The sequence below is a fragment of the Streptomyces spinoverrucosus genome (assembly GCF_006539505.1).
GTDB classification, from domain to species: domain Bacteria; phylum Actinomycetota; class Actinomycetes; order Streptomycetales; family Streptomycetaceae; genus Streptomyces; species Streptomyces spinoverrucosus.
On record NZ_BJND01000072.1, the window covers coordinates 1 to 45,758 of the forward strand.

The 45,758-nt window shown below is 70.1% G+C and carries 43 protein-coding genes and 3 pseudogenes; 21 read left to right on the plus strand and 25 right to left on the minus strand.

The annotated features are described in order from the left end of the window. Positions 1-77: 77 nt before the first annotated feature. The gene (locus SSP24_RS35365) at positions 78-1,709 is read left to right on the plus strand and encodes a phospho-sugar mutase (RefSeq protein WP_141314138.1); all 1,632 of its coding nucleotides are present in this window, start codon (positions 78-80) and stop codon (positions 1,707-1,709) included. Between the two features lie 176 nt (positions 1,710-1,885). Beyond that, positions 1,886-3,043 (plus strand): putative hexosyltransferase, encoded by a 1,158-nt coding sequence (locus SSP24_RS35370; RefSeq protein WP_141314140.1) that lies wholly within the window; start codon positions 1,886-1,888, stop codon positions 3,041-3,043. 214 nt (positions 3,044-3,257) lie between these two features. Here the strand turns inward: SSP24_RS35370 and SSP24_RS35375 are convergent, their stop codons facing one another. The 7 genes from SSP24_RS35375 to pstS all read right to left on the minus strand — a co-directional run bounded on the left by SSP24_RS35375 (position 3,258) and on the right by pstS (position 13,220). Then, positions 3,258-4,049 (minus strand): sortase family protein, encoded by a 792-nt coding sequence (locus tag SSP24_RS35375; RefSeq protein WP_141314142.1) that lies wholly within the window; start codon positions 4,047-4,049, stop codon positions 3,258-3,260. Continuing rightward, positions 4,046-4,906 (minus strand): phosphate ABC transporter ATP-binding protein PstB, encoded by an 861-nt coding sequence (pstB, locus tag SSP24_RS35380; RefSeq protein WP_141314144.1) that lies wholly within the window; start codon positions 4,904-4,906, stop codon positions 4,046-4,048. The genes SSP24_RS35375 and pstB overlap by 4 nt, the downstream gene beginning before the upstream one ends. Before the next feature lie 35 nt (positions 4,907-4,941). Continuing rightward, on the minus strand, positions 4,942-5,901 hold the full coding sequence (locus tag SSP24_RS35385) for a sortase (protein ID WP_176605072.1): 960 nt from the start codon (positions 5,899-5,901) through the stop codon (positions 4,942-4,944). Between the two features lie 90 nt (positions 5,902-5,991). Continuing rightward, the gene (locus tag SSP24_RS35390; protein ID WP_141314148.1) at positions 5,992-7,698 is read right to left on the minus strand and encodes an Ig-like domain repeat protein; all 1,707 of its coding nucleotides are present in this window, start codon (positions 7,696-7,698) and stop codon (positions 5,992-5,994) included. A gap of 99 nt (positions 7,699-7,797) precedes the next feature. Then, entirely contained in the window at positions 7,798-8,712 is a 915-nt protein-coding gene (locus SSP24_RS35395) for a substrate-binding domain-containing protein (protein ID WP_141314150.1), read from the minus strand. A gap of 255 nt (positions 8,713-8,967) precedes the next feature. After that, positions 8,968-11,469 (minus strand): hypothetical protein, encoded by a 2,502-nt coding sequence (locus SSP24_RS43460; protein WP_176605073.1) that lies wholly within the window; start codon positions 11,467-11,469, stop codon positions 8,968-8,970. Further along, positions 11,469-13,220, minus strand: coding sequence for a phosphate ABC transporter substrate-binding protein PstS (gene pstS / locus SSP24_RS35405; protein ID WP_141314152.1), 1,752 nt, complete (start codon positions 13,218-13,220; stop codon positions 11,469-11,471). Before pstS ends, SSP24_RS43460 begins: the two co-directional genes overlap by 1 nt. A 162-nt stretch (positions 13,221-13,382) precedes the next feature. Between pstS and SSP24_RS35410 the strand changes: the two genes are divergently transcribed. Beyond that, complete coding sequence (locus tag SSP24_RS35410) at positions 13,383-15,002, plus strand: hypothetical protein (protein WP_229865993.1); 1,620 nt, start codon at positions 13,383-13,385, stop codon at positions 15,000-15,002. Between the two features lie 50 nt (positions 15,003-15,052). Here SSP24_RS35410 and pstA read toward each other — a convergent pair whose 3' ends face one another. From pstA to SSP24_RS35430, 5 genes and pseudogenes are all read right to left on the minus strand, one after another. Continuing rightward, positions 15,053-16,375, minus strand: a complete 1,323-nt coding sequence (gene pstA, locus SSP24_RS35415; RefSeq protein WP_141314154.1) for a phosphate ABC transporter permease PstA — start codon at positions 16,373-16,375, stop codon at positions 15,053-15,055. A gap of 91 nt (positions 16,376-16,466) precedes the next feature. Next, positions 16,467-17,528 (minus strand): phosphate ABC transporter permease subunit PstC, encoded by a 1,062-nt coding sequence (gene pstC / locus SSP24_RS35420; protein WP_229865985.1) that lies wholly within the window; start codon positions 17,526-17,528, stop codon positions 16,467-16,469. Positions 17,529-17,627: 99 nt separating this feature from the next. Further along, the gene (locus SSP24_RS35425; protein WP_141314156.1) at positions 17,628-18,020 is read right to left on the minus strand and encodes a hypothetical protein; all 393 of its coding nucleotides are present in this window, start codon (positions 18,018-18,020) and stop codon (positions 17,628-17,630) included. Between the two features lie 755 nt (positions 18,021-18,775). Then, on the minus strand, positions 18,776-19,432 hold the full coding sequence (locus SSP24_RS43175) for a hypothetical protein (protein WP_167529797.1): 657 nt from the start codon (positions 19,430-19,432) through the stop codon (positions 18,776-18,778). 177 nt (positions 19,433-19,609) lie between these two features. Continuing rightward, positions 19,610-19,747, minus strand: a pseudogene (locus SSP24_RS35430) (transposase); the annotation flags it as partial. A gap of 268 nt (positions 19,748-20,015) precedes the next feature. On the opposite strand from SSP24_RS35430, the gene SSP24_RS35435 reads away from it, so the two are divergent. Continuing rightward, entirely contained in the window at positions 20,016-20,501 is a 486-nt protein-coding gene (locus tag SSP24_RS35435; protein ID WP_141314215.1) for a GNAT family N-acetyltransferase, read from the plus strand. A 54-nt stretch (positions 20,502-20,555) separates the two neighbouring features. Here the strand turns inward: SSP24_RS35435 and SSP24_RS43420 are convergent. Then, positions 20,556-21,243: pseudogene (locus tag SSP24_RS43420) on the minus strand (helix-turn-helix domain-containing protein); the annotation flags it as partial. Between the two features lie 40 nt (positions 21,244-21,283). Between SSP24_RS43420 and cutA the strand changes: the two are divergent. After that, positions 21,284-21,609: pseudogene (gene cutA, locus SSP24_RS35445) on the plus strand (divalent-cation tolerance protein CutA). 176 nt (positions 21,610-21,785) lie between these two features. Here the strand turns inward: cutA and SSP24_RS35450 are convergent. Beyond that, positions 21,786-22,334, minus strand: coding sequence for a flavoprotein (locus SSP24_RS35450; RefSeq protein WP_141314158.1), 549 nt, complete (start codon positions 22,332-22,334; stop codon positions 21,786-21,788). A gap of 89 nt (positions 22,335-22,423) precedes the next feature. On the opposite strand from SSP24_RS35450, the gene SSP24_RS35455 reads away from it, so the two are divergent. From SSP24_RS35455 to SSP24_RS43425, 3 genes are all read left to right on the plus strand, one after another. Next, complete coding sequence (locus SSP24_RS35455; protein ID WP_141314160.1) at positions 22,424-23,608, plus strand: helix-turn-helix domain-containing protein; 1,185 nt, start codon at positions 22,424-22,426, stop codon at positions 23,606-23,608. 477 nt (positions 23,609-24,085) lie between these two features. Then, positions 24,086-24,310 carry a hypothetical protein gene (locus tag SSP24_RS35460; RefSeq protein ID WP_141314161.1) on the plus strand — a complete coding sequence of 75 codons (225 nt, stop codon included), beginning with the start codon at positions 24,086-24,088 and terminating at the stop codon, positions 24,308-24,310. After that, entirely contained in the window at positions 24,307-24,867 is a 561-nt protein-coding gene (locus SSP24_RS43425) for a DUF6415 family natural product biosynthesis protein (RefSeq protein ID WP_174864779.1), read from the plus strand. Before SSP24_RS35460 ends, SSP24_RS43425 begins: the two co-directional genes overlap by 4 nt. Here SSP24_RS43425 and SSP24_RS35470 read toward each other — a convergent pair. The 5 genes from SSP24_RS35470 to deoC all read right to left on the minus strand — a co-directional run bounded on the left by SSP24_RS35470 (position 24,842) and on the right by deoC (position 28,737). Continuing rightward, on the minus strand, positions 24,842-25,093 hold the full coding sequence (locus tag SSP24_RS35470) for a type II toxin-antitoxin system RelE family toxin (RefSeq protein WP_141314163.1): 252 nt from the start codon (positions 25,091-25,093) through the stop codon (positions 24,842-24,844). The genes SSP24_RS43425 and SSP24_RS35470 overlap by 26 nt on opposite strands. Next, the gene (locus SSP24_RS35475; protein WP_141314165.1) at positions 25,094-25,342 is read right to left on the minus strand and encodes a type II toxin-antitoxin system Phd/YefM family antitoxin; all 249 of its coding nucleotides are present in this window, start codon (positions 25,340-25,342) and stop codon (positions 25,094-25,096) included. It abuts the gene before it with no gap. A 110-nt stretch (positions 25,343-25,452) separates the two neighbouring features. Next, complete coding sequence (locus tag SSP24_RS35480) at positions 25,453-26,352, minus strand: aldehyde dehydrogenase family protein (RefSeq protein ID WP_141314167.1); 900 nt, start codon at positions 26,350-26,352, stop codon at positions 25,453-25,455. Then, on the minus strand, positions 26,345-27,781 hold the full coding sequence (locus tag SSP24_RS35485) for an aldehyde dehydrogenase family protein (RefSeq protein WP_141314169.1): 1,437 nt from the start codon (positions 27,779-27,781) through the stop codon (positions 26,345-26,347). The genes SSP24_RS35480 and SSP24_RS35485 overlap by 8 nt, the downstream gene beginning before the upstream one ends. A 5-nt stretch (positions 27,782-27,786) precedes the next feature. After that, a complete protein-coding gene (gene deoC / locus SSP24_RS35490) occupies positions 27,787-28,737 on the minus strand; it encodes a deoxyribose-phosphate aldolase (protein WP_141314171.1) in 951 nt (316 codons plus the stop codon). Positions 28,738-28,885: 148 nt separating this feature from the next. Between deoC and SSP24_RS35495 the strand changes: the two genes are divergently transcribed. From SSP24_RS35495 to SSP24_RS35505, 3 genes are all read left to right on the plus strand, one after another. After that, on the plus strand, positions 28,886-29,560 hold the full coding sequence (locus SSP24_RS35495) for a PH domain-containing protein (protein WP_141314173.1): 675 nt from the start codon (positions 28,886-28,888) through the stop codon (positions 29,558-29,560). A 289-nt stretch (positions 29,561-29,849) separates the two neighbouring features. Continuing rightward, on the plus strand, positions 29,850-31,517 hold the full coding sequence (locus tag SSP24_RS35500) for a hypothetical protein (protein ID WP_141314175.1): 1,668 nt from the start codon (positions 29,850-29,852) through the stop codon (positions 31,515-31,517). Positions 31,518-31,723: 206 nt separating this feature from the next. Next, positions 31,724-32,203, plus strand: coding sequence for a nuclear transport factor 2 family protein (locus tag SSP24_RS35505; RefSeq protein ID WP_141314177.1), 480 nt, complete (start codon positions 31,724-31,726; stop codon positions 32,201-32,203). Here SSP24_RS35505 and SSP24_RS35510 read toward each other — a convergent pair. Further along, entirely contained in the window at positions 32,200-32,796 is a 597-nt protein-coding gene (locus SSP24_RS35510) for a class I SAM-dependent methyltransferase (protein ID WP_141314179.1), read from the minus strand. The two genes, SSP24_RS35505 and SSP24_RS35510, sit on opposite strands and share 4 nt — an antisense overlap. A gap of 116 nt (positions 32,797-32,912) precedes the next feature. Here SSP24_RS35510 and SSP24_RS35515 point away from each other — a divergent pair, with 116 nt between their 5' ends. After that, on the plus strand, positions 32,913-33,410 hold the full coding sequence (locus SSP24_RS35515) for a DUF2975 domain-containing protein (RefSeq protein ID WP_141314181.1): 498 nt from the start codon (positions 32,913-32,915) through the stop codon (positions 33,408-33,410). Then, positions 33,410-33,685, plus strand: coding sequence for a helix-turn-helix domain-containing protein (locus SSP24_RS35520; protein ID WP_141314183.1), 276 nt, complete (start codon positions 33,410-33,412; stop codon positions 33,683-33,685). Before SSP24_RS35515 ends, SSP24_RS35520 begins: the two co-directional genes overlap by 1 nt. 31 nt (positions 33,686-33,716) lie before the next feature. On the opposite strand, the gene SSP24_RS35525 is transcribed toward SSP24_RS35520, so the two are convergent. Next, the gene (locus SSP24_RS35525) at positions 33,717-35,108 is read right to left on the minus strand and encodes an FAD-binding oxidoreductase (RefSeq protein ID WP_218037131.1); all 1,392 of its coding nucleotides are present in this window, start codon (positions 35,106-35,108) and stop codon (positions 33,717-33,719) included. An 88-nt stretch (positions 35,109-35,196) separates the two neighbouring features. On the opposite strand from SSP24_RS35525, the gene SSP24_RS35530 reads away from it, so the two are divergent. After that, positions 35,197-35,895 carry a uridine kinase gene (locus tag SSP24_RS35530; RefSeq protein ID WP_373306782.1) on the plus strand — a complete coding sequence of 233 codons (699 nt, stop codon included), beginning with the start codon at positions 35,197-35,199 and terminating at the stop codon, positions 35,893-35,895. Positions 35,896-36,099: 204 nt separating this feature from the next. Here the strand turns inward: SSP24_RS35530 and SSP24_RS35535 are convergent, their stop codons facing one another. Beyond that, a complete protein-coding gene (locus SSP24_RS35535; RefSeq protein WP_141314189.1) occupies positions 36,100-36,843 on the minus strand; it encodes a SigE family RNA polymerase sigma factor in 744 nt (247 codons plus the stop codon). 241 nt (positions 36,844-37,084) lie between these two features. Between SSP24_RS35535 and afsQ1 the strand changes: the two genes are divergently transcribed. The 5 genes from afsQ1 to SSP24_RS35560 all read left to right on the plus strand — a co-directional run bounded on the left by afsQ1 (position 37,085) and on the right by SSP24_RS35560 (position 40,853). Next, positions 37,085-37,762 (plus strand): two-component system response regulator AfsQ1, encoded by a 678-nt coding sequence (gene afsQ1, locus SSP24_RS35540; protein ID WP_174864780.1) that lies wholly within the window; start codon positions 37,085-37,087, stop codon positions 37,760-37,762. Next, positions 37,759-39,327 carry an ATP-binding protein gene (locus tag SSP24_RS35545; protein WP_141314193.1) on the plus strand — a complete coding sequence of 523 codons (1,569 nt, stop codon included), beginning with the start codon at positions 37,759-37,761 and terminating at the stop codon, positions 39,325-39,327. The genes afsQ1 and SSP24_RS35545 overlap by 4 nt, the downstream gene beginning before the upstream one ends. Then, positions 39,324-39,926, plus strand: coding sequence for a hypothetical protein (locus SSP24_RS35550; protein ID WP_141314195.1), 603 nt, complete (start codon positions 39,324-39,326; stop codon positions 39,924-39,926). The genes SSP24_RS35545 and SSP24_RS35550 overlap by 4 nt, the downstream gene beginning before the upstream one ends. Positions 39,927-40,007: 81 nt before the next feature. Then, positions 40,008-40,589, plus strand: a complete 582-nt coding sequence (locus tag SSP24_RS35555) for a VanZ family protein (RefSeq protein WP_141314197.1) — start codon at positions 40,008-40,010, stop codon at positions 40,587-40,589. 60 nt (positions 40,590-40,649) lie between these two features. Further along, complete coding sequence (locus SSP24_RS35560) at positions 40,650-40,853, plus strand: PspC domain-containing protein (protein ID WP_141314199.1); 204 nt, start codon at positions 40,650-40,652, stop codon at positions 40,851-40,853. Between the two features lie 94 nt (positions 40,854-40,947). Here the strand turns inward: SSP24_RS35560 and SSP24_RS35565 are convergent, their stop codons facing one another. Both SSP24_RS35565 and SSP24_RS35570 read right to left on the minus strand, forming a co-directional pair. Next, complete coding sequence (locus tag SSP24_RS35565; RefSeq protein WP_141314201.1) at positions 40,948-41,241, minus strand: ATP-binding protein; 294 nt, start codon at positions 41,239-41,241, stop codon at positions 40,948-40,950. 128 nt (positions 41,242-41,369) lie between these two features. Next, the gene (locus SSP24_RS35570) at positions 41,370-42,533 is read right to left on the minus strand and encodes an adenosine deaminase (protein WP_141314203.1); all 1,164 of its coding nucleotides are present in this window, start codon (positions 42,531-42,533) and stop codon (positions 41,370-41,372) included. A 113-nt stretch (positions 42,534-42,646) separates the two neighbouring features. Between SSP24_RS35570 and SSP24_RS35575 the strand changes: the two genes are divergently transcribed. Next, complete coding sequence (locus tag SSP24_RS35575; protein ID WP_141314205.1) at positions 42,647-43,405, plus strand: alpha/beta hydrolase; 759 nt, start codon at positions 42,647-42,649, stop codon at positions 43,403-43,405. A gap of 20 nt (positions 43,406-43,425) precedes the next feature. Here the strand turns inward: SSP24_RS35575 and SSP24_RS35580 are convergent, their stop codons facing one another. Next, a complete protein-coding gene (locus tag SSP24_RS35580; protein WP_141314207.1) occupies positions 43,426-44,412 on the minus strand; it encodes a LysR family transcriptional regulator in 987 nt (328 codons plus the stop codon). A 63-nt stretch (positions 44,413-44,475) separates the two neighbouring features. Between SSP24_RS35580 and SSP24_RS35585 the strand changes: the two genes are divergently transcribed. Beyond that, positions 44,476-45,738, plus strand: a complete 1,263-nt coding sequence (locus SSP24_RS35585) for an MFS transporter (protein ID WP_141314209.1) — start codon at positions 44,476-44,478, stop codon at positions 45,736-45,738. Positions 45,739-45,758 lie beyond the last annotated feature (20 nt).

Sequence of the window (45,758 nt, forward strand, 5' to 3'; positions counted from 1 at the left end):
CTACAGCAACCAGGCACCCACCCGCCACAGGCCGCCGCAGGCATGGCGCACCACCCACAACGAGAGGCTGACCGACCGTGCAAGACGACCTCCTCGCACAGGCCCAGGCATGGCTCACCGAGGACCCCGACCCGGAAACCCGCGCCGAACTGGCCCGCCTGATCGACACCAAGGACGTCACCGAACTCACCGCCCGCTTCAGCGGCACCCTCCAGTTCGGCACCGCCGGCCTCCGCGGCGAACTCGGCGCCGGCCCCATGCGCATGAACCGCTCGGTCGTCATCCGCGCCGCCGCCGGCCTCGCCGCGTACCTCAAGAAGCAGGGCCACGAAGACGGCCTCGTCGTCATCGGCTACGACGCCCGCCACAAGTCGGCAGACTTCGCCCGCGACACCGCCTCGGTCATGACCGGCGCCGGCCTCCGCGCAGCGCTCCTCCCCCGCCCCCTCCCCACCCCCGTCCTCGCCTTCGCCATAAGGCACCTCGGCGCGATCGCCGGCGTAGAGGTCACCGCCAGCCACAACCCACCCCGCGACAACGGCTACAAGGTCTACCTCGGCGACGGCTCCCAGATCGTCCCGCCCGCCGACACGGACATCGCCGCCGAAATCGCCGCGATCCCGTCCCTCACCACGGTCTTCCGCCCCACCGAAGGCTGGGAAACCCTCGACGACACCGTCCTGCACGCCTACCTCGCCCGCACGGACGCCGTCCTGTCCCAGGGTTCCCCCCGCACCGCCCGCACCGTCTACACGGCGATGCACGGCGTCGGCAAGGACACCCTCCTCGCCGCCTTCGCCCGCGCGGGCTTCCCGCCCCCCACCCTCGTCACCGAGCAGGCCGACCCCGACCCGGACTTCCCCACCGTCGCCTTCCCCAACCCGGAAGAGCCCGGCGCGATGGACCTGGCCTTCGCCAAGGCCCGCGAGACAAACCCGGACCTGATCATCGCCAACGACCCGGACGCCGACCGCTGCGCGGTAGCGGTGAGGACGGCCGACGACTGGCGCATGCTCCGCGGCGACGAGGTAGGCGCCCTCCTCGCCGCCCACCTGGTCAACCGCGGCGCCCAAGGGACGTTCGCCGAGTCGATCGTCTCCTCCTCGCTCCTGGGCCGCATCGCCGCGAAGGCAGGCCTGGCCCACGAGGAGACCCTCACCGGCTTCAAGTGGATCGCCCGCGTCGACAACCTCCGCTACGGCTACGAGGAGGCCCTCGGCTACTGCGTCGACCCGGACGGCGTACGCGACAAGGACGGCATCACGGCGGCCCTCCTGATCACGGAACTCGCCTCCGAACTGAAGACGGACAACCGCACCCTCCTCGACCTCCTCGACGACCTCGCCGTCGAACACGGCCTGCACGCAACCGACCAGCTCTCGGTCCGCGTCCAGGACCTCTCGGTCATCGCCGACGCCATGCGAAGGCTCCGCGAGCAGCCCCCCACCCACCTCGCGGGCCTGCCGATCACAAACGCCGAGGACCTCACCCGGGGCACGGACAAGCTCCCGCCCACGGACGGCCTGCGCTACACCCTCGAAGGCGCCCGCGTCATCGTCCGCCCCAGCGGCACGGAACCGAAGCTGAAGTGCTACCTGGAAGTGGTGGTCCCGGTGGAAACGCACGCCGACCTCCCGACGGCCCGCACCAAGGCCACGACCCTGCTGACGGCGATCAAGCGGGACCTGTCGGACGCAGCAGGCATCTGACGAACCGGGTGCCCCTCCCCCGGGCGGGGGCACCCATCGCACTCATCCCCCGGCCGGAGGCACCCCATCGGGTGGTTGCCCCGCCGCACACCACACCCGCTCCCCACCACACCCCACCCCCGGGTGAACGGTGGACCGGTACCGCACCACAGCCGAGTACCGGTTGGAGCACCCCCTTGGCCTCGACGCAAACCCCCACGGCCTGCCTCCCGCCCACCCGCACTCCTGTCACCACCACCCTGCGCGCCGCCCTCCACCACGCCACCCCCGCCCTCCTCGCCTACACCGGCGTCCGCACCACCGGCCTCCTCGCCCTCACCCTCTGGTCACACCTCCGAGACCAGAACGTCTGGCAGGCCCTCGCGGCGGAGTGGGACACCGAGTGGTACCTCGGCATCGCGGCCCACGGCTACACCACAGAACTCGGCACCCGGCAGGACGCCAACAACCTCGCGTTCTTCCCCCTCTACCCCCTCCTCCTCAGAGCCCTCACGCCCGCCTCCCCCCTCTCCCCCGCCTCCACCGGCCTGACCCTGGCCATCGCCGCCTCACTCCTCGCCGCCTGGGGCATCTTCGCGATCGGCGACCACCTGCACGGCCGCCGGGTCGGCATCCTGCTCACCACCCTCTGGGCGGCACTGCCGGTGGGCCTCGTCCAGTGGATGGGCTACACGGAGTCCCTGTTCACGGCCTGCGCGGCCTGGTCGCTGTACGCCGTCCTCACCGGCCGCTGGCTCGCCGCCGCCACCCTCGCCGCCCTCGCGGGCCTCACCCGCCCGACCGGCATCGCGGTCGCCGCGGCCGTCACGGTCACCGCCCTGACGTCGTCCCGCCACCCCAGAGCCCTCCTGGCCGCCCTGCTAGCGCCACTCGGCTGGCTCGGGTACGTCGGCTGGGTGGGCCTGCGCCTGGACCGCTGGGACGGCTACTTCGCCGTACAGCGCCTGTGGCGCAACGACTGGGACGGCGGCGTACGGACCGTCGAACAACTACGGCACCTGCTGTTCGAGGACTCGACACCGGAACTGTTCCTGCTCATGGTGACCGGCACACTCCTCGCCTCGGTCGCACTGTTCGCCCTGTCACTCGCCGACCGCCAGCCGCTCCCCCTGCTGGTCTTCACCGGCGTCATGCTGGCCATCGTGCTGGGCAGCGGCGGCGTCTACTTCCCCCGGGCCCGCTTCCTGCTCCCCGCCTTCCCCCTCCTGCTCCCCCTCGCCCTGCACCTGTCCAGGGCCTCCCGCCGACTGCGCACGCTCGCGCTGACCGGGGCGGTGCTCGGATCGGCGTACTGCGGCGCATACATGATCCTTGTATGGCCGAGCGCGCCCTGATTCACCGCGAGTTGGGCTGCCGCATGCCCCCCGGCTGCCTCACCCGGCGCCCCACCGCCCACTATGGAACTGGTGTCCGGCGCCCCACCTGACCCCCAGGGATGCCAGGCACCAGGCGCACCGGTCACCCCCCTGATCGGCGCGTCCGAGGGGCCGGACGCGGGCCTGCACAGTCGCGCGAGGTGCGCGCCAATCCCCCCAGATGATGAGCGCGTCACACCCGCGTGAGGTAACTGAAGCCCGTGTCCGGCCCCACACACGACTGGAGCGTGAGGTCACCCCAGTACAGGCCGGCGGCGGGGGCTCCGCGCCCCGGGGTGATGTAGTTGGCGTACACCTCGTAGGTCCAGGTGCCGCGCACGGTCGTGAGCGTGACGCGGGTGCCGACGGGCAGCTTGGCGAATTGGTCGAAGCCGTTGCAGTAGTCGTGGCCGACGATCACCGCGGTCTGCAGCTCGTAGCCGTCCTCCTTCCCGATCTCCGGCCCGGACCACTGCACCGCGTCCTTGCAGGCATCCACCTCGTCCTGCCCGCCGCGTGCGACGTACGACGCCCAGTTCCCGATCCGGATCACGGCGCGCCCCGGGGACGGCGAGGGCCCGGTCGCGGCCAGCGACTTCGGGCTCGCGGAGGGGGTGCGGGAGAGGTCGGGGCCCTTGGGTCGAGTCGGGGTCCCGGCGGACGTAGGGCGGGGCGCCCAGGTGCCGGGCGTCGTAGCGATGGGACGGGACGGCGGAAACGACGGCGTACGGGAGACGGGCGCGGAGGGGACGGACGGGGCGGGGATGGCGTACGACGAACCGGGCGTCGGCGTCCCCGAGCCCCCGGAGCCGGAGCCGGAACCGCCCTGCGCGTGCGCGACCGGCCCCCGGGGCAGCCCCGTACCGCCACCGGACGCGCCACACCCGGCGGTGAGCAGGACGACGCCCGCGAGGACGGCCGCGGCCGAAACCCCGGCGCGAGCCCGCCCGCGCGCCCCCACGGGCCCCCGAAGCGCCCCCGTCACCCGAACCGCCCGTTCACGTAATCGGACGTGCGCTCGTCCTGCGGCGAGTTGAACATCGCGTCCGTGTCGCCGTGTTCGACGATCACGCCGGGCGTGCCGTGGGAGGCGAGGAAGAAGGCGCAGGTATCGGAGACGCGGGCGGCCTGCTGCATGTTGTGGGTGACGATCACGATGGTCACCTCGGACTTCAGTTCGGCGATGGTCTCCTCGATGCGCCGGGTCGAGGTCGGGTCGAGCGCCGAGCACGGCTCGTCCATCAGCAGCACCCGGGGCCGTACCGCCAGCGAACGGGCGATGCACAGCCGCTGCTGCTGACCGCCGGACAGGGCGCCACCGGGCTGCCGGAGCCGGTCCTTGACCTCCTTCCACAGCCCGGCCTTCGTGAGGCACTCCTCCACCAGGTCGTCCTTGCCGTCGCGGCCGGCCTTGATGGCGTTGAGCTTCAGACCGGCGACGACGTTGTCGTAGATCGACATGGCGGGGAAGGGGTTGGGCTTCTGGAAGACCATCCCGATCTCGCGGCGGGCGTGGGTGATGCGCCGGCCGCAGTCGTAGATGTCGTCCCCGTCGAGCAGCACGCGCCCGGCCAGCGAGGCCGACCCGATCAGCTCGTGCATCCGGTTGAGGATGCGCAGGAAGGTCGACTTGCCGCAGCCGGACGGGCCGATGAGTGCGGTGACCTGGCGGGCAGGCATGGTCAGTGACACCCGGTCGAGGACCTTGTGGTCACCGAACCAGGCGGAGACCGCCTCGGCGCGCAGGGTGGCGGGGCCGCGTCCGGTGACGACTCGCGGCTGGACGATCGTGTCCGTGAGGTCGGCGTCCGCGGTGGCGGTGCCGTTGATGTCGGTGGACATGGTGTGCGGTCAACTCCCGGGCGTGTCGGGTCTGTTCAGAGCAGGTTGGGCAGCAGCGCGGCGATGGCGCCGGAGTCCGCGAGACCGAGGGCGGCCAGCAGCGGTGCGGCGGCGATCCAGGTCTGCCAGCGGCCCCAGAAGCGGTACGCGGCCACCGTGAGCAGCGAGGCGAGCAGCAGAGCCTGGGTCCACAGGAAGACCTCCAGCCAGGCGTTGCCGTCGGTGCCCAGCGCCTGCTCGGAGGGGGCGATCCAGCCGGTGGCGAGATCGCGGGGCGGGTTGGGCTGGACGTCCGTGAGCAGCTTGGCGTCGACGCGCAGCACGCCGTTCGGGGTGTACGGCCCACCGGTCGCGGTGATGAGGGTGAGCCGTCCCTGTCCCTCGGTGGGCGGCGGGGGCAGCTCGTCGCCGGCCCGGCGCAATCCCGTGACCTCGTACACCGACTTGCCCTGGCCCGTCGTGAGTTCCATGCGGACGCCGACGGGCAGGTTGTGCAGGTCGTTGAAGGGGCTGCCGTACGCCCACTGGCGGCCCATGATGACGACGGTGCCGGCCTGGCCGGGTAGCGGGGTGTCCCGGCGGTGGCCGGGGCCGGACATCAGCACCTCGGATGTCGTGCCCTCGGCGACGACCTCCTTGACGTCGAGTGCGGGGATGTTCAGCAGCGCGACGGGCGCGCCCATCTTCAGCAGGTTGCCCTCGTAGTCGCGCTGGCCCACTGGGGCGACCCCGAGGGCGAGTTGGCGGCGCAGTTCGTCGTACGCGGTCTGCTGGTCGCGGGCGTGCTGGAGGTGGCCGACGATCGTGAGGTTCGCGGCGAAACCGAACAGCACGGCCGCCAGAACGCACAGGGCCGCCCCGGCGAGCGCGAGCCCGGGGCGGGCGGGGGGCCGCGGCGCCTGCTTACGGGGCGGCTCTGGCGCGGGCGGCGGTGGTACGGCGGGCGGGGCGGCCTCGGTCGGCGGGTCGGCCGCGGGCGGGGCGAGGGTGGTCACGGGGTGCGCTCCCTGGAAGCGGGACGGTGAGTACGGGGGCGGCGGGGCGGGCCCGGGGCGCGTCGGCGTGCGCCCCGGTCCGCCCGGCCGTCAGTGGTGCTGCGGGGTGTCGCCGCCGAAGCTCAGCAGGCCCTTGCGGCGCATGTGGAGCACGAGGGCCGAACCGGCGCAGAGCAGCGCGAGGGCGGTCAGGCCGATGGCGCCGACCTGGGCGCCGGTGGAGGCCATCGAGCCGGTGCCCGTGCCCGTGCCGCCGGTGTCTCCGCCGGCGACGCCGCCACCCGAGTCCGTACCGCCGTTGTCGGTGCCGCCGTTGTCCGTACCTGCGTCGTCACCGCTGGTCTCGGAGGTGCTCGGGCTGGGGCTCCCGCTCGGCTCCTCACCGGTCGTGAACGCGAAGTCGACGGAGTGCCCGTCCTGCTTGTCCTCGGCGAGCGTCAGGGTGTGGTCGCCGTCCGCGATGTCCTCCGGGACGGTGAACTCGTACGCCTCGACGGTGCCTTCGGCGTTGGCCTTGGCGTCCTCGAAGGTCTCCTCGCTCTCGGCGAGGGTGACCTTGACCGTGGCGTCCTTGGTGTAACCGCGGGCAGTGATCTTCACCGTCTGGCCGGGTTCGAGGTTGGGGTTCGCGTCGAGGGGGGTGCCGTCCTCGTCGGTCACTTCGAGGTCGGCCGGGGTGGTGGGGTCGGGGGAGGGTTCTTCGTCGGTGCTGATGAAGTCGAAGGTCGCTCGGTTGTTGGGCGAGCCGCCCTCATCGAAATAGAGGTCCGTCTCCCCGTTGATCGTGCGGTCGGGGACCGTGAACGCGTAGTCGACGATCGTCCCCTCGGCGTTCGGGGTCGCGTCTGGGAACGTCACCCCGGACGCATTCGATTGGTTCACCTTGACCGTGGACCCCGGCGTGAAGCCCTGGACGGTGATCTTCACCGACTGGCCGATGGACAGAGTCGGCTTGTCCCCGAGGGTGTTGCCCTCGGCGTCCTTGGCCGTGAGGAGGTAGCCGATCCTCGCCGTGACGCTGCCCTGTGCATCGCTGTAGGCGTCGGGGTCGCGGGACTTGAAGACGGCCTGGTACGCGTGGGGGCCTCCGACGGCGGGTGCCTTCACCGTGAGCTCGGCCTTGCCGCCGGTCACATCCGCCGTGCCGAGCGACTCGTCGCCCTTCTTGAACTCCACGGTGCCGGTCGCCACCTCGGGCGTGACGGTGGCGGTGAGCTTGAGGTCCCCGTTGACGGGGACGTCGGTGGCCGCGGTCAGGGTGAGGTTCGTGGTCTGCTGCTGGAGCAGGGTCCAGGTGTCGTCCGTGACCCGGATCTTGGCGAAGAAGCGGGGAGTGGACAGGCCGCTGCGGCACGCCAGGCTGAGCTGGTACGTGCCGTCGAGCGACCCCGTGGGGATGAATTTCCGCAGCGCCTTCTCCAGGCTCTGCGGAGCAGGCGCCGGTTCGAGGTCCACCGTGAACGGAGCCGTGCCGTCCGGGAACGTTCCCTGTCCGATGATCTGCTGGGAAGTGACCGCGTCGGGATTGGCGTTCGGCTTGTACACCCGCAGGTAGGCCGTGTTGGGGATACCCGTGCTGGACGCCGCCGGGCAGCCGGCACTCGACGTGGCCGACGTGGCCACGGGATCGCTCGCGATGGTCCCCGAGGCCGGGGCGAGCGTGAACGGGCCGAGATTCGTGGGGGCGGCGCTGGCTCGACCGGCGAAGGTGAGCACCCCCGCCAGAGCGGCGCACAGGAGCGCGAGGCACGTCAACAGCGTGACAGGTGATCTGAGTTGGGCAAGGCGATGGTTCATGTGGTGGTCCCCCCACGGGGTTTCGGTAGTGGACGGATACGCCGCCGGGCCGGGCACCCGCTGGGTGCCCGGCCGTTGTGCGGGGTTATTGCGTGGTGATCAGTTCTCGCCCTTGAGGGTCGTGCTGCCGCAGTCGGCGACGGTGCCGAAGCCGTAGGCCTCGATCGTGGCCGTGTCCTGGCAGACCTTGGAGTCGGCGCCCACGAAGGTGTCGGCGATGGTGGGCTCGCTCAGCCGCGCGGTCTCGACGACGTTGTAGACGGGACGGCTGTACTGGCCGCCGTCGACCGTGGTCAGGACGGTGTCACCGTGCACGTCCTCGACCAGGCCGCCGGTCTGGCTGACGTACTTCGCCACGGAGTACGGGGCGATGTGAGCGTCGGAGGTGACCGCCCGGCCGTCGTGCTCCTGCATGGTGCCGACGCAGGAGCCCAGGGTCGGGTTGCCGATCTGGCCCAGGAAGTAGCTGCGGGTGCCGGAACCGCTCTGCGGGATCAGCGGGGTCACCGGGTTGCCGTTCACCGAGGTCACGGAGCACTCGTAGATGGCCTTCAGCTGGGCCGTGGTGAAGTCCACGCCCTCCAGCGGGCTGCCGTCGCGGACCGCCATCGTCAGTTTGTCCGACGCGAACGGGATCCACGTCAGGTCCGTGCCGGCCGTCGCGACGCTGCGCGAGGAGCGGGCGAAGTCCAGGCAGTTGGTGTTGGCGTCGATGTCGTTGCTCAGCGCCTCGATGCCGTCCGAGGAGCCGTTCGGACGGTCCATCTCACAGCCGTTCGCACGGGTCTTGATGGGCGACGGGCCGGTCGCGTCGTACGACGCGATCAGCGTGCCGCCGTCGATGGACTCGCCGAGGCCGTTGAGGACGTCCTGGGTCGTGTCGGAGCCGACACCGGCGACGACACGGTAGTCACCCGGAGCCGGGTCCGCCGAGGCGACCGGGGCCATGACGCTGAGGCTCAGAGCGGCGGCACCCACGACGGCACCGGCGAAAGCACGGGACTTGACGTTCACTTCTGTTCTCCTCCGCAGAAACGGATTACGAGCAACGGGACGGTCAAGCAGAATCCGGATTTTCTTTCTCCAGCCGACCCGTCGGCCGACCGGGAAAGACAATTCCAAAGATGCACACCGGCGGCCACCAATTCCAATCACTCATCTGGTTAAGGGAACGTTTCCTAGGTGAATCCAAGGGAATCCGTGAAGCGGTGTGCGGATTCCCCGGGGCCCTATGCGTCGCCCCGGGGAATCCGGCGTTCCGCGGAATGGTCAGCCGCTGCCGGCCGCCCTGCGGGTGGAAAGCCACACCATGGTCGGGCCGGCGAGTCCGGCGACGCCGCCGGCGATGAGCACGCCGAGCAGCACCCAGCGGATCAGCCCGAGCACCTCCGACGGGGTGAGCCCGCCCGACTGGGCCACGTTCTGCTTCGCCGGGTCGGTCTCCTCCGGTGCGGCGGAGGCCGGGGAGGTGTCCGAACCGCCCGACTCACCCGAACCGGCCGCCGGATCCGTACCGCCACCGGTCGTTCCGGCCGTGCCGCCGCCGGTCAGGCCTCCGGTCGTACCGCCGTCGAGGCCGCCGCCCGTCGTGCCGCCGCTCGCCGCTTCGAGGTCGCTGCCCGGGGACGACGCGCCGGGCGACGGAGACGCGGAGACACCCTTCTCCAGCTGGTCGGCGGCCTGCTGCGCCTGCTGACGCATCGCGGCGGGCAGCGGAGCATACCCGTAGGGCAGCCTGCCGCTCGCGGTGCCGTGGGTCTGGCCCTCGTCGGCCGCGTACCGGATCACCTTGGCGTAGTCCTGCCGGGCGTCCTTGGCCTGCTCCAGCGAGGCCGCCGCGTACACCACGGCGGTCAGCGGATAGGCGCCGTCCTTCATCCGGGCGGGATCGGAGGCCTTGACGCCGGCCACGTCCGAGTCGGGCATCTGGGCGACCGCCTTGAGCAGGGAGGCGTCGGTCGGTTTGACGTAGTTGCCGTCGGCGTCCGGCAGGGCGGCGGTGTTCAGCTGGTAACGCACGGCGGACGCGTTGTCCACGACACCCATCTGACGCCGGTCCACCGGAATCGCGCGCTCGACCGTCACCCATTTCGTGAGGCCCTGGTTGGCGGAGCATTCGAAGGCGGTGCCGATGTCACCGCGGCCGATCTTCACCGCCGCTTCGTGCATGTCGGTCGCGTAGGGAACCACCTCTTGCCCGGTGCGGCTCATCGTGAGCCCGGCGGGCCCGTTGTAGCACTCGACGGTCGTCGGCGTGAGGTCCGCCTTGGGGAAGTAGTCCAGGGAGTCCGAGATCACCCCGTCCTTGAGGTATTCGGGGTTGACCTTCATGCCCCAGGGGTCCTTCTTCCCTTCGAGGAACGCCTTCGCATCGGGGTCCGCCAGAATGTATTTCCACATCATGCGGGCCGAGTCGGTGTTTTCCGAGGTGACGACCACACCTATCGGCGACTTGAAGTCGATCCCCTTGAAATCGGGGTTGAGCTTCAGGAATTCCGGGTCCCCGCCGATGTATTTCGGATTCCCGGCGAGGTATTCGGGAACGGGTTCCTGCGAGGAGACCAGGCTGCTGGCGTAGGACTGGGTGAGTGCCTTGGCCAGCAGTCTCTGGTTGAGCTTGAGATCCTTCAGTGGACCATAGTTGAAGGGCTCCTTGTCGTACATCCAGACGAAGGCGATCGACAGGCCGCTGACCGCGACAGGAGCGTGCACCACCTGGGCCGTGCCCTCGGCCGGGTGCACGGGATCCAGCGTCATGGCGAGCCCCGGTGAGGACTCGCCCGGTGCCGTGATGGCCTCCCGGGCGTGCGCTTCACCGGACTGGGTGTAGGTGAACCGGTGGGTGCCGGTCCTGCACAGCTCGCTCTGCCACGCCGTGACCGCGTCGGTGGCCAGCTCGGAACCCATGATCACGCGCTCCGGCTTGTCCGGGTCGCAGGTGGTCGTGACCGGCTCGAAGTCGAGGCGGAAGACGATCCGCTGGTCCCAGTTCGACTGGCTCAGCGCCGAGGTCAGGGTCGCCGACGCATTCATCGGTGAGGAGCCGTCCGGCTCGTGCTCACCCCTGGGCACCACGACCAGCCAGCAGGGCTGGATGGCGCCGGTCGACGTCCTGCGCGCCCCACAGCCCAGGTACTCCGACTCGAGCGCGGACTTCATCTCGAAGACCGTCTCGCCCTCGCCGTTGCCGTCATTGGGCAGCCACGAGAGGGAGTTGGTGTCGCCCGCACTGAAGTAGGTGCTTTCGAGCGGTGTGGTGGTCGCGGGACCCGTCACCGGCCGGAAGGGCACGAACGGCCTGCCGAGCGGGTCCGTCTCGAAGTCGTCCGTCTCCAGGGGATCGGTCGTGGGCGAGACCAGGCGACCGGTCCCCGGCGGAACCCTGGCCTCGTTGCCGAATTCGCACTGCGTCCGGTCCGGCCCCTTCGCCGGGTCGTCCGCCCAGCACTGCATGATCTGCAGGAAGTTGTGCTTGGCGGGGGTCTTCGGCGCGGGCTTGCCGCCCGTCCACGACACCTTGACGCCCTGCCAGTGCAGGCCCTTCGTCTGGTGCACCGTGACCTTGAGGTCGGAGAAGTCGTCGTACTTGCCCTTCGACCCGCTCTTGGTCACCGCCGAGTTCTCGGCCGTGGCCGCCCGCGCCTGGTCCGCGCCCTCCGGCAGCGGTAGCAAGGCGATCACCAGCGCGGAGAGCAGACACCCGACCCCGGCGGCCACTCGCCGTCGGCCGGGAGACGACGCCCCCCGTGTCAGTCGAATCAGCCGTCTCATCAGTACTCCCCCTTACGGCGGGTGCGCGCCGCGAGGGCCCGCGCGGTGAGCGGCGGTCCGACGACCACCGCGACGAGCAGGACCGCCGACAGCGCCATCAGGGCGCCGCGCAGCCCGAAGGCGTCGCCGGAGGCGAGGCTGACCGGGTTGGCGGCGACGGAGGTGTCGCCGGTGCCCGTGCCGTCGCCGCTGACCGGCTGGCCGGTGTCGGGGTCGATGACGCCGCCGGACGACGCCGCGCCGCCGGACGCGGCGCTCTCGGTGGCGTCGGGCTCTCCGTCGCCGTCGGTGTCGGCGCCGCCGGTGCTGCCGCCGGTGGCGCCGCTGCCACCGGAGCCCCCGGTACCGCCGGAACCGCCGTTGCCGCCGCCGGTGGAGCCGGATCCGTCGGAGTTGCCGCCGCCCTGCGCGTCGGGCTTGACCGGGGTGTCGGTGCCCGCGGCGCCCGCGGTGCCGTCAGTGCACTGCGTCGGGCCCTTCTTGTCGCAGTCCTTCGGCATCGGCGCGTTGTTGATCAGGGTGTTGACGCCGCCGGAGAAGGTCGGGTTGCGGCACTCGTTGATGTTGATGGAGCCCGTGGGCGCGCCCGGCACCTTGCGGAGCTGGTCGAAGCCCGCCTCGACGAGGTTCTTCGGCAGCGGCGAGTAGCCCAGCTGGTCCGCCTGCTGCTGGCCGTCGCAGAGGAAGTAACGGCCGAACGTGCCCAGCGAGTTGCCCTTGGCCTTGGTGAAACCGGCCTCCTCCTTCGTGGGCAGGATCATGTAGCTGTAGCTGGACAGCGGGTAGGTGCGCGGGTCGGGGTTGCGGAAGACGCCGTCGAGGATCTGCGTCAGGTAGTTGACGGACTTCTCGTTCTGGTTGATCTCGGCCTTGGTCAGGGCCACCGCCACGCTGGCCGCGGTCGGCTCGACGTAGTAGTTGTCCTTGTTGAGGATCTTGGCCACCGGGAAGCCGGTGTTCTTGGCGTACGAGTACTCGACGTAGGTGATGGCGCCCTCACCGGAGGGCTGGCGCACATGGCCGGAGACGCCGAGCGAGCCGGACTTGGAGACCATCGCGGAGCCGCTGAGCAGCGGGTAGTTGGAGGTCATGCCGCAGTTGCCGCCGCCCCGGCCGGTACGGGAGCAGTAGTCGGCCCAGACGGACCCGTGTTCCTTGGACATCCAGGTGGTGAACTGGGCGCTCGTACCGGAGCCGTCGGAGCGGACGACCGGGACGATCGCGCGGGCCGGCATGTTCAGGCCCGGGTTGTCGGCGCGGATCGCGGGGTCGTTCCAGCGGGTGATCGCTCCGGTGAAGATCTTCGCGACGGTGGCGCCGGACAGCCGCAGGTTCGTGACCATCTTGCCGTTGATCTTGAGGTTGTACATGAACGCCGTACCACCGGCCACGATCGGCATGTAGGCGTAGCCGCGCCGCGGCGGCTGATCCGTGATGCCCTGCTCCTTGAGGCCGTAGGGGATCTCGGAGACCGCGAAGTCGACGGTGTTGTTCTTGAACTGCTCACGGCCCTGCGAGGAGCCGTTGGCCGTGAAGTTGACCGTCATGCCGTAGTTGGCCTTGACGTTGCGGACCCACTGTTGGACGGCGTTGGCACTCCAGGTCGAACCGGAGCCCGTGATCTTGGCGTAGGAGGCGGCTGCGGCCGGTGGTGTGTGGACGGCGAGCAGCGCGCACAGCAGTGACAGCACGGTGGCCGCCAGACGGAACCGAGTAGCGGGTGAGCAGCTGTTGGCTGATGTGTAGGTCATGGTTGGTCGTCATGTCCCTCGTGCGGGGTGAACGGCACCGGTTCCCCGGATCGCGCGATCACGTGAAACGCATGATTGCTGTTGGCAGTTGAGTTCGACGCGGCTGGGAGAGTGGGGGTGAACGTGGCACGCGAACGCAGGAGGAAGCGTGACCTGACTGGTTTGGCACCCGCGTTCACCATCGCCGCACCGTCGGGAGCACGGATCAGGGACAGGCTGCGCCCGGCCCCGGAGGACGAGAAGGTCCTGCGCCTGGTGGGTGAGCACCTGGGCCGTTGTCAGCGGGCCGATTTGGCCGAGCGGGTAAGGATCGGCCAGGTCACGCCGAAGGACGCCCGTCGGGCGGAGCGGAAGAGGAAGCTGACGGCGGTGTCTTCGTCGCGCTGGGCGGGGGCGATGACCCGGGCCAGCGAGGACCAGTACCAGCTGTCGATGCGCTGCCTGTACGACGAGCGTGTCGGCCTGCGTCGGGCGATTGGCGCCATCACCCGCCGCTTGGCCGCGCCCTGCGGCAAGCGGGCCAAGAACGGGGTACGCGGCTACGCCGATCAGAACGAACGGGTCCACAAGCAGCGGCGAAGGCAGGTGCTGGAGGCCAAGCTCGCCGTTGTGGAGCAGAAGATCGCCGCGGGTCAGCCATCGATCGTCGCCGGCGGGCGACGTCTGGCCAAGCTGCGGCATCATCTCGCCGACGCGTGCCTGTCCGAGGCCGAGTGGCGTGATCGGTGGGAGGCAGAGCGGCTGTTCATCACTGCGGACGGCGAGTCCGGTGCCCCGCATGGCAACTACACAATCACCGTCGATCCAGCCGACGGCACGGTGACTCTGGTGTTGCCCGAGCCGCTGCGGCACCTGTCCAACGCGCCCCGCGGACGGTATCAATTCGCCTGCACCGTCACTTTCCACCACCGGCGCGATGAGTGGCTGGACCGTGTCACCGCACACCGCGCCGTCCGCTACGACATCATCCGGGATTCGGCCCGAGGCCGCTGGCACCTGGACGCGTCCTGGGCGGCCGCCCGGGCGATGCCACCCACCCCGAGCGAGATCAAGGCACGCGGTGAGCGGCTGCTCGGCGTCGACCTCAACGCCGACCACCTGGCCGCCTGCGTAATCGACATGCACGGCAACCCCGTGGGTGCACCCGTCACGATCCCGCTGAGGCTGGCTGGCCCTGCAAGCACGCGAGACGGCCGTCTCCGCGCCGCGATCAGTCAGCTGATCACCATGGCCGGGGAGCACGGCTGCGTGGGGATCGCGATCGAGGACCTGGGCTTCGCCGAGGCCCGTCAGGCTGGCCGGGAGACTATGGGCCGCGGCAGGCGCGGCAAGAAGTTCCGCCGTACGGTGGCGGACATCCCGACGGCCCGCTTCCGCGAACGCCTGCGCGGCATGGCTTACCACGCCGGTCTGGTCGTCATCGCCGTCGACCCGGCCTTCACCAGCCGCTGGGGCGGCCAGCACTGGACCAAGTCTCTGCAGGAGCAGTCGAAGAAGGCCAAGGTCACCCGGCATCACGCGGCCGGTGTGGCCATCGGACGGCGCGACGCCCTCGGGCACGGGATCAGGCGTCGGCCAGGTGTGACCGCCCACCACCGGAGGATGGTGATGCGGAGAGCTACCGGCCAGGCCACATCCCTCCCGAGGGCGCGCGGGGCCGCGAGCCCACCCAGGACAGCGGGCACGCCCACCCCGGGCGGCAAGACCCGACCGCGCCGAGGTGACCAGCTCACGCTGTTCCCCGACCTCGAAGACCGTTCGCGAGGCCACCGGACCACCTAATCCGGTTATGGCGAGTTGGCTGGCGCTGGCCAACAAACCTAGGGACGGTTTCACGACGAACTCCCGGGTGCTGAACGGAAGGGAGTGGGCGAGGCAGACGGCTTTGCGCCGGTGGGATCGGCGGACGTGGCCGCTGCGGCAGGCGCGCCCGTGGCAGGCGCCACCCGTCCCGCCCGTGCGGCGAACCGACGCGCGTCACGCCGTGACGCGAGGACCCGGCGGTGCTCCTGGCGGCGCGTCAGCTGCCCGGGGCCACGGCCGCCGAGGATACGCGCGGCGACGAACAGCAGCAGCACCAGCGCCATCAGCAGGGACGCCGTACCGAAACCGCGCGAGATCATGGTCGGCTCGGGCGACTTGACGAACTCGAAGGTGGCGAGCGGCAGGGAGACCATCGGGCCGTGCAGCGGGTCGAGGTTCAGCTCGGAGGTGAAGCCTGCCGTCAGCAGCACCGGGGAGGTCTCGCCGATGCCGCGCGCGGTGCCGAGGATCACCGAGGTGGTCAGGCCGGAGCGGCAGGTCGGCAGGACGACGTGCCAGGCGGTGCGCCAGCGCGACGTACCCATGGCGTACGACGCTTCCCGCAGGGTGCCCGGCACCAGCCGGATGACGACGTCGGCGGCGCGGATGATGATCGGCAGCATCATCACCGACAGCGCCAGCGAGGCGGCGAAGCCGGACTGGTCCAGGCCGAGGCCCAGGATCGCGGTGGCGTAGATGAACAGTCCCGCGACGATGGACGGCAACGCTGTCATCGCCTCGACGATGGTGCGCACGAACCGGGCGAACGGCCCGGGCACCTCGTTGAGGAAGACCGCGCAGATCAGCCCGAGCGGCACGGTGATCACCAGCGCGATGACGATCATGATGAGCGTGCCGGCCGCCGCGTGCAGGGCGCCGCCGACGCTGAGCGGCTCCAGGGGCCCGGCCAGCTCCATGTCCTGCGTGAAAAAGTTCAGATGAACGAGCGCCTTGCGCCCCTCCACCAGGGCGTACACCACCACGATCGCGAGGATCGCCACCATCAGCAGGCCCATCGACCGCACCACGGCCGCCGCGATCCGGTCGACGACGGCCGGTCCGTCCTCGTCGAAGGAGACGAGCAGCGCGTACAGCAGCAGGAAGAAGCCGTACGCCATGACGACGAAGCCGACCACGCCGTTGAACGGCAGCAGCCAGCCGAACAGCAGCCAGGTCAGCGACAGCGCGGCGGCCGCGGCGCCGACCATGGCGTACACGTCGGTGTCGCGCAGCGAGGTGAGGGCGCGACGGCGCTCTCCGCCGGGGTCGGCGGTGAGCGGGGGGCCGGGCAGCGTCGTACGCGGGCGTGTCGGCGCCTGACGCGCGCCGGGCGCTTCAGGGGCAACGGTCATGGTCGCTCTTTCCTGTGTGGGTGCGGGCGGCCGTGGGGGGGTGGTTGCGGGACGAGCCGCGGGAGACGAAACGAGAGGGCCGACCGGGGCGTCAGGCGTCACTCGCCGCGCCGGAGCGCGACCGGGCGACGATGGACGAAGCGGCGAAGTTGACGATCAGCGTCATCACGAACAGCGCGAACCCGGCGGCCATCAGCGCGGACATGCCGAATTCGCTGGCCTCGCCGTAGCGCAGGGCGATCAGCGAGGAGACCGAGCTGGTGCCGGACTGCAGCACGTGCCACTGGATGTCGAAGGTCAGCGAGATGATCATGAACACGGCGATGGTCTCGCCGAGGGCGCGGCCGAGGCCCAGCATGGTGCCGCCGATCATGCCGCCCTTGCCGAAGGGCAGTACGACGCTGCGGATCATGCCCCAGCGGGTCGCGCCGAGCGCGTAGGCGCCCTCCCGCTCACCGGCGGGGGCCTGGGAGAAGACCTCGCGCATGATCGAGCAGATGATCGGCGCGATCATCATGCCGACGACCAGGCCGGCGATGAACGTGGAGGACGTGTAGATGCTGGCGGACGCCAGTGGGTCGTTGGGGTCGGCGCCCGCCACGTCGAAGACCGGGATCCAGCTGAAGTAGGTGGAGATCCAGCGGGCGGTGGGCAGCACCTTGTCCTGGAGGAAGAACACGCCCCACAGGCCGTAGACCACCGAGGGTACGGCCGCCATCAGGTCGACCACGCTGATCAGGCTCTGGCGCAGCCGGGGCGGCGCGTACTCGGAGATGTACAGGGCCGCGCCGGTGGCGAGCGGTACGGCCACGCAGACGGCGACGGACGCGATCAGGATGGTCCCGACCAGCACGGCGGCGATACCGAACCGATTGGCATCCGGCGCCCACTCGGCGGTGGTGAGGAACGACCACCCGGCGCGGTCGAGCGCGAGCCACGCCCGGTACAGCAGGAAGCCGCCCACGAGCAGCATGACGGCGAGCACCAGGCCGCCGCCGGAGCGCAGCACCGCACGGAAGACGCGGTCGGGCAGGCCTGGGTCGGCGTACAGCCGCCGGGGGAAGTCGGCGGCGGGGTCGGCCGAAAGCGCGGCCTGCGACCCGGATACGGGCTCCGCGGCGGCCAGTTGCGGCTGTCTCTTCTTGAACAACACACGCTCGACGCTCCTGGGACGCGGTTGACATGCCCATCCCGATGCGTGAACGAGGGGTGCCCTAGGGGCAACTTCGGTTACAGATACACACGCAAACGCCTAGTCGTCCCATAACTCAAGGCTCACAGCCCCCAGTTCGGGCAGCATCGCCCGGAACCGCTCGTACGACGCACGACAGGTGGCATGCCGCTCGTAAGTCCGAGCCGACCCGGCCAAATGCCGTCCCGTCCGATCCCAAACGGCCCAAACCCAGCCACCGCCCTCCGAACTGTGCTGCACTCCACCCTCCATCTCGGCATGGCGCGTACACAGCCGGACGAAGTCGGCGCGGCACCGCGCATGCGTGTCGTGCGCGGTCAGCGAGATCGCGACCGGCCTGCCGTTCTGCGCGACCAGCCGCCAGCCGAATCTCCCCTGGCTGTCGATATCGATCTGGCATCTCACACCGGCCACCGCGACGACAGGTCGTGCCGTCCCGTCGGACTGCTCCATGTCCCCACCCCCGCCGCCCAAGGAAAAGGAAAACCCGCAGGTACGGGGGTATGGGCGGCACGAGCAATCTACTGAGACGCGCGTGACGACGCCCGGACAAAACTGACTGGCGGTACCACGCTTCATGTCGAAGTATCCCCTTGGACACCCCTAGGCAAGACTCCGAGAAGACGCTCCCCACCAACGCAGGACAACGCTGCCATAACGGACGCCACCCACGTCTTGCCACCCAGCGAGCAAACCCTCTCCCCCCGCACCTCCACACAACATCTCCACCCGCCCAACCACCCCGGCACCCCTGCACCCACCGGCCACCAGCCGCCAAGCAAACCCGGCGTGCCCCACTCCCCCTGCGCCCGCAACCACCCACACACCGCAAGCCGCTAAACAGCCCCGGCGTGCATACGACCCGCTGACGCGCACCCCAACCCCGGCCAACCACCCAGCCCACGGAGAAGCCCAACGGACCTGGGCCACCCACCTTTCCGGGCCGCCCGCACGCTTCTTCCCCGTGCTTCCGCGGCCCGGGTCAAGGGTCGGCCGCAGGCCGATCGCCGAAGGCGACGCGCAGCGACAGCGAAGCGCCCTTGACGCGGGCCGCGGAAGCACGACACTGCCCAAGAAGCGGGCGGCCCCAACGGCAACTTGATGTCGCCGCACAGCTCACGCCGCCACGACCGCCTGAACGCCCGCTAGTGCCGTGACCAGGAACGTTGATCGTTTCCCGCAGTGTGGTGTAGCCGGTCAACTGACCGTCACCTGTCGTAGGACGTGTAACGGTGGATCGAGTGATCGGTGTCGAACAGAAAGCAATGCTGCTCGATCCAGCTGCCCTCCGTCCGCGTGACTCGCTGCAGCAACACCCCGCAGCCACGACCGAACAGCGACACCGTGCGGACGCTGTAATCCCGGCCCTCGAAGTACTCCTGGAGCTGTTCGTAATGCTTTGCGAGGTCCTCGGCGATCGTGCGGCTCACTTCCGCGAGCGCTTCAGCAAGCGAGGCGCAGGGCGTCACCTTCCCAGCCCCCCAGACTCCGAGTTTCAATGCCGCGATCCTGGCAGCGGCCCGGGGAACCTCCGCGATTTCCTCCTCCAGACCGCCAACTACAGCCTGCACAGCATCGAAGGGGTCCCGGGCCGCCTTCACTACGTGTTCTGTACCGGGGTCGGGCACCAACCAGGGACGATGCCCAGGGGTACGCGTGTACGTCAGGCGGGATTGGAGCTGGGAGTAGAGCTCCTCGCACGAACCGCAGTAGTACCCATGCGGTTTGCCATAGGCCGTATCGAGGAGTTCCGTAAGCGGTGATTCACCGCCACCGTTGCCGCAAAAGCTGCACTCGAACTGACCTGCGTCGGCAGCCGTACCCTCCGAATTGGCGCCGACTGATCGACGCTTGAAGAACCGCATGCCGAGCAGGCTACCGGCGCTACTCCGGGACCCCTCACGAGTTCTACCTGCTAACAACCTCTCACTGATTGGCCGACGGAAGGATCGTGTCCCGCGAAGTGGCGTAATCACTGGCCGAGCTGATTCGCATCGGGCGGGGGAAGCTGCCGGTCGTCCTCCGTGGGGTTGGCGGTGAAGAGTTCGGCGTTTGATCTCCCGGTTCAGCCGCTCCAGCGGGTTGGTCGACCAGATCTTCTTCCAGTGCGCCGGCGGGAAGTTCGCGAACGCGGTGAAGTCGCCTGCGGCGTCCAGCAGCATCGTCCTGACCTGGGGGAACTGCCATCCGAGCATGCCCTGGCACGTACCAGCGCGTTCGCGTCGCACGACCGGCTACACCACTCGGCGGGACACCATCGGAACGTTCACCGGGTGAGGTTGTGGTGGTGGATGATGTCGCGGGCTGGTTGCCGGACTGCTTCGAAATCGTTGGACACCTTTCGGGTTAGTCAACGAGCATCCGCAGGTGACAGATGAAGCCGATCACCGGAAACCGCTCACGCGGAGCCCGAAGCGTGTCCGTTTTGTCGAGCTGTCCGGCGGGGCGATGTCCGCTTTGCTGGCTGGAGACCTGTCCCGAGCCAGCAGGATGGCCGGGGTTTCCCTGACCGAGTACTTCGTCACCGACAGAGCACGGTGGCTGTGGCAGTTCCGGCTCGACCAGATGGCCGCCGATCCCGGCCATGCGCGGTGGATGGTGCGGCAGGCGGTCGTCGGCGACAAGGGCCTCGTCGTCGGACATGCCGGGTTCCACGGACCGCCCGATGAGGTCGGCATGGTCGAGATCGGCTATTCCGTCGCTCCCGACTTCCGTCGCCAGGGATATGCCCGATCCACACTGATCGAGTTGCTTCGCCGGGCAGCAGCGGAATCCGCAGTCACGACCGTGCGGGCGACGATCAGCCCCGACAACGTGGCATCCCTGGCGACGATCTCGGGCTTTGGCTTCGTTGAGGTCGGAGAGCAGTGGGATGAGGAGGACGGTCTCGAACTCGTCTTTGAGGTCCCTGCATGCCGGGTTTCACCCGCTTGATGGGAAGGTTCGCGGCAGAACGCTGAGCTGTGACCGTTACGTCCGGCGCGTTGGTCAGGCCGCGGCAGCCAGTGCGCGTCCGCCCCAGCGGATGCCTTTCTCACTGCGGATGCGCGCGCGTTCGCGGCGTTGAGCGCCAGGACGTCGGGGTGGCGGGCATTCGCGTTGCGCCACCGCAGGTAGTAATGCAGGGCTCGGGTCTGCACAGTGTGGTTGGGGTGCTGGGAGTTGGCGATGGTGAACTGCCGCAGCGGGCCGAAGTGCGGGGCGCCGTCGGGGCGGGCGGCCCGGATCGACTTCAGCGCCGCCAGGGTGTCGAAGCCGACCGAGTAGCAGCCGTGGAGGTAGGTGACGCCATGGGGGCGGTGGTAGGTCGTCGGCAGCCGGTCGGGACGGCCTGATCAGCCCAGCAGAACCCGCCGGTGGGGCGGATGCCCAGTGGGCCGAACTCGTCGACGGCGAAGGTGCAGTCGGGGAAGTACTCGATGACGTATTCGTTCCGATCCAGCTTGGCGTCGCGGTCGGGGTCGGTGGACTCCTTCTAGGTCTTGGTGCGCTGGAAGGTGATCCCGCGGCGGGCAAGTTTGGCCGGGCGGGTGGTGGCCGTCTGGATGACGAAGTCCTTGTCGTCAGGGCTGAGCAGGCGGGGACGGCCTCCCGGCCACTGAGGTTCCAAGCAGGCCAGCCCGATCTCGTTGAACCGGTGGATCACATCGCGGACGGTGTCCTCGTCCACCTGGACCCCAATGACGGACGCCCGGCCGGTGGATAGGCTCCCAACCATGACTGACTTCGTGCAGGTATCCACAGCGACGGAAACCCGCGAACAGGCGGTCGAACTGGCCCGATCCGTCGTACAAGAAAATTGGCCGCAGGCGCACAGATCATCGGCCCCGTGACCTCCGTCTTCTGGCACAACGGCGAATTCGGCACCGGCGAGGAATGGCAGCTGCTGCTCAAGACACGGCAGGCCCTGTACGCCGAGCTGGAAGCGCACCTGCTCAAGCACCACCCATGGCAGAACCCGGAAATCGCAGCGGTACCGATCGTGGCCGGATCCGAGGCCTGCCTGCAGTGGCTGGCCGCGAACACAGAGCCCGCCGAGTAGAGCCGAGGAAGCGCGACACCGGCGAAGAGGCCGACGGCTCAACGGCCACGTCAACCGGCCTGTCGACGGCGACTTGAAGTGAGACGCCGGCCAAAGAGGACTGAAGCCGACAACACTCGGCGAAGCCTCATCGTCCGTCGAGCCAGGACGCGCCCCGCGTCCGACTCGCTCGGCGATCACCCCCAGGCGAGTTCCTGCGCCGCGTCGAGGACCAAGTGCCAGGGATACTCCTTCGGCTTCCCCTGGCCCGGCTGGTTCGGGACGAAGCCGCCCTCCCCGTACAGGACCCGAACGCCCATCGACCGCAGCTCGGTGACGCTGCGCTCGAACTGGCGGTGCTGCACGTACGCGGCGTTCACGCACGGCATCGTCACCATCGGGATCTGCTTCCCGATGCCCTCGGCGACGACCCCCACCACAAAGTCGTGTGTCAGGCCCAGCGCCCACGAGTTCACCGTATTGAAGGTGGCCGGCGCGACCGCGATGACGTCCGCCTTCGGCCACACGTCCGGCTCGCCGGGCAACTTGTACTCGCTGCGTACGGCGTGACCGGTCAGCCGCTCAAGTTCCGTCAACTGCGGTGCAAGCCAGCGCGCAGCCGTCGGCGTGAGACCGAGGCACACGTCAAAGCCGCGAGCCTGCGCGTCGCGGATCACAGTCGCGACGTCGAAGACGGGCGGGGCAGCGGAGCCGAACAGGTACAGCACCCGGTCAGTTGTCGTCATGCGCCCATCCGACCACATTCAATCGCCCTGGCTCACGGGCGAGTCGGGGCCGGTACTGTTCCAAGTGGATGCTGAGAACGGAGACCAGTATGCCCACACTGGACGGCAACCACACGGGCGCACGCATCAGGGAGCAGCGCAGGCTAGCCAGGCTCACGCAGCGGCAGTTCGCGAACCTGCTCCCCTACTCCTACAGCCTGCTCAACCAGGTGGAATGCGGGGCCCGCCCCGCCACAGCGGACTTCGTGGCCGCCTGCGCCAAGGCCCTCAACATCGATGTAACGGTCCTGACCGGGCAGCCGTACGTGACCGAATTGCAGCGCGACCGTCTCGCCGAACTGGTGCGGCCGATCCGGGAATCGCTCGACCTGTACGACCTCGGCCCCAACCCGGACCTCACCGGGCGCCCCGCGGATCAGCTCATCGCCGGAGCGGACCAGTTGTGTGCAGATGTCCGGGCCACGCATCTGCGCAACGCCGCCCGCAAGCTGCCAGGCCTGATCGCCGAGCTCACCCACACCGCGTGGTCGACGCCGTCCACCGAACTGTGGCAGGCCCTCGCCTCCACCTACCGGACGGCACACGACATCAGCGTCAAGCTCGGCTACTACGACCTGTCCACCGTCGCCCTGGACCGCATGGACTGGGCGGCGCAGCGTGCCTCCGATCCCTGCCTGGCGGCCGTGCGCCAGTACATGCGCGCCCTGGTGTACTTCCGAGAAGGCGAGTACGGCATCGGGAAGCGGCTCATCACCTCCGGTCACACTGTGGTCGGGGAGGCCGACGACACCCGCGAGGCCCTGGCCGTCGCCGGGCAGCTGCACCTCGGCGCCTCGGTCATCTCCGCGCGGGCCAGGAATCAGACGGCCGTGGACCTCCACATCGGCGAGGCACACCGGATCGCGAAGCGCATCGGGGACGCCTCCGACGTGCACTGGCTCAGCTTCGGCCCGGCCAACGTCGCCCTGCACAAGATGTCCACTGCCGTCGAGATGCACCAGTACGACGATGCGCTCAAGCAGGCCCGCAAGATGAAACTGCCGCCGCAGCTCGCCACCTCGCGCCGCGCGCACTTCCTGATCGACCGCGCTCGCGCCGAGATGGAGACCGGGTACACCCAGAAGGCACTGGAGCACCTGGTCGACGCGCGCAGGATCGCGCCGGAGCAGACCCGCTATCACCCGGTCGCCCGGGAGACGATCACCGGCCTGGTGCATCTGTCCCGGCGGACGCCGGAGAGGCTTACCTACATGGCGTCCTGGATCGGCCTGTAGCACGCTCACAACGCTCACGAACCTGTGAGCGTTGCGCCCTTCTCGCAGCGTCACGCTGTTCTCACACCCCGTCAACGACGGCACGGCGAGCCGCTTTGCCGTGCCCGTTGCAAGGTGCGCCCCGGTATCCGCACGGACGACTCCGGGGCCGGCCAGCGCTGCTGAGGAGCGTCGACAATGCCACGTTTACCACGGGCCCTCGCCGGCTGAGAGACCGCGTGTTCGGATGCCGTACGCCCGCCAGGCACGCCTCCACCACCGCCGTTTCCGCGAACTCCCCGCAACCGGCGCGCCACCCGTCCCCCGAGATGTGGGCCGCCCTCCTCGCCGCTGCACGCCGCCGCAGAGCCCGAACCTGTGGCCAATCACCGAGCCGACCGCTGCCCCGGGCGACGCCGGACCCCTGGTACGTGCCTACGTGCTGTCGCCCCGGGAGCGCGCTCGCCTGCTGGCCGCGCCGACTGGGGAGGCACGTTCGTGACGACGCCGTACAAGCCACGTCTCGGCGAGACCGTCGAGGACACCGGCACCAGGAAAATCGGCAAGGTCATGGGCTTCCAGGGCCCATACGTGCAGCTACGCCCGGCCGGCGGCGGCATGGAGTGGGACGCCAAACCGCAGAACCTGAAACCGGTCACCACCACCGACAGCCTCAGGGCCGCCGTCGCCGCCAACGCCCGTTCCAGGGGTGAACTGCCATGACCCTGAACACCCCCCTCCCGTTCGACATCGAGACCATGCGCACCACCGCACACCGCCTGCTCGCGGACACCGCGGAACCGCCCACTCCCGACGAGCTGCAGACGCTCACGCTCCAACTGCGCGGCCACCTCATGCTCGCCATCCCCGACGTCGAGACCGCCACCCAGGCCGTCCCGGAGGACACGGAAGCCCGCGCAGCAGCTCTCGCCTGCATCAGTGAGGCGCGGCGCCACATGGGCGTCGAGCCCACCCGCAGCCTGCCCACCGCCATCGCCCACGCCCAGCGCCTGGCCCGCTCCCTCGACGCCCTGTGCCGCCAGTACGAGGCCCTGAACTGCGGGCAGGTCACGGGCGACCACTGGAGCCCTGCCCAACTGGCCTTCCGCCGCTGGGCCATCCACACGACGAAGTGCCGGATCTGCAGAACCGACGACAGCCACTGCGACCGTAGCCGACGACTGGGCAACCACTGGAACCAACTCCGCCGCAACCCTCCGACCACTGCGGGGACGCCCGCCCCCGCAGCAGCAGTCAGGCGGTGCGGCCGAGATGGGTGACCAGGATGCGGATCACGTCGTCGTCGATGATGTACAGGACCCGGTAGTCGCCGACGTGGAGGCGGCGAACATCTTGCGATCCGTAGGGGATGGAACCGCGTGGGCGGGGTTCGGTCGCCAGGGAGTCCACGGTCTCGTAGACGGCAGACAGCCCGGTCGGGTCGTCCTTGAGGAACCGCACGGCCGCGTCGGTGGCGCGTGGTTCCCAGATGATCTCGTATGTCACTTACCGCAGCCCCAGCATCCTGCCGACTTCCTCGTGCGGGATGCCTGGGCCCAGAGTTCCGCGCTCCTTCTTGAGCTGGTACTCCGCGACCGCCAGGGCGTCTTCGAGATCCTCTATGACCTGGGGGGAGACGAGCAGAGCGGCGACGTGTCCGTGATCGGTGAGGGCGATGGTCTCGCGGCCGTGGGCGGCACGGCGCACGAGGTCGCCGAGCTGGGAGCGGGCAGTGCTGATAGCGATCTCTACCATGCGCAGATGGTTTCACAAGATGAACCTTCTAGGCAATAGGTACATCACCTCCAGCACCGAAAAGCCGCGCCCACCCAAAGGTGAGGCGCGGCCCTCCAAGTCGGCTGCGGTCAGTACGAAGACCCCGACGCCCCCAACGCCCCCGTCGGATGCCACACCGTCTTCGTCTCCAGGAACGCCGTCATGCGGTCGATCCCCGGCGTCTCGGTGTAATCCACAGGCTGTGGACGCAGCACCCGCTTGAGATTGTCAGCCGCGGCGATCTCCAGCTCCTTCGCCAGTACGTCGTCCGCACCCGCCAGATCGATCGCGTTGACGTCCTGGTGCGCGGCCAGCGGCGGAGCGATTTCCGCGGTACGGCCGGAGAGGACGTTCACGACACCGCCGGGAAGGTCCGACGTGGCCAGGACCTCGCCGAGGGACAGCGCGGGCAGGGGCGCCTTCTCGGAAGCGATCACCACCGCCGTATTTCCGGTCGCGATCACCGGGGCGACCACTGACACCAGGCCCAGGAAGGACGAGTCCTGCGGGGCGACCACGGCCACCACACCCGTCGGCTCGGGCGTCGACAGGTTGAAGTACGGGCCCGCCACCGGGTTTCCACCGCCCACCACCTGGGCGATCTTGTCGGTCCAGCCCGCGTACCAGACCCAGCGGTCGATCGTCGCGTCGACCACGGCCCCGGCCTTGGACTTCGACAGCCCCTCCGCGTCCGCGACCTCGCGCACGAACTGGTCCCGGCGCCCCTCCAGCATCTCCGCGATGCGGTAGAGGATCTGCCCGCGGTTGTACGCCGTCGCCCCCGACCACGCCCCGAACGCCTTGCGCGCCGCGACAACCGCATCCCGGGCGTCCTTACGGCTCGCCTGCGGTGCGTTCGCCAGCCAGTTGCCCTTGGAGTCCGTCACCTCGTACACCCGGCCGCTCTCGGAACGCGGGAACTTCCCGCCGACGTACAGCTTGTAGGTCTTGAAGACCGTCAGACGGTTGTTCTCGGACTTCTCAGACATCGAGGTACGCCTCCAGGCCGTGGCGGCCGCCCTCGCGGCCGAAGCCCGACTCCTTGTAGCCGCCGAACGGCGAGGTCGGATCGAACTTGTTGAACGTGTTGGACCAGACAACCCCCGCGCGCAGCTTGTTCGCGACCGCCAGGATCCGGGAGCCCTTCTCCGTCCAGACGCCCGCCGAGAGGCCGTACGGAGTGTTGTTGGCCTTGGCGACGGCCTCGTCCGGCGTACGGAACGTCAGCACCGACAGGACCGGGCCGAAGATCTCGTCGCGGGCGACCGTGTGCGCCTGCGTGACGTTCGTGAAGAGCGTCGGGGCGAACCAGTAACCGGACGACGGCAGTTCGCAGGCCGGCGACCAGCGCTCGGCGCCCTCCGCCTCGCCCTGGTCGGCGAGCGCGGTGATCCGGGCCAGCTGCTCGGCGGAGTTGATCGCGCCGATGTCCGTGTTCTTGTCGAGCGGGTCACCGAGGCGGAGGGTGGACAGGCGCCGCTTCAGGGACTCCAGCAGCTCGTCCTGGATCGACTCCTGGACCAGCAGTCGGCTGCCCGCGCAGCACACCTGGCCCTGGTTGAAGAAGATGCCGTTGACGATCCCCTCCACCGCCTGGTCGATCGGGGCGTCGTCGAAGACGATGTTGGCGCCCTTGCCGCCCAGTTCCAGGGTGAGCTTCTTCCTCGTACCCGCGATCGTGCGCGCGATCTCCTTGCCGACCGCCGTGGAGCCGGTGAAGGCGACCTTGTTGACGTCGGGGTGGGCGACCAGGGCGGCGCCGGTCCGGCCGTCGCCGGTCACGATGTTGACGACGCCCTTCGGCAGGCCCGCCTGGCGGCAGATGTCCGCGAAGAACAACGCCGACAGGGGAGTGGTCTCCGCCGGCTTCAGGACGACCGTGTTGCCGGTCGCGAGCGCGGGGGCGATCTTCCAGGCCAGCATCAGCAGCGGGAAGTTCCAGGGGATGACCTGGCCCGCCACGCCGAGCGGCCGGGGGCTCGGGCCGAAGCCGGCGTGCTCCAGCTTGTCGGCCCAGCCCGCGTAATAGAAGAAGTGCGCCGCTACGAGGGGCAGGTCGACGTCCCTCGTCTCCTTGATCGGCTTGCCGTTGTCCAGGGTCTCCAGGACCGCGAGTTCGCGGCTGCGCTCCTGGATGATCCGGGCGATACGGAACAGGTACTTGGCGCGCTCGGAGCCGGGCAGCGCCGACCACTTCCCGAAGGCCTTCCGGGCGGCCTTCACCGCGCGGTCGACGTCCTCCTCGGTGGCCTGGGTGTACTCGGCGAGTACTTCCTCGGTGGCCGGACTGATCGTCTTGTTGCGGTCCTCGCCCGAGCTCTCGACGAACTCACCGTCGATGAAGAGGCCGTACGACGGGGCGATGTCGACGATCGCGCGCGATTCGGGCGCGGGTGCGTACTCGAATACAGGTGCCATGGTGATCAGTCCACCGTCACGTAGTCGGGGCCGGAGTAGCGGCCGGTGGCCAGCTTCTGACGCTGCATCAGCAGATCGTTCAGCAGCGAGGAGGCGCCGAAGCGGAACCAGTGGTTGTCCAGCCAGTCCTCGCCCACGGTCTCGTTGACCAGGACGAGGAACTTGATCGCGTCCTTGCTGGTGCGGATGCCGCCGGCCGGCTTCACACCGACCTGGATACCCGTCTGGGCGCGGAAGTCGCGCACGGCCTCCAGCATGAGCAGGGTGTTCGCGGGCGTCGCGTTCACCGCCACCTTGCCGGTCGACGTCTTGATGAAGTCGGCGCCGGCCAGCATGCCGAGCCAGCTGGCGCGGCGGATGTTGTCGTACGTCGACAGCTCGCCGGTCTCGAAGATGACCTTCAGGCGGGCCGACGTACCGCAGGCTTCCTTAACGGCGACGATCTCGTCGTACACCTTCATGTACTGGCCCGCGAGGAAGGCCCCGCGGTCGATGACCATGTCGATCTCGTCGGCACCGGCGGCCACGGCCTCGCGCACGTCCGCGAGCTTCACGGAGAGCGGGGCGCGGCCGGCCGGGAACGCGGTGGCGACCGAGGCGACCTTGACGGTGGAGCCGGCGACGGCCTGCTTGGCGGTGGCCACCATGTCGGGGTAGACGCAGACGGCCGCGGTCGCCGGGGCCGTACGATCCGTCGGGTCCGGGTGGACCGCCTTGGCGCCGAGCGCCCGGACCTTGCCCGGGGTGTCCGCGCCTTCCAGCGTCGTCAGGTCGACCATCGAGATGGCGAGGTCGATCGCGTACGCCTTGGCGGTGGTCTTGATGGAACGGGTGCCGAGGGAGGCGGCGCGCGCCTCTAGGCCGACCGCGTCGACGCCGGGCAGCCCGTGCAGGAAGCGGCGCAGCGTACTGTCGGAGGCCGCCGCGTCCGTGAGGGTGTGTGCAGTGGTGGGCATGGTCACCAGACGAGCATATCTACGCGCGTAGCGGCTGTACAGCCCCTGATGCTCATCCTGTGAGGGCGGTGCGCGCATGAGCGTGGGGCGGCCGCGGGTGGAGGTACCGCGATGGGCGCTGTCAGTGGCGTCGGGCAGAATCGAAGGCATGACGACCCCGGACCAGCAGTCACCAGCGCCGCAGCCTTCGCGCCCCACGACCCGGGACCGGATCTACCGGTCGCCCATGGGGCTCGTGGGCGGCGTCCTGTTGCTCGGCCTCGCCGGCTGGCTCGGTGGGGACGCGATCATCATGGGCGAGGGCCGCGCACCGTGGCTGGCGCTCGCCACGCTGCTCTTGGTCGTACCGCTGGTCGTCGCCTTCACCGTGCGGCCCGCCGTGTACGCCGGTGAGGACAGGCTGCGCGTGCGCAACCCCTTCCGCGTGATCGTGCTGCCCTGGGGCGAGGTCGCCTCCCTGCGCTCCGGGTACACCAACGAGGTCATCACCAAGGCCGGCGCCAAGTACCAGCTGTGGGCGATACCCGTCTCCCTCCGCGCCCGAGGCCGGGCCGCCCGCAAGGAGGCACGGCGCACGGCACAGGCCGCCGGGGGCGGGAAGCCCCATCCCCGTGGCCTCGGCGGGCTGTCGAACGTCGACGTCCACGACGGCCCCGTCCGCGCCGAGAGCGACCGGATCATGCACGACCTGCGCCAGACGCTGGAGGCCCGGGAGAAGGCCCGGACGGCACAGGGCGAGGTGACCGTGCGCTGGGCGTACGAGCTCGCGGGGCCGGCGGTGGCTGGGGCGGTGCTGCTGGCGATATTGCTGGCGGCGGGGTAGCCGGGGGACCGCTGGGCGGGCCCGTTACGGCCTGGCGGTGTGCGCGCGGCAGTGTGCTGGGCGGGGCCGGGTCCTGAGGGGGGTTGCGGCTCGGCGGGGTGGCGGCCGTCTGCTGAGCGAGGCCCGGTGCTGCTCGGGCGTACCGCTCAAAATGGGACAACGACTGGCTCGGACAGGCCCACCCCGAACGCTTGCGTCCAGCAGCCCTTCGTAGGCTTCGGCCTGCGCTGCCTGTCCCGGCTGCGACGCCACACCCGGCCATGACGGCCGCCCTGACGACTGGGAAGCCATGCGTACGAACCCTGCTCCCGGCCTGCCACGACCGCTCCCCCTGCCGCTGCCCGCGACCTCGATACCCGACGGCTGCCGCCCCTGGACCCTGGACCTGACGAGCCGCTGGACGCAGGCCCTGCCGCCAAGGTGGGTGCCGGTGCGGTGGCGGGCGCTGTACGTCTCCGGGGCGGTGGCCGTCGCCGTACTGGCCGCCGGCGCGCTGACGCTGTACGCCGGTCTGTGGCCGTGGGTCGCGGCGCTGGTGGCGGGGCATGTGGTGTGGGTGGTGGTGCGGCCGGAGGCCGTACCGTTCTCTGCTCCCGTCGCCGTCGCTCTGATCCTCGTCACGCCCGGGGCGCGGTGGGAGGTCGCTCTGCCGGTCGTGGCGGGCCTGGCGTTCGGCTGGGTGGCGGCGTGCCTGCGGCTGGCCGCCAGGCGGCGACAGCGGGAGGCGGCCGTTGCGGCGGCGGGAGGCCTGGCCGCCGCGCTGCCGGACAGGGAGACGCCGCTGAAGCGCGGGGCGTTTCTCGCCGGGCTCGGCCTGGTGCTGGGCGCGGGCGGGGCCGTACTGCTCGCCACCGCTGATCACTGGACGGTGGCCGGCGACCGAGGCGCGGAACTCTCGTTCGGCTGGCTGATGGTGCTGCTCGCGCTGTCCGTGCTCGCCTCGGCGGCGCTGGCGCGACGGCGGGCCGCGGCGCTGCGCGGGGCGGCGCCCGTGCCGGTGTTGCGGGTGCTGGTGCGAGAGAACGGCGACGGTGACACGGAGATCTTCGCGGCCGACGACGTGACGGCGCGGCGACCGCTGTTCACGGTGGCGTTGATGAGGGTCGGAAGGGAGCCGGACGACGAGACCGACGAGGAAGAACTGGAAAAGCTCTTCGACCGCATGGCCGCCGACGAACCTGGCCCGTTGCGGGAGGCCGTCCTCTACGGCACCCCGTACGACGGCGCCGAGACAGTACTGGTCAGCGCGGCCGAGGGGACGGACGAACCGCCGGTCGTGGAACGGTCGGCGGGGCCGGTGCGGCCGCTGCCCGAGGCGGGGGTACGCCGTCTGGCCGTGGATCGTGAACGAACACGGGCTCATGGGCGTCGGGAGCAGGAGTTGCGGGACTCGGTCGCCGGGGCGATGACCGCGGTGCCGGTACGGCGGTGGCGCGCGGGTGGGGTGGACTGGCTGGCCAGCGTGTTCATGGCGCAGTGGGGGCTGTGGGTGTGCTGGGGCTGGTTCGCCGAGGCGGACGGGGGCTTCTGGGACCCGGTGCTCATCGAGGTGCTCGGCGTCTTCGGCGCGTACCGCCTGGTCGTGAAGTCGTGCTGGCGTCTCACCGCCGACCGCACCGGGTTGTGGCTGAACGGTCTGCGCGGGCCGCGCCACATCCCCTGGGACGACTTCCGCACCGCCCGCCGTAAGTCCTTCCAGTTGAAACTGCGCTGGCGGGACGACAGTTGGGCGGTGTCGGCGCCGTACTGGGGCCGTGTGCAGCGCATCCTGGGCCGACCGCATCCGTACGACGCCCTCGCCGCGGAACTCACCGCGATGCACTCCGATCCGCTGCTGCGCCCCACAGGGGAGAGCGAGGCGCGGGAGCGGGGGCGACCACTGTGTCCCCTGACCGCTGCGCTAGCGGTGGCGTGGACGACGGCGGTGATCTGGGTGTGGGCCGGGGCTGCGCGGTGACGCCAGGCGCCCGGCGGAAGGGACGCGCCCACACGACGGAAGCTGGGGGCGGGACCCCGGCCTAGGCTTCGGTCCTCCGCAGACGCTGGACGCCTACTGCGCGGGCCAGGCTCGCCCTCACCGCATGGCGGCTGCTCGACGGCTGATCGGCGCTGGACGATGACGCCCTTGACCTCAAGCGCGCTTGAGGTCACAGGCTGCTGCGCATGGAGAACGAAGCGATAGAGCGCCGACTGCGAAATCTGACCGACCGAGCCGACATCAGCGACCTGATGAGCCGTTACCTGCACTCTCTGGACGAGGGCGTCTTCGACGAGGACTGGGCCCGCGCCTTCCACACCGAGGACGTCACCGCGGAGTGGCCCATCGGCAGCGTCCACGGCCGCGAGGCCCTGCTGGAGCACGTCCGGGGTGGGATGGCGCTGTTCGACCGGACGGTGCATATGTGTACCGACGCCGTCATTGAGGTCGACGGCGACCAGGCCACCGTTCGCGGCAACCAGCTGAGCACCCACGTCCTGGCGGACGGCTCGGGCAGCCTCTTCATCTCCGCCGGTCAGGTCAGCACCGAGTTGGTCAGGACAGCCGAGGGTTGGCGGATCTCCGCGACGTCGCTCCGCGTGGTGTGGACGCAGGGCACACCACCGCGCCTGCCGACGGAACCGGCCCGGAAACCTGCGCTCTAGGGACGCACTGCGCTCAGCAGCGCCGCCGTCGGCGTTATGCGGGTCGGGGGCTCCCAGGTCCACGTGCGGACGGAGCCGAAACCGGCGGCGTGGGCCGTGGCCGCGAGGGTGGTCAGGTCGGTGGGGAGCCACTTCTCGTGGGTGGACAGGAGGAGGCGGCCGCCGGGGCGCAGGACGCGGTGGAGTTCGGCGAGGGCGGCGGGGACATCGGGCCAGAGCTGGAGGTTGTTGACGGAGATCACCACGTCGACGGAGGCGTCCGGCCGGCCGGTGCGGGCGGCGGTGCCGGGGCTGAGGCGGAGGCGGCCGCGTGTGATCAGCGGGGCGCAGCGGCGGCGGGCCATGGCTCGCATGACCTCGGAGGGGTCGATGCCGATGACGTGGGCCGAGCGTTCGGCGGCGGCTGCCAGGCCGACGCCGGGGCCCGGGCCGATGACGAGGACGACCTCCTGTTCGGCGGGGGCGGCGAGCGCGACGGCATGGTGTTCGGTGGCGGCGTTGCCATGGGCCATGAGCCAGCCGCCGAGACGGCCGAGCGGGCCGCTGGGCCGACCGAAGCACCTGGTCAGGAGCCGCCGGGTGATGCTCTCCATGTCCGCATCAAAGCACGCGGCCACGGCCGACGCATGCGGGGTCGAGGTGGACGACACTTGCCTTCACCTATCGAGAATCGATAGGTTTCTATCGTACGTCGATGGAAGGAGAGGCGATGGGACAGCTGACGACGCTTGCTTTGCGGATCGTGTTGGTGGTGTTGCTGGCGGGGTCCCTGTTTGTGCAGGCCGTGATGGTGCCGTTGGTGGGGGCCGATCTGGAGGAGGGTGGCGCGGAGTTGGCGTATCCGCGGGCCGTGTATCTCGTCGTGCTGATCCTGGGTGTCGTCACCGTGCAGATCGTGCTCGTCTGTGTGTGGCGGCTGGTGACCATGGTTCAGCGGGGCACCGTCTTCTCGCACGCCGCGTTCCGATACGTCGATGTCGTGATCTGGGCGATCGGTGCGGCCGCCGTTCTCCTGAGCGCCTTCGGGTACATGCTCGCGCCGGGTGAGGCCGTGGCACCGGGCGTCGTTCTGCTCATCGGCGGGGTCGTCGTGGCCGTGCTGGGCGTCGCGCTCATCGTGCTGGTGTTGCGGATGCTGCTGGCGCAGGCCGTTGCGCGGGACGTCGAGGCGGCGCGGATGGAGGCCGAGTTGAAGGGGGTGATCTGATGCCGATCGCCGTCGACATCGACGTGATGCTGGCCAAGCGGAAGATGTCCGTGGGCGAGCTCGCGGAACGCGTCGGGATCACGCCCGCCAACCTGGCCGTACTCAAGAACGGCCGCGCGAAGGCCGTCCGGTTCTCGACGCTCGCCGCGCTGTGCGAGGTGCTGGACTGTCAGCCGGGGGATCTGTTGCGGTGGGAGGCCGAGGAGGGGACTTCGGCGGCGGCGCAGGTGGCAGCCCCGACTTCGGCTGCCACCCCGTCGCGGCGAGAAGAGTGAGAAGCGTCCATTGCAAAGTGAGAAGCGTCCATTACAAACGGAAGTCGCGCCCAAACAAGGCTGTGTCCTCCGCCAGCACCACCCCCGGATTGAGAACCCCCGCCGGATCCAGCGCCGCCTTCACCGACCGCATCACCGCGATCTCCGCATCCGAACGGCTCAGGTGCAGATAACGCGCCTTGGCCCGCCCCACCCCGTGCTCGGCGCTGATGCTCCCGCCCACGGCCGCCACCCGCTCCAGCACCGCGCCGGTGACCGCCTCCTCGTCCTCCGCCGCCACCTGAAGCAGGTTGACGTGCAGGTTGCCCTCCGCGAGATGCCCGAAGAGATACGGCCGCCCCCGCCCCGCCAGCACGCCGGGCAGATCGGCGACGAAGCCGGGCAGCTCCGCCAGCGGCACGGTCACGTCCAGCTTCAGCGGAACGCCCGCCGCGTTGATCGACTCGGTGTGCCGCTCCCGATAGGCGGCCAGCCGCCGCCGGTCGGCATCCGCCAGCGCCACCGCCGTCTCCCCCGGCCCCGCCGTGTCGAGTACGCCGGCCAGCTCCTCGGCCGGATCATGTCGCCCCGCGCACTCCACCAGCAGATACACCGGATACGCCGTACGGAACGGAGCGGGCAGCCCGCTCGTCTCCAGCACCAGCGCCAGCCCCTCGGCCATGAAGAACTCGGCCAGCTCCAGCGAGTCCAGCAACCGCAGCCGCGCCACCACATCGAGGGCCGCCTCCAACGAGTCGAGCCCCACCAGCGCGGTCACCCGCTCCGGCAGCCGCGGCACCAGCCGCAACCGGGCCCGCGTCACCACGGCCAGCGTCCCCTCACTGCCGATCAGCAGGTTGGTCAGGTCGTACCCGGTGTTGTCCTTGGGCAGCCCGGCCAGCCGGTTCAGCACGGTCCCGTCGGCCAGCACGGCCTCCAGCCCCACCACGTTGGCCCGGGTGGTGCCGTAGCGCACGACCCGCTCGCCGCCCGCGTTGGTCGCGATCATCCCGCCGAGCGTCGCGGAGTCCCGGGCGGCCAGGTCGACGCCGAACTCCAGCCCGTGCGCGGCGACACGGCGGTGCAGGTCGGACAGCACCACACCGGCGCCCACGGTCACCTGCCCCACCGCCGTGTCGACCGCTCCGATACCGTCCAGCCGCCGCAGCGACAGCACGACCTCGCCGCCGTCCGGCGTGGGCACCGAACCGCCGACCAGCCCGGTGTTCCCGCCCTGCGCCACGACCGGCACGCCGGCCGCATGACAGCGGCGCAGCACCTGAGCCACCTGCGCGGTGTCGGCGGGCCGCACCACCAGCCGGGCCCGGCCACGGTAGCGGCCGGTGAAGTCGGTCTCGTACGAGGCGCGCAGCGCGGGGTCGCGCAGCACATGGTCCGGGCCGACCACGGCGGACAGCTGCTGGGCGAGACGATCAGTATCCACGGTGGCACGGTACGCCCGCCCGCCCACCGATCCCGTCGCCTCGTGACGCACGCTCCCGGGGCCGGGCGGCAGCAGGGATAATGGCCCGATGCCCGGCGGGCGAGAGCCTCGCCCGGACCGCCCCGAGACCGCAGGTGAGAAGGACAACACATTGGGTTCCCATCCGCCCATACCCACCCGGGTCGTGCTGCTGTGCGGCCCGTCCGGCTCCGGCAAGTCCCTCCTCTCCGCCCGCTCCGGCCTGCCGGTCCTGCGGCTCGACGACTTCTACAAGGAGGGCACCGACCCGACGCTGCCGCTGGTCACCGGCAGCTCCGACATCGACTGGGACCACCCGGACTCGTGGGACGCGGCCGCGGCCGTCGCCGCCATCGAGGAACTGTGCCGCACGGGCCGTACCAACATCCCCGTCTACGACATCGGCCTCAGCGCCCGCACCGGCGCCGAGACCCTCGACATCGGGCGGACCCCGCTGTTCATCGCGGAGGGCATCTTCGCCGCCGAGATCGTCACCCGCTGCCGTGCGCTGGGTGTGCTGGCCGACGCGCTGTGCCTGAGCCGCGGCCCGGTGCGCACCTTCCGCCGCCGCTTCGTGCGCGACCTGAAGGAGGGCCGCAAGTCGGTGCCGTTCCTGCTGCGCCGCGGCTGGCGTCTGATGCGCGCCGAGCGCTCCATCGTCGCCCGCCAGACCGCGCTCGGCGCGTACGCCTGTGACCGGGACGAGGCGATGGGCCGCCTGGCCGCAGCGGCGGCGGGCCGCTGCACGACGGCGCGTACGGCGGCGTAGCGCCACCACGAAACACCTACGAGACACACACGGGACACATACGAAGGCGGGACTGGACGGACCCCCCGGCCCTCCAGCCCCGCTCCCCCGTATTCCCCCGTTCCCCGTGTTCCCCCTCCGTGCTTCCCCCGTGATCCCCCTCGGTACTTCCCCCGTGATCCCCCCGGCCCCGTACTCCCCCGTACTTCCCCTGGGGCCCTACCTTCAGGCGACAAGCTCCCCGAAGGCGTGCTGCTCGTCACGGCCGAAGCTGAGGACCTCGTCCTCGCGCAGCCGGCGGAGCGACCGCCAGATGCTGGACTTCACCGTGCCGACACTGATGCCGAGGATCTCCGCGATCTCCGGGTCCGTGCGGCCCTCGTAGTAGCGCAGGACCAGCATGGTGCGCTGGAGCTCGGGCAGCCGGGCCAGCGCCTGCCACAGGACCGCGCGCAGCTCGGTGCCGCGCATCGCGTCCGTGTCGCCGGGCGTCTCCGGCAGTTCCTCGGTCGGGTACTCGTTGAGCTTGCGGCGCCGCCAGGCGCTGATGTGCAGGTTGGTCATGGTGCGACGGAGGTATCCGCCGACCGCCGCCTTGTCACTGATCCGGTCCCAGGCCCGATACGTCGAGAACAGCGCGCTCTGCAGCAGGTCCTCGGCCTCGAAGCGGTCGCCGGTGAGGTGGTAGGCGGTTGCGTACAGGGAGGCGCGGCGTTCCTGGACGTAGGCGGTGAACTCCGCCTCGGTCAGCGAGCGCCTCTCCCCCGAGTCCTCCCTGTACGCGGCTCCCCCGTGCGTTTCCCCCGTGAAACCGTCAACCACCGTCATGTACGCGGTGTGCTGACGCCCGGTGCCGCGAGCGCACCCCCGCCCGCTCACGGCACCGGACTTCTCAGAACCCCGGCCCCCGTTCACGTCGTGCAGACGCGTGACCACTGCGCTGTTGCTGGTGCCGTGCAGCGTGTTCATCTCGCGCCCCCCGTCGTGGACTTGCCGGTGTCGGCCTTGCTCGGTGCTGCTTCCTTGCCTGTGCCGAAAAGCTTGCCGAGCCCACTTCATGGCCGTGTCCGCCGACTGTCACAGACCTGTCACAGGGGCGGGTCGTATGTCGTGCGCAGCGCACCCACAGCACGGTCACAGAGAGGAGCGATACGGCTACGCAGTCGCCCGAGTGTCGAAACGCCGACCCACCATGGGCCAGAATGAGCCCGTGCCTTCCCTGTTGCTGATCGAGGACGACGACGCCATCCGCACGGCCCTGGAGCTCTCACTGACGCGCCAGGGACACCGCGTGGCGACCGCTGCCAGCGGTGAGGACGGTCTGAAGCTGCTGCGTGAGCAGCGCCCGGATCTGATCGTGCTGGATGTGATGCTGCCCGGCATCGACGGGTTCGAGGTGTGCCGGCGCATCCGGCGCACCGACCAGCTGCCGATCATCCTGCTGACCGCCCGCAGCGACGACATCGACGTCGTGGTCGGGCTGGAGTCCGGCGCCGACGACTACGTCGTCAAGCCGGTGCAGGGTCGGGTGCTGGACGCGCGGATCCGGGCCGTGCTGCGGCGCGGCGAGCGGGAGGCGAACGACGCGGCGACCTTCGGCAGCCTCGTCATCGACCGCGCGGCGATGACCGTGACGAAGAACGGCGAGGACCTGCAGCTCACCCCGACCGAGCTGCGGCTGCTGCTCGAACTGAGCCGGCGGCCGGGTCAGGCGCTGTCCCGGCAGCAGTTGCTGCGGCTGGTGTGGGAGCACGACTACCTCGGTGACTCGCGGCTGGTGGACGCCTGCGTCCAGCGGCTGCGCGCGAAGGTCGAGGACGTGCCGTCGTCCCCGACGCTGATCCGTACCGTGCGGGGTGTCGGCTACCGGCTGGATACGCCTCAGTGACAGATCAGCAAGCCGGTCTCCGCGGCTGGGCCGCGGCACGCAAGGGAGCTCTGTCGACGCTGCGTTTCACCAGTCTGCGGCTGCGGCTTGTCGTCGTGTTCGGGCTGGTGGCGCTGACGGCCGCGGTGTCCGCGTCCGGGATCGCCTACTGGCTCAACCGCGAGGCCGTGCTCACCCGCACCCAGGACGCGGTGCTGCGCGACTTCGAGCAGGAGATGAAGAACCGCGCCGGCGCCCTGCCCGCCCGACCCACCCAGGACGAACTCCAGCGCACCGCGGGCCAGATGGCCAGCAGCAGCCAGCGCTTCAGCGTGCTCCTGGTCGCCGAGGACGCGAGCGGCAAGGCGGTGTACGGCAGTTCCGGCGGCCTGAACGACGGCTTCGCGCTGGCCGACGTACCGAAGTCGCTGCGCACGGCCGTCAACAAGCGGCAGCCGCTCACCTCGAACAACAAGTCGCCGTACCACCTGTACTGGCAGCGGATCGTCGACGACGGCACCCCGTATCTGGTGGCCGGCACCCGGGTCATCGGGGGCGGGCCGACCGGTTACATGGTCAAGTCGCTGGAGCCGGAGGCCAAGGACCTCAACTCGCTGGCCTGGTCGCTCGGCATCGCCACCGGTCTCGCGCTGATCGGCTCCGCGCTGCTCGCGCAGGCCGCCGCCACGACCGTACTGAAGCCCGTGCACCGGCTCGGGGTGGCCGCGCGGCGGCTCGGGGAGGGCGAGCTGGACACCCGGCTCAGGGTGTCGGGGACGGATGAACTGGCCGATTTGTCCCGGACGTTCAACAAGGCGGCCGAGGCGCTGGAGAAGCGGGTCGCGGACATGGCCGCGCGGGACGAGGCGTCCCGGCGGTTCGTGGCCGACATGAGTCATGAGCTGCGCACGCCGCTCACCGCGATCACCGCCGTGACCGAGGTGCTGGAGGAGGAGCTGGACTCCGAGAGCGGCGGCCTCGACCCGATGATCGAGCCCGCGGTACGGCTGGTGGTGAGCGAGACCCGGCGGCTGAACGACCTGGTCGAGAACCTGATGGAGGTCACCCGCTTCGACGCGGGCACCGCCCGGCTGGTCCTGGACGACGTCGACGTCGCCGACCAGATCACCGCCTGCATCGACGCCCGCGCCTGGCTGGACGCGGTCGAGCTGGACGCCGAGCGCGGCATCCACGCCCGCCTCGACCCGCGTCGGCTTGACGTGATACTCGCCAACCTGATCGGCAATGCGCTCAAGCACGGCGGTTCGCCGGTGCGGGTGGCCGTGCGGGAGGAGGACAGTGAGGTCGTCATCCAGGTCCGCGACCACGGGCCCGGCATCCCCGAGGACGTCCTGCCGCATGTCTTCGACCGCTTCTACAAGGCCAGCGCCTCCCGCCCGCGCTCCGAGGGCAGCGGCCTCGGCCTGTCCATCGCCCTGGAGAACGCCCACATCCACGGCGGCGACATCACCGCCGCCAACTCCCCCGAGGGCGGCGCGGTGTTCACGCTGCGGCTGCCGCGGGACGCGTCGGACATGGTGCGGGCGGCGGAGGAGAAGCGCTCGGAGAAGAAGGGGGACTCGTGAGGAAGGCTCGTCTGCTGGTGGTGCCGGTGTTGGCCGCGCTGCTCGCCGGCTGCGGCATCCGGGCCACCGAGGTGCCGACGGACTTCGGCCCGGCGCCGTCGCGGGCGCACTGCTCGCTCGCCGGGCAGGGCATCACCACGCAGTCCACGCCCGCGATGCCCGTACAGGTGTTCCTGCTGTGCGGTTCGTCGCTGGTAACCGTCGACCGCGGGGTGCGGGTGCCCCAGGGCACGGAGGACTCCGAGCGGCGGGTGCTGATCGCGCAGGGCCTGCTGGACGAGCTCGCCAAGAGGCCGTCGGCGGCCGAGAAGCAGGCCGGGTACTCCACGGACGTACCCGGCGGTACGACGGTGAGCGGGCCGCGGCCGCGGGATCCGGAGGACACGCTGCGGCTGTCGAACGCCCCCGAGGACCTCACGTCGTACGCGCTCGCCCAGATCGTCTGTACGTTCTCCGACTCGGCGGCGGCCGAGGGCGACGGCTCGGTGATCCTCGGCGGCCCCGGTGCCGCGCCGCCCCGCAGCTACGAGTGCACTGACGACGTCCGTGCCCGGCCGGGCGAGGCGGATCCGCCGTCGACGGAGGTCACGGGCGGCTGACGGCAGGTGTGGCGCAGGCCTCACCCGGGTATGGGGTCCCGACCCGGAACCGATCCCGCCGAAGACCGCGTCTTGGGGGGCGTGCAGCGTCAAGGCTCCAGGGGCGGCAGCGCCGCGATCCGCATGCGGGTGACGGGGGGTGTCCTCCTCGCCGCGCATCTCGCGTTCGTCGCCTGGTACACGCTGCGTCCGCTGGACGTGCCCTGGGTGATGCCCGCCAATCTGCATCCGCTCGCCGGTATCCGCGCCGATCTCGCGCTGGGCTGGCCGGAGGCGGCGCGCAGCATCGGCGCCGGAGTGGGGCTGCTCGCGCCGCTGGGTGTCCTGCTGCCGATGGTGGGCGGCAGACTGCGGGTCTCGCCGCTCGGCTCCCTGGTCCGTACGGTCGCCGCCGGGGCGCTGATCTCGCTCGGCATAGAGCTGTTGCAGACCGGCGTGCCCGGTCAGGTCGTGGACGTCGACTCGCTGCTGCTGAACACCACGGGCGTGACCCTGACCCATGTCGCCGTCGTCCCGGCGGGCCGTTACTGGCTGCGTCGCAGGGCGGAGGCCCGGCGCCGGGCGCTGCCTCCCAGGGAGGACGCCCCTCAGGGTCGTACCCCGACGATTCCCAGGGTCGGGATCGCCCCATGGAGCGACGCTTTGCCCCCTTCGTCGCCGTAGCGTGGATGTCAGAACGAGGCAGCCAGAAGGGAGGCCTCGGACGCTCACGAAGGAGCCGCGATGAGCCGCCTTGCCCGCCCCACCAGTGGTCGGATGATCGGCGGAGTGTGCGCAGCGCTGGCACGGCGCTTCGGCACCTCCGCGACGACGATGCGTGTGATCTTCCTGCTCTCCTGCCTGCTGCCCGGCCCGCAGTTCCTGCTCTACATCGCGCTGTGGATCCTGCTCCCGTCGGAGGGCAAGGCGGCGCGTACGGCCTGGTGACCCCACCCCCGGATCTGCCCTCCCTCAGGGGCACACGCCGATGGGGCGCAACCCGCACAAGGGTGCGCCCCATCGGCACGTACGGGGGTCCGGCTCAGCCCAGCGAGACGCCGTTGACCGGGGTGCCGTGCGCGGGCACGCCCTGCATCGGCAGGCCGCCGAGCAGCGTGGCGGCCGGGCCGGTCGTGCCCTGGGCGAGCAGCGAGCCGGCGGAGCCCGGCAGGGTCTGGTTGAGGTGCTCCGTCGGCAGCGTCCGGGCGACGGTGTCCAGGGTCTGGCCGGCGTCGGGGAGTGCGGCCGGAGCGGCGTTCGCGGCACCCGCACCGGCGGCGGCGAAGGCGGCACCGAGGGCGGCGACACCGAGGGTCTTGGCAGCAGACTGCTTCATGGTGAATTGCGTCCTTGACTGACGTGAAATGGGGAGTGGTCCAAGACCGTAAACAGGCGTGGGCAGCCCCCGCAAACATCGAAATGCGGACGGACTGTGAAGGCCCGCCCGCATTCCGCGAACCCCGATCAGCCCTCGGAAGCCGCAGATCCCCTGGTGGACGCGGTCTGCTGGAACAGCCATTCGGACTTCAGCTCGGCATAACCGGGCTTGATCACGTCATTGATCATGGCCAGCCGTTCATCGAATGGAATGAATGCTGACTTCATAGCATTGACCGAGAACCACTGCATGTCGTCGAGCGTGTAACCGAATGCCTCGACAAGGTGCTCGAATTCCCGGCTCATGCTGGTGTGCGACATCAGCCGGTTGTCGGTGTTCACCGTCGTCCGGAAGTGCAGCCGCCGCAGCAGCCCGATCGGGTGCTCGGCGTACGAGGAGGCGGCCCCGGTCTGGAGATTGGAGCTGGGGCACATCTCCAGCGGGATGCGCTTGTCCCGGACATAGGAGGCGAGCCGGCCGAGCTTCACGCTGCCGTCCTCGGCGACCTCGATGTCGTCGATGATCCGCACCCCGTGCCCGAGCCGGTCGGCGCCGCACCACTGCAGGGCCTGCCAGATCGACGGCAGTCCGAAGGCCTCACCGGCGTGGATGGTGAAGTGGTTGTTCTCGCGCTTGAGGTACTCGAACGCGTCGAGGTGCCGGGTGGGCGGGTAGCCGGCCTCGGCGCCCGCGATGTCGAAGCCGACGACCCCGAGGTCCCGGTAGCGGTTGGCGAGTTCGGCGATCTCCAGGGCGCGGGCCGCGTGCCGCATCGCGGTGAGCAGGGCGCCCACGCGGATGCGGTGGCCGTTGGCGCGGGCGATCCGCTCCCCTTGCCGGAAGCCCTCGTTGACGGCCTCGACGACCTCTTCGAGGGTCAGTCCCCCTTCGAGGTGCTGCTCGGGGGCGTAGCGCACCTCGGCGTAGACGACACCGTCCTCGGCGAGGTCCTCGGCGCACTCGGCGGCGACCCGGACGAGCGCGTCCCGGGTCTGCATGACGCCGACGGTGTGCGAGAAGGTCTCCAGATACCGTTCCAGGGAACCGGAGTCGGCGGCCTCGCGGAACCAGAGACCGAGCTTGTCGGGGTCCGAGTCCGGGAGCTGGGAGTAGCCGGTCTCGCGGGCGAGGTCGACGACGGTGCCGGGACGCAGCCCGCCGTCGAGGTGGTCGTGCAGCAGAACCTTGGGTGCCCGGCGGATCTGGTCCGAGCTCGGGGTGTGCCCCATCCGGTCAGTCTGGCTCGTCATTTTCGCACTCTAACTCCTACGCGCGTAGATCGCCCGGATGACGTTTCCGTCGATACGTAACGGTGACCGTGCGGACGGGTGGCGTACACCGGCACTTCTGAGACTGTTCTGTCATGGCACAGCAAGCGACGCCGGTTCGCACGGCCCGGCTGGGGCGGGCATTCGGTCCGGAACCGACGGCGGTGAGCGGAGTGGTGCTGCTGCTCCCCGGCGGTGAGGAGGTCTCCGCCCGCAGGCCGTCTCCCCTGCTCGCGGCCGCGTCCGTACGGGGATTGGGGCGCCGTCTGGTACGCGCGGGGCGCGCGGAGGGGCTGGCCGCGCATGTCGTGCACTACCGCTGTCGCGGGTGGAACGGCAGCGAGGCGCATCTGGCGCGGGACGCCTCCTGGGCGGCGGACGAGGCGGTACGACGGTACGGCGACGTCCCTGTCTGCCTGGCCGGGATCGACATGGGCGGGCGGGCGGCGCTGCACGCGGGTGGGCACGAGGCCGTCAACTCCGTGGTGGCGATTGCTCCCTGGCTGCCGGAGGACGATATGGCGTCCTCACCCGAACCGGTGAAACAGTTGGTGGGGCGGCGGGTGTTGATCGTGCACGGCACGAATGACGAGCGGACGGATCCTGAGCTGTCGTTTCGGTATGCGGCGCGGGTGAAGAAGGTCAATCGGGATGTGTGCCGGTTCGAAGTGCATTCGGATCGGCATGGGTTGCATCAGCATCGGGATGAAGTGCTGGCGTTGGCTGCGGACTTCGTGATGGGGGTGTTGTTCGGGCGGGGGTTTTCCCGGCCTGTTCAGGATGCGTTGGCTGCTCCGCCGCCGTTGGGGTTGCGGATGCCGTTGGCTGCGGGGTTTGGGCGGTCGTTGCGGTAGCGCCGGCCACGTGAGGAGGATCAGGTTGGGAGCAGGTTGCCCCTTCTTGAGAGCAGGAACTTCTTGAAGGCTGCCACCGGTGGGGTGTCCGGGCGGCCCTCCAGCCAGGCAACGCCGATTTCGCGTGCCGCGCGTGGGGCCGTGACCGTCAGTTCCACCACGCCGGGGCGGGCCACCGCCGGGGGTGGGAGGAGGGCCACGCCCAGGCCTGCGGCTACGAGTCCTCGCAGGGTTTCCGCCTCCTCGCCCTCGAAGGCGATGCGCGGCTTGAAACCTGCCTCGCGGCAGAGGGCGTCCGTGATGCGCCGGAGGCCGTAGCCGGGTTCCAGGGTGACGAAGGTTTCCTCCGCGGCCTCGGCGAGGCGGATGCGTTTGCGGGTGGCGAGGCGGTGGTCGGCGGGGACGACGAGGCGGAGTTTCTGCTCGTCGAGGCGGCGGGCGACGAGGTCGGGGGCGTCGGGGACCGGGGAGGTCAGGCAGAGGTCCAGTTCGCCGGCGCGGAGGCGTTCGATCATGGCCTCGCCGTAGTTCTGGACCAGGCTGAAGCGGACCCGGGGGTGGTCCGCGCGGAAGTCGTGCAGCAGGCCGGGGACGGTCTCCGCGCCCATCGTGTGCAGGAAGCCGAACGCGACCTTGCCGGTGGTCGGGTCGGCGTCGGCGCGTACCTCGTCCGCGGCCCGCTCGATCTCGGCGAGGGCGCGTTCCACGGAGGTGAGGAAGGTGCGGCCGGCGGGGGTCAGAGAGACGGTGCGGCCGTGGCGGGCGAACAGGTCGACGCCCAGGTCCTCTTCGAGGCGGACCATGGCGCGGGAGAGGGTGGACTGGGGGACGTTCATCTCGTGCGCGGCCCTGGTGACGTGCTCCGTGCGGGCGACGCCGGCGAAGTACGCGAGGCGGGGGGCGAGGAGGGTGACGATGTCGTCCGTTGCTTTTTCTCTTTCTTTCTCTCTGTCTTTTGTGTCACTGGTTGGTGACAGTCGGGGCTGTGAGCTTGGCTGATGCATCATGGGAACGATTATGGCGATTCCATGCATTGGACGGATGAGCGGGGGCGTACGTAGCTTCGAGGCATGACTCCCGCCAGTACCGGGGCGTCCACCACCGTGGGCGCCGCTGCTTCCGTTCCTGTTGTCGACTCTCGTATGGCCCCGGGCGGCCCCGGCTACCGTCGGATGAGCTTCGCCCTCTTCCTCGCGGGTGTGGCCACCTTCGCGCTGCTGTACTCCACGCAGGCTCTGCTTCCCCTGATCTCCGGGGACCTTGGCGTGACGGCGAGCGAGGCGAGCTGGACGGTGGCGGCGTCGACGGGTGGTCTGGCGTTGTTCGTGATCCCGATGAGCGCGCTGTCCGAGCGGTTCGGGCGTCGTACGGTGATGACGGCGTCGTTGGCGGTGGCGGTGATCGTGGCGCTGCTGGTGCCGTTCGCCGGGTCGCTGACCACGCTGGTTGTGCTGCGGGCGGTGCAGGGTGCTGCGCTGGCGGGGCTGCCGGCGTCGGCGACGGCGTATCTGGCGGAGGAGGTCCGGCCGAAGGCGCTGGTCACGGCGATCGGGCTGTTTGTCGCGGGCAACAGCGTCGGGGGGATGAGCGGGCGGGTCATCACCGGGTGGGTCGCGCAGGAGTGGGGCTGGCGGGTGGCGGTCGGTGCGCTGGGGGTGCTCGCCGTTGCTTGTGCGGTCGCGTTCCGGGTGTTGCTGCCTGCGCCGAAGCACTTCACTGCGGGGTCGCTGCGGCCGGGGGTGCTGTTCCGGGTGGTGCGGGGGCATCTGGGCGATCCGTTGCTGCGTCGGTTGTACGCGATCGGTGCGCTGTTCATGACGGTGTTCGGCGGGGTGTACACGGTGATCGGGTATCGGCTGACGGAGGAGCCGTTCGGGCTGCCGCAGGGTGTGGTGGGGTCGATCTTCCTCGTGTACCTGGTGGGTACGGTGTCCGCGTCGGCGGCGGGGCGGCTGGTTGGTCGGCTGGGGCGGCGGGGTGCGCTGTATCTGGGGGGTGGTACGACGGCGGCGGGGCTGGTGCTGTCGTTGGGCGACTCGCTGGTGCTGGTGTTGCTGGGGCTGGTGCTGATTACGGCGGGGTTCTTCGCGGGGCATGCGGTGGCCTCGTCGGCGGTGAGCAAGACGGCGACGCAGGGGCGGGCGCAGGCGTCGGCGCTGTATCAGTCGGCGTACTACGTGGGGTCCAGCGTGGGGAGCACGGTGGGGGCGATGGCCTTTCATGCGGGGGGTTGGGCCGGGACCGTGGGGGTTGGGCTGCTGGCGGTGGTGGGGGTTGTGGGGATCACGGTGTTGGGGTCGCGGGCGGCTCGGGTGGCTGCGGTGCAGGTGTAGACGGCGGGTGCGGGTGCGGG

What these genes read in the sequence shown, in the direction of transcription:
- pstB (WP_141314144.1), bottom strand. Translation starts at nt 4,906, where the DNA reads ATGTCCACCGACATCAACGGCACCGCCACCGCGGACGCCGACCTCACG.
- SSP24_RS35390 (WP_141314148.1), bottom strand. Translation starts at nt 7,698, where the DNA reads ATGAACCATCGCCTTGCCCAACTCAGATCACCTGTCACGCTGTTGACG.
- SSP24_RS43460 (WP_176605073.1), bottom strand. Translation starts at nt 11,469, where the DNA reads ATGAGACGGCTGATTCGACTGACACGGGGGGCGTCGTCTCCCGGCCGA.
- pstS (WP_141314152.1), bottom strand. Translation starts at nt 13,220, where the DNA reads ATGACCTACACATCAGCCAACAGCTGCTCACCCGCTACTCGGTTCCGT.
- pstA (WP_141314154.1), bottom strand. Translation starts at nt 16,375, where the DNA reads ATGACCGTTGCCCCTGAAGCGCCCGGCGCGCGTCAGGCGCCGACACGC.
- SSP24_RS35425 (WP_141314156.1), bottom strand. Translation starts at nt 18,020, where the DNA reads ATGGAGCAGTCCGACGGGACGGCACGACCTGTCGTCGCGGTGGCCGGT.
- SSP24_RS43175 (WP_167529797.1), bottom strand. Translation starts at nt 19,432, where the DNA reads ATGCGGTTCTTCAAGCGTCGATCAGTCGGCGCCAATTCGGAGGGTACG.
- SSP24_RS35435 (WP_141314215.1), top strand. Translation starts at nt 20,016, where the DNA reads ATGTCCGCTTTGCTGGCTGGAGACCTGTCCCGAGCCAGCAGGATGGCC.
- SSP24_RS35450 (WP_141314158.1), bottom strand. Translation starts at nt 22,334, where the DNA reads ATGACGACAACTGACCGGGTGCTGTACCTGTTCGGCTCCGCTGCCCCG.
- SSP24_RS35455 (WP_141314160.1), top strand. Translation starts at nt 22,424, where the DNA reads ATGCCCACACTGGACGGCAACCACACGGGCGCACGCATCAGGGAGCAG.
- SSP24_RS43425 (WP_174864779.1), top strand. Translation starts at nt 24,307, where the DNA reads ATGACCCTGAACACCCCCCTCCCGTTCGACATCGAGACCATGCGCACC.
- SSP24_RS35475 (WP_141314165.1), bottom strand. Translation starts at nt 25,342, where the DNA reads ATGGTAGAGATCGCTATCAGCACTGCCCGCTCCCAGCTCGGCGACCTC.
- SSP24_RS35480 (WP_141314167.1), bottom strand. Translation starts at nt 26,352, where the DNA reads ATGTCTGAGAAGTCCGAGAACAACCGTCTGACGGTCTTCAAGACCTAC.
- SSP24_RS35485 (WP_141314169.1), bottom strand. Translation starts at nt 27,781, where the DNA reads ATGGCACCTGTATTCGAGTACGCACCCGCGCCCGAATCGCGCGCGATC.
- deoC (WP_141314171.1), bottom strand. Translation starts at nt 28,737, where the DNA reads ATGCCCACCACTGCACACACCCTCACGGACGCGGCGGCCTCCGACAGT.
- SSP24_RS35495 (WP_141314173.1), top strand. Translation starts at nt 28,886, where the DNA reads ATGACGACCCCGGACCAGCAGTCACCAGCGCCGCAGCCTTCGCGCCCC.
- SSP24_RS35500 (WP_141314175.1), top strand. Translation starts at nt 29,850, where the DNA reads ATGCGTACGAACCCTGCTCCCGGCCTGCCACGACCGCTCCCCCTGCCG.
- SSP24_RS35505 (WP_141314177.1), top strand. Translation starts at nt 31,724, where the DNA reads ATGGAGAACGAAGCGATAGAGCGCCGACTGCGAAATCTGACCGACCGA.
- SSP24_RS35510 (WP_141314179.1), bottom strand. Translation starts at nt 32,796, where the DNA reads ATGGAGAGCATCACCCGGCGGCTCCTGACCAGGTGCTTCGGTCGGCCC.
- SSP24_RS35515 (WP_141314181.1), top strand. Translation starts at nt 32,913, where the DNA reads ATGGGACAGCTGACGACGCTTGCTTTGCGGATCGTGTTGGTGGTGTTG.
- SSP24_RS35520 (WP_141314183.1), top strand. Translation starts at nt 33,410, where the DNA reads ATGCCGATCGCCGTCGACATCGACGTGATGCTGGCCAAGCGGAAGATG.
- SSP24_RS35530 (WP_373306782.1), top strand. Translation starts at nt 35,197, where the DNA reads ATGCCCGGCGGGCGAGAGCCTCGCCCGGACCGCCCCGAGACCGCAGGT.
- SSP24_RS35535 (WP_141314189.1), bottom strand. Translation starts at nt 36,843, where the DNA reads ATGAACACGCTGCACGGCACCAGCAACAGCGCAGTGGTCACGCGTCTG.
- SSP24_RS35560 (WP_141314199.1), top strand. Translation starts at nt 40,650, where the DNA reads ATGAGCCGCCTTGCCCGCCCCACCAGTGGTCGGATGATCGGCGGAGTG.
- SSP24_RS35565 (WP_141314201.1), bottom strand. Translation starts at nt 41,241, where the DNA reads ATGAAGCAGTCTGCTGCCAAGACCCTCGGTGTCGCCGCCCTCGGTGCC.
- SSP24_RS35570 (WP_141314203.1), bottom strand. Translation starts at nt 42,533, where the DNA reads ATGACGAGCCAGACTGACCGGATGGGGCACACCCCGAGCTCGGACCAG.
- SSP24_RS35575 (WP_141314205.1), top strand. Translation starts at nt 42,647, where the DNA reads ATGGCACAGCAAGCGACGCCGGTTCGCACGGCCCGGCTGGGGCGGGCA.
- SSP24_RS35580 (WP_141314207.1), bottom strand. Translation starts at nt 44,412, where the DNA reads ATGATGCATCAGCCAAGCTCACAGCCCCGACTGTCACCAACCAGTGAC.
- SSP24_RS35585 (WP_141314209.1), top strand. Translation starts at nt 44,476, where the DNA reads ATGACTCCCGCCAGTACCGGGGCGTCCACCACCGTGGGCGCCGCTGCT.